We start from the raw sequence: 57,671 nt of genomic DNA, 5'->3' as shown, positions 1-57,671 counted from the left end.
ATTTCATTAAAATTGTAGAAGAAAATCTACCTGCTAAAAAGAGCACCATTGCTATAATATTGAAGGTTTGTCCTTCCGCTTTGGAATAACCAATATTTTCAGCATACTGAATAATAAATGTCCAGCACATGATTTGTGCCCCTACATAAAAAACCTGAGTAAAAACCCCTTCTCTATATTTAACATTTTCTATCAACCTATTCAAAGTATCTTTCAATTTAAAGTCTTTGTCCTTTTCTATTGTGATAGGAATTTTCGTTAAACCGATTACTACTGTTAAAGCTAATATCACCAATCCAAGCATTACATAAGGATCACGTATTACCATTAAATCATTGGCTCTAATTAATGCCTGAGTTGTTTCTGGTAAAGAATTATAAATCAATTTACCTGCTGAATTTTTTTCCGCAGATTTTAAATTTGAAAGGATAAATTGTTGAGCTACAAACATACCCATTAGTGATCCAATTGGATTAAATGACTGTGCTAAATTTAACCTTCGTGTAGATGTTGATTTTGCTCCCAGAGATAAAATTAATGGATTGGCAGTAGTTTCTAAAAAAGCCAAACCGAATGTCAATATATAATAAGAGGCTAAAAAGAACCCAAAAATCTGATATTGAGCAGCAGGAATAAATAATAATGTTCCTACTGCAAACAGGGCTAACCCTAATAAAATTACAGATTTATAAGAATATTTTTTGATAAGAATTGCTGCTGGAATTGCCATTGTAAAATAACCTCCATAGAAAGCAAACTGTACTAGAGAAGCTTCAAAATTGGAAATATTCATTACCGTTTTAAAAGCAGAAACCATTGGGTTTGTGATATCATTGGCGAATCCCCAAAGTGCAAATAAAGTAGTAATCAAGATAAATGGCAGAAGGTATTTTCTCTCTACTACTTTCTCTTTTTTAACTTTAAGGAAAGATGGATTGACATCCTCCTCTTTTTGATGTTGTATATTATTGTCAACTGTTAGATTGTTCATTTTAGAGTTGTTATTTTTCTATTTTAAGATAATGTCAACATGGCTTTGATTACACCTGTTTCAGGTTTCAACCAACTATCAAAATGATTCGCGATATCAGTAAATAAGACCTTATGTGTAATCCATGGATTTGTGTCAATTTGATTCTTTTCAATCATTTCAATAATTTGATCAAAATCAGCTGGTAATGAATTTCTACTCGCCATAATCGTTAATTCTTTCTTATGAAAATAAGGGTCATGGAATGAGAAATCACCAGGGAATAAACCAACAAATACAATTCTACCTGCTGCAGCTGTAAACTGTAATGTATTCGCCATAGAATGTTTATTGCCAGTTGCATCAATGACTACTGTTGGAAGGTTGCCGTCAAACTGAGCTCTTATTCTTTTTTCTGTTTCAGCTACTTCTTGATGTACCTCTACCGTTCCATCCACTTTTATATGCTTATGACAAAAGTCTAATCTACTTTGATTAATATCCATCATTACTGTTTTAGCTCCTGCTGCCATCGCAAACTGACAAGCCCCCATACCAATTGGACCCGCACCAATAACGACAACAGTATCTTCTGCAGTAACTCTTGCTCTATTTACAGCATGACAACCAATACTTAGTGTCTCTACTAAAGCCAACTGATCATAGCTCAATGACTTAGAAGCATGAAGATATTTTGCTGGAATTTTGAAATATTCTCTCATTCCGCCGTCTTCATGAACACCAAATACAGAGATATTTTCACCACAGTTAGTAAAACCTCTTTCTACTGCATGGTCTTCTGTTTTGTTGAAATAAGGCTCTACTGAACATTTGTCGCCTACCACTACATTTTGAACATCATCGGCAATTTCTACCACTTCTACACCCAACTCATGTCCTAAGATTCTTGGGTAAGTAAAGAAAGGTTGCTTGCCTGTATATGCATGTAAGTCTGTACCACAGATACCTACTCTATGAACTCTTACCAAAGCTTCTCCTGCATTTAGTGTTTCTTGAGGTTTCTCTGTTTCGCTTACTTCAAATTTACCTGGTTTATTTAGAATAATCGTTTTCATTTCCTTATTAGATTAATAGATACAGTTTGTTATTTTATTAAAGATTTCTTCTGATAATCCCCCTTGATTCCAAGCATCAACAGTAGATTTTATTTGAGGGATTTTTCTTGAACCAATCACGATACGATCAGCCTCTTTTACAGACATCAAATAACGAAGTGACATATTTGCTAAATCAAGATTATTCTCATCAGCAATTGTTTTTACTTTTATAGCTACATCTACATCCCTGTTAGAGATCCATTCATTGTTGGGCCTTTCTTCACAAAGTCTTTCAAAACGACTTCCAAGTAATCCCATATGAATAGCAGAAGCAGCGTAATAACGAATGTCGTTTTCTAAGAAATAAGGAATGTCCTTCTCGAAAGCAGACATATTGCAAGCATCCATTTTCATAAACCCAGAAACTACTTCAAAAAGTCCAGATTCTAAAAAAGGATAAAATTCTGGAACTGGATTACCTCCTACACCAATTTTTTTTGCATAACCTTTTTCTTTGATCAAGGCTAATGTCTCTAGAATATCATCTTTCTGATCGTAAGGCACCATGTGTGGTTCATGTAAGAATAGAATATCTACCGCATCAACACCAATTCTTTCTAAACTAGTCTCCATGCTTTTCATCATGGCATCTCTAGAATAATCTAAGTGGAATTCGTCTGCTTTTTCTGCGAATAGACGTCCAATTTTAGTACTGATATATGGTTTCTCTCCTTTCCATTGCTTCAACGCTTTACCTACAAACTCTTCCGCTCTATTGTAAGATGGGGCTGTATCTAAGGATAAAATATTATTTTCTAAAGCATAAAGGATTGTTTCTACCGATTCATTTTCATCTACTGGTCCCCATACCCCTCCTAGTCCTGAGGTTCCTAATACCATTCTTGTACCATGAGAAAAAGAAGCATGATCCTTATGTACATTGGCTAAAAAAGTTGGTTTTGCTATTGTCTCTATCATTGTATTTTCTATTTAAAATTAGATTACTTCGGTTGTTTTTGATATTAAACCATAGAATTTCATCGCATTACCTCCAAGCACTTTCTCCTTCTCTTCTTGGTTTGTGAAGTAGTTTTCAACAATATTCATCACTGTCTGATATTCACCTGCTAGTTTACAAACAGGCCAATCAGAACCGATCATTACTCTGTCTACACCAAATGCATCGACTACTATTTTAATGTATTGGTGGATTTGTGCTTCCGTCCAGTTTTCCCAATCTGCTTCCGTTACCATCCCTGAAAGTTTACAAGAAACATTCTCGAAAGCCGCGATTTTTTTGATGTCTTGCTCCCATTGGTCAAAGTTTCCGTTTTTGATTTCTGGTTTCGCAATATGATCAATCACAAATGGCTGATTCGGGAACTTCTCTACCAATTCCATTGCAAAAGGAAGATGTTTAGGGAAGATCAAAATATCATAGGTTAAATTGAATTCCTCCAAGGCTGCAATGCCATTCAAAAACTCTTCTCTCAACATAAACTCATCGTCTTCTTCATCTTGAAGTACATGTCTTACTCCTTTAAAATCTGAAAACTGAGAGAAGTAACTTAAGCGCTCTCTTACATTACTATGACGAAGATTTACCCATCCAACAACGCCCAATATAAAAGGGTTTGTACTTGCTTCTGACAATAAAAACTGAGTTTCTTTTTCTGTCTGACTAGCTTGTACAGCTACACAACCTTCGTACCCAGATTTCTGCATTTCTGCCCATAAATCTTGAGGAAGAAAATCTTGTTTTAAAACCGACATTGAGTCATCAATCCATGAGTGTTCTACAGGAGAATACTTCCACAGATGATGGTGTGCATCTATTCTTTTCATCTTATTTTGAAGGGTAATAATTGCTTTTTAAGGCATATTCAAATATTGCCTTTATCATTTCATTTCTTGTTGATACAAATGTAGGAAGTTCAAGTTTTTCTTAAAAGTTTAACGTTTGCGCAAAGTCTTTTTGAAGGTTTTGCTTACTTTGTATTCAAATATGATTAACTGAAATAAGACATGAATACGGACAAGCCAAATATCACCTAAAATGTTGAAGGTGTCCACTACAACTGTATCAAGAGCATTACATGGTGGTGAGAGGATATCTGAAAAAACTAGGAAAAAAGTTCAGGATCTTGCAAAAGAATATAATTATAGACCAAACCTTCTAGCAAGAAATTTACAAAAGAAAAAATCAAAGACTGTAGGAGTAATTATACCAGAATTTAATCATAACTTTTTTTCAATGATGTTACATGGTGTTGAAGAGGCTACTTTAGCGGTTGGTTATCAGATGATGATAAATACCACAGGACGTAATTATCAAAGAGAAAAAGAAGCATGTTATGCAATGGCTGACGCTCAAGTAGACGGTATTCTTATTGCTTTATCACAAGATATGGAAGACTATTCCTACTTAAATGAGATAAGGGATAAAGGAATACCAATTATATTGTTGGATAGAATTTGTGAAGATATTGATACTTCAGCAGTAATCACAGATGATTTTTCAGGTGCTTTTAAGGCTGTAGACTATCTAATAAAAAAAGGACATAGAAACATAGCACATTTAAAAGGTGAAGAAGGCATTTCAACCACCTTTAATAGATACATGGGGTATATTGAAGCTTTTAAAAGAGGTCCCTCCATCATTCTTACGAAGAAGTGACATTTCAAATTGTAAACAATTGAATATAAATTCTTTATGACTTGTGTTTAACTTATTTTAATATATTGTAAATTTGATATGTTTTTTGATAAAAATATGCCCATCTAACTTCGGAACAATATTATGTGATTTTTCATTTTTAAGAAATATAATGCTGAAAATATTGTTTTTTTTATTATATATTTAATCCTGGGAAATTCATATTTAAGTGATATTCTCCAAAACGATTAATATGCTCTGTCCTGTAAGGAGATAGTTCCTTAAACACATCATGAGATTCAAGGCTACCATCCTTTATCATTATATCCAAAATCTTCGACATTTGATAGGTATTATAAAGAATAATAGCATTCGTTACCAGGTGATTATACTGTATGATTTTCAACTGTTCATATCGTCTATTTTCACGAATAGTATTGTTGCTTCCAAAACTAACCCACTTAGTAAAATGATTAAACTCTTCACTTTTAACAGTGCCTTGATGAATCTGTTTTCTTAATTCTAAGCTATCTAAATACTCCATCAAAAACTGAGTTCTTATTACCTTTCCTAACTCTTTAAAAGCAAGATAAAGCTTATTTCTTCTGCTTTTTCTTGTTAATTTTTTCATGATATGCGATGCCGTAATTTTCCCTTCCATAATACTTATGGCCACCTTAAACATATCATCATAATGCCTTTGAATTAATGACCAATTAATCGTTTTGGTGAATAAAGTGTCGAGGTTTTCTATTTCAAAATCCTTTTCTGGCTTATAAAAATTCAATTCCTTTAGAGAGCGAATACGCGGCATTAATTGTATTCCTAAAAGATACGATAAACCAAAAATAGCTTCGTTTTGTGCATGCGTATCTCCATGAATTTTATGGGGTTGAATGTTGGAAGTATTGTTGATGATTCCATCTAAAACAAAAACAGCTTCATATACCCCACAAGGAATGAAATGGCTAAAAAGGGCAATATAAGTATCTGAGACATGATAATAACCAATACCCCCATACTTTCCATAACGGATATGATACTCAGAAAAGGAGTTTTGAGAAAAGATATTCCAATGGGTACCATCTACTGAAACACTCTCTTTTTGCCCCCAAAAAGAAGGTAGTTCTAATTGATTAAACTTATTGATTATTTTTGTATTTTCAGAAGACAGTTTTGTTTCGGTTACATGCATTCTATTGAACCATGAAAGCTGATTTTGTGTGATAAACTTCAACGATTTTTCAGCTTGAGCAGGACCTAAATTACATTTATACGAAAATAAGGTACTGAGTAGATGCTGATCATAATTAGCTATTTTAGGATCATTTCCACTGTGCAATCCTATATTTTCAGAAAACACAACTGATTTATTAACGGAGGTCAAAATATCTAAAATGGAAATTTGTTTTAGTTCTTTCTTTAATCGATGATCCACTTTTTTATAATCAGGATGTCGTTCTCTTTTTTCACTTTTTCGTATAACAAGTTGCTCATTTTCAAAGGTAATGTATCTATTATCATCAAAATTAACATCTGTAGTTTGAATAGAATGGGTTAACTCTTTCTTTAACTTTGCTATAAAATCTTCTTTCACTTTCGGAAAGTCTAACCGTTCATTATAGAGGTCTATTTTATTTTCATATTCCTTATTATCAATTAATTGCTCTCTATAATCATCGTATTCAAAACTCCCTTTCACATACAAATCAAGTGATTTTAAAGATTTTGATAACTCATGAAATAAGGCAATTTCTAAATAATTTCTATGCAACTTTTCAATAGGTTTCTGCCTGTTTGTAGTTCCTGTTATTAATGTTTTTACCTCTTCATTTATCCATTGGAGACCAATGGGCATTTGGTCTATAATCCATTCACGTTTCTTATTTCTATGCTCTTTGATAAATTTAAGGCAGTTAATCAGAGATTGATCAGCAGTAGTGGAGCGTATATCAAGCAAGCTAATGCAATCAAAAATGAGTTTTCTTTTTCGCTTATAAATGGGTAATAAATAATAGTAGACATTTGATTGTGTAGCAGCAATATGTTTCCTGCAAAGTGCTAAATTACTTTCATTATTTTTCTTTAATTCAAGGAGTGCTTCATCATCACCAACAGCTATTGCACTTAACGCTTTTTCATAATTATCAATCAAATAATCAGTAGTTTTAACATGCTCAAGATAATATTGATCTACTTCTTTTTGTGCTTTTCTGAATAGCTTATTAATCGTTTATTTTGTTATTTATTAGCTATAAAATTGGTTGATTAAAGTAATGATTAATAGGTATTTTTACTATAATTCAACACTATTATAGTAAACCATGAAAATTGTCGGATATACCAGAGTTTCGAGTGATAAGCAAGATTTAGAAAAGCAGAAATATTTATTGTTTCAATATGCACATCAACACCAAATGAATATTGATGTATTTATTGAAGGTGAAGTATCTTCTACGAAATCTTTAAAAGAAAGAAAGGTGGATCAATTATTAGAAACTCTTAAAAAAGATGATATCCTTTTAGTAGCAGAATTAAGTCGACTAGGAAGAAATATGTTGGAAACATTGAATATCATCAATACGCTTTCAGAGAAAAGCATCAAGATTTTTTTTTGTCAGACAACTAGAATTATCTACTAATTCAACTCATACGAAATTACTATTGGCTATCTATAGTTATTTTGCTGAAGCTGAAAGAGAGTATATTGTTATTAGAACCAAACAAGGATTAGCCGCAGCAAAAGCTAAAGGAAAAATACTAGGTAGACCAAAAGGGAGTAAGAATAAAAAAGAGCGAGCATTAGATAAGCATCGAGAAAAAGTAATTACCTTCTTAAAAACAGGTGCATCTCTTAGTTCAATAAGAAAAATTATTAATGCTGACCTAGATAGGCCTTTGAGTTATAGTACGTATAAATTTTATGTATTGAATGATGAAATGTTAAATCAATTATGGTTAAGAAAATCTAAGAATAATACAGAATAAAGATCAATTAAATTAACACAGTGACTGAACTTTATTCAGAATTATATTTGGTTTGTAAAAGTTATCTGAAAATGAGCAAAATTGATCATTTTTGACGAAATGTCACTTTTCCGTCGGTATGATGGAGGGACCTCCATATGTAAAGCTTTTGCTACCTGATTTAAGTTATGACCTATTTTTCTAATCTGAGCAATTAATAATTGATCTGAAAATGGTCTACGAGATTTTTGTTTTTCAAGACCAATCATAAAGATATCTCTAACACCAAGTTTGGAATCTCTTAAGAATTGATTGATGTATTCATTTTCATCATCAGTTACTCTAAACTTTTTATACTTAGTTTTTTTCAATTCCTTTTTTAAAGGTCTACCATTTTTCTTTTTACCTCTAATTTTTTCCATTAAATTATTGTTTTATATGAAACATAATATTACAAATGAGCAGTATTGCGAATGTCCCCAACTTTACGGTAGTAACAAGCGAGTGAGTATATTACGAAACGGGTTTTTGTGGCCACATTAAAATCTCAATTCATTGAGTTTTTGTTACCACATAAACATAGCTTGCTCAAAATTTAGTCGTGTAAAAGAGTTTAAAAATATTTTAGTTTTTACTCATTTTAAGTAGGATAAAATATTAGTGATTCCAAAATATTTTCACAAAAAAACTTCTTATAAATAGTGATCAATCTAATCTTTTACTTGTTTAAGTAGGAACAATTATTCATTATGAAAATTTTGGAGCAATAAAGCAATGGAAAATGTAGAGTGAGTATGAATAAACTAGAGTGAAAATTGCCTTTTCTTAAATAATTAAACCAGAGTAATTAAAGAAAGCTTAAGCTTAAAGCCTTCTTTTGAAAAGTGTTTTGAATTTGCTGAACAGTACGTGAAAGACAATCAGTTAGGTTTCAAGATTGATAAAAATAAGATTCCTGAATTCATCAATTGGTATGAAAAGAAAGAAGCTTCATTTAAAGCATTTACACTTTGCAAGATGCACTTTCTTACCGAATACAGAACCTAATAGTTTAATCAAAGAAAAGGTTGTGAGAGGAAAAACAGAAGGCAATAAGAAGAATAAGCTATTGGCCATAAAAAACCTACAGGACTTAAAGCAGTTTTGCGAACAAAAAGCCATCTATAAGGACTTCTATCAGAAGATATCTATGAAGTTCTGGAAAGAATCCAAGCAACAAAATGACCGCTACAAGCTATTAATGGAAAATGCTTTTAAGAGGATTAAATCTCAAATCGTACTGCAAAAAGATTTTAGAAAAATGGAGCGTGTCATTTTGAGGGAATTTAATCTTTGATAGGTGAAAAAGAAAAGCTTCTAAGTCTCTAATTTTGAAGTAGAAAGAAGTAATTTCACGCTAACATTGTACAATGGTTTGATACTAAAAATCAATGCCTTATCATAGTGTCCAATTGTTACTAAAACGACAGTTCTCATTCTAAAAACTTTAAAACAAATTGCTTAAGATTTAAATCATATTTCGATAAATAAATTCAACGATACAGCATCTTGATGACGAACCAGAATGATCTACAGAGATATTACGAATAGATAGTAACTCTTAGATATCTCGATAGCTTAAACTAAAACGTAGTTTTAGATATACAGCGTGTAATATGATTTCTTTAGGGAAACGTTGACTCTTAAAACAGATCGATGGAGATGATGGCATAAGTCAAAGATAACAATTTTAGATAAATCAGCTAGCAATGCGACACAACCTATATTTACCCTGTTTGTGTAATGAAGATCTAAATCTAAATAAGTCATTAATTTTCAGTTTAAAAGTGATAGTCATACAACTATTTCCCATTCGTGATGTAGACAAAAAGAAAACTCTCAACTCTAGAAAGTGAAGATTTAGAAATTCAACAAATAATTTTTTAACTATTAAAGTATCGAAAAATGAAACAATTACTTTTAACATTGTCTATCTTTTTATCTATCCATGTAAGCTCTTGGTCACAAGAAGTAATCAAAGAATGGAACTTTACAAAAGGATCTCCAACAAGCGAAGATGGTACAACTCTTAAGTGTTTTTCTGAAGGAAACCAAGATGATGGTTCTGATGATCAACTGTATCTTGATCATGAAGACTTCTACGAAGGTGTTAAAATCACTCCTGTAGGCGAAGGAAAATTCAATCTTCAGGTTACATTATCTGACTTTAACCTTCCTACTGGAAAACATAGTTTTATTATTACACTGAAAGATCAGAATGATGAAAACATCACTCGATTAAACTTCCACAGCAATGGAAATAACATGATTAGAGTGGGTGGTGATGATAACACTATTTGGTATGTAGGTGATATCCAATATGGTATAAAGAGTAAAAAAGCGACGACTTACGGTATTACTTTAGATTTCAATAAAGGTAAAGGGGCTTATCAGTACTGGTTAGATACTCCTGATTCTAAAGATACAGCATGGAAGAAAAGAAATAAAGAATACAAAGGTTCAATCTCGTTAAAGAATAGAGAAGTTTCTAAGATTGTATTATCTGTAAAAAATCAAGAAGATGGTAACTACATCAACCTTGATCAAATAAAAATGTGGAAATCATAATGCTTTTTTAATCTAAAAAGCATAATAATGAAAAATAATGCATTTTATGTAAGTCTAATTCTTCTTTTGACTGTAGCCATTAGTGATTATAGTCAAAAGAAGAATATTCTTTTTATAGCTATAGATGACCTAAAACTTACTATTGGGGCTTATGGCGATACTTTTTCACAGACTCCTAACATTGATAAATTAGCCAGTCAAGAAACTGTTTTTATGCAAAACTACTGTCAACAAGCGGTGTGTGGGCCTTCAAGGAGCTAGTTTATTAACAGGATTAAGACCCGATATTGTAAAAGTGTGGGATCTTAAAACACAAATTCGTGATAAAGTACCTAAAGTGGTCACTCTCCCACAGTATTTTAAAGAGAATGGGTATATTACCTATGGCGTAGGTAAGGTATTTGACCCAAGGAATGTAGATCAATTTCGAGATAAAGTATCTTGGACTTCTTATATCATTACCCTGCACTATATAATTATCAGCACCCTGATAATTTAGCTACCATAAAAGCACTTGAAGCAGAAGCAAAAGCAGAGGGAATTGAGGAAAACTGGAAAGTGATTAGATGGATTAGAAAAAGGTTTAATCCTGCCGTAGAAAAAGCAGATGTACCTGATGGTGCAATTGCAAAACAGGCCATTGCTGATATCAAAGAATTAGCTGCCCAAAATAAACCTTTTTTCCTTGCGGTTTGGTTTAAACGACCACACCTTCCGTTTGTCGCTCATAGTAAATATTGGGACTTATATGATGAATAAAAAATTCCGTTAGCTGAGTATCAACATAAAATTGAAGGAGGCTACGATAAGGCTTATCATAGTTCTAGTGAGTTACGAAATTATATGACGGGTATTGATTTTGAATTAGAAGATGGGTTTACTATGGTAGAAGAAGAAAGTCAACGAAAATTAATCCATGGTTATTATGCTTCAACTTCTTATGTAGACGCTCAAGTAGGTAAACTTATCTTTCAATTAAAGGAAAGTGGTTTGGATAAAAATACGATCATTATCCTATGAGGTGATCATGGTTGGCATTTAGGAGACCATAATTTATGGAATAAACATTCAAATTTTGAACAAGCCACAAGGTCTCCAATGATCATTGTTGATCCTACTCAAGCTACTGTAAAGCAAGTTAATAGTATGACGGAGTTTGTGGATGTATATCCTACATTATTGGATTTGGCAGATATACCAAAACATAGGCATAAATTATCAGGTAACAGCTTAAAGCCTTTATTATTAGGAACACAAGATTCGATTAAAGAATATGCAGTTAGTCAAATGTCAAGAGGAGGAGTGCAAGGATACTCTCTGAAAACAGAGCGTATCAGATATACAGTATGGTATAGTAATTCACCTCGTACAAAAAAGTCATTGAAAAAATGTAAGAAAGTAGTAGAGGAATTATATGACTATGCTAATGACCCTTTAGAAACAACAAACTTTGCCAGTCATCAAGAATACCAAGAAGAATTGAAAAGAATGAGAAAGTTATTTCTAGAGTTTTTCAATAAGGAAAGGCCTGTGTTATAATTCAGAGATCACAACGTCTAGTATTTTTATATTACAATTAACAAAAAATAGATTTTAAATATCTTTGCGGGATAAACAAAAAAGAAGATGAATTATTTACACATGATATAATTCATCTTCTTTTTTGTTTCAATACCTTATAACTAATGACGTAACTAGTATGATATGTTATGATAAATCATCTACAATTATACATACAACAGTTAGCCGATTACTAAAAAAGGCCACTTTAATCTTCAACATCAAGGTAGCCTTTTCAAAATTATATATATTCGTTGTTTTTGATCTATAGAATATCAGCACTCTTAATTACTACTAACAACATAGAAATCACCATTGCTGAAGATAAACCAGTGTTGTTAACATCTTTGACTTTGTAGAAATCTTCAATTACCTTTTTCACTACTTTTATTGCTCTACTGATCTGAGTTCTTACTGTTGATTCAGAAACATTTAGCTCTTTTGCAATTTCTTTGTAACTCATTCCTTCTTCTTTAACCATTTTAAAAACGGCTCTACTTTGTTCTGGTAGCTTCTGAACAGCCATTTGAATCACATCCATCAGCTCTTTTTCGAACATCATTTCTTCTGGTGATACTTTTTCTACCTGCCATGAAAAATAATCTTCGTCAACACCATCAGTAAACTTTGCATTTTTACTTGCAGCTCTTACAGCTTCATTTTTAACCGATCTAAATAAGTAGGATTTTATGTCCTTGATAGTTTTAACATCTTGCCCTTTTTTGTAGAGATTCATAAAAATATCAGAAACAACATCTTCGGCTAATTGACTTGATCTTGTTATGCTTTTTGCATACACAAACATTCCATCAAAATAAGTCGTATATATATTTTCAAACCAATTTTCAAACTTATGAGTATCAGGAATAAAAACCTTAGTTATTGTAGTTGTTTTCAATGAGTAAGTATTATCCATCAGTGTGCCAGATTAAGATATATAAAAAGTAGAAAGTAGAAAAAATCATCATTTCGATGATATGAAAAAAATATTTGATAACATTAAAGTACAATGTTATCTTAAAATATACTAAAAATAGATCAAATATTTTATCACCCTTAATCTATAGCAAGTCTTAAAATCTTTCATTATAAATCTCATTTCATTAATCATACTGTATTTTTATAAATGTTAAATACCATATAACATATGGTAAATAATTACAAATAAGCGTTATTAACATAAAGAGATATATAAATAAGAATTGTCTACATAAAAAATTATTTTTTTGTAGTTTTTTTAAAAATAAAGCGAAAACGGCGTTAATGGCTAAAAAACAAACAGGATACGACCAATTGCATGTGGACGTATTTTATTTTCTATGGGATTGCTATCAATGAGTAATCCACCCTTATTGACATATTCTCGTAACCCTTTTTAATGATAAAAAAGTAAGTAATTGCTTTACTTATGCCTGTCTTAGGTAAAATAGATTGTTTTTTAGCCCATTCGAAGAGCATATCAATAACTAGAACAACATATTTCTGTCTTTGAGACTGAATTTCGTCTATTTTTGTATCTGCAGTAAACGTTTTATCTAATTCATAGAGCTTGGTGATCAAATCAACGACATCAGATGCATCTTTGTAACCTCCTTTATAAGCATTAAAAAAGTATCGACATGCGTGTGCACAAAAATTTAAGGGAGTATCACTATTTTGAGGCTTTCTACGCAATATTTGATATATAAATTAGTATTACAATTAAGGCTGACATCTGCTAGTTGGAATCGTGAAGGGAACTCTTATTATAAATACTGTCTAATTTCATTTATCATTTTGTATACGTTAGTTACTTTAATTTCAATTTGATCAATATCAAAATTTCCTTTATCATCTTTTTCAAATAACTGAGAGCCAATACCAACACAATGTACCCCCGCACCTATCCATGATTTCAAATTATCAAACTCTGGCTTTACACCTCCTGTGGGCATAATACTAGACCATGGACATGGTCCCTTTACTGCTTTTACAAACTCAGGTCCCCCTACTTGTTGACCTGGGAATATCTTGACTACTTCTGCTCCTAACTCTTCTGCATATGAGATTTCTGATAGTGTTCCACAACCTGGAGACCATGAGATTTTTCTTCGATTACATATCTTAGCCATCTCTGGATTTAATATTGGAGAAACTACGAAATCAGCACCTAATTGAATATATAATGCAGTGGTAGGACCATCAACTAATGAGCCAATACCAATAGCCATATCGGGGTGATTTTCTCTGACATATTTTGCTAATTCTCCAAATACTTCATGTGCAAAATCTCCTCTATTTGTAAATTCAAAAGCTCTTGATCCACCGTTATAACAAGCAGTTACTACTGCTTTACATACTTTTATATCTGAATGAAAAAATACTGGAATCATACCCGTTTCTTTCATTTTTATTACTACTTCTATTCTGGTTAATTTTGCCATTATAAGAAATTAATAGATGATAAATTGATTGATTGATGAAGATAGGATTGCATTACCTGGCTACAAGACCTGCATCTTGTCCTGATATAATCGATTTCACTTCTTCTGCAGTACAAATATTTGCATCACCTGGAATAGTATGTTTAATACATGATGCCGCAGCAGCGAATTCTATTATCTGTTGTAAATCCGATTTCATATGTTGAAAACCATAAATTAGTCCTGCCATGAATGCATCTCCTCCACCCACTCTGTCTACCATATTTGGCATGTTGAATTTGGCAGATCGAAAAGTATCAACTCCATCAAAAAGTACTCCCGATAATTGGTTGTGAGAAGCAGAGAATGATTCTCTTAAGCTTGTGATCACATACTTTAAGTGAGGGTATTTCTTTTTAATTCTTTTTGGAGCAGCATCGTAACTATCTCCATCTTGGAATTCAGCTCCAAGCATTAGAGCTGCATCACTTTTACCTCCTAAAACTATATCAGAATATTGAATCAACTCAGGCATTACTTCGATAGGTTTTTTGCCCCATTTCCATAGCTTACTTCTGTAGTTTAAATCACAAGAGACAGTAAGACCTAGCGCCTTTGCCGTTTTTAATGCTTCCAATGTGATCAATGCAGATTTCTCTGAAACTGCTGGAGAGATTCCCGACCAATGAAACCAAGTTGCTCCTTCAAGTACTGTTTTCCAATCAATCATTTCTGATTCAAAAGTGGCAAAACCAGAATCATCCCTGTCGTAGACTACTTTTGATCCTCTTTGAGCAGTACCTACTTCAAGTAAATACATACCTAATCTTTTTCCACCTCTAACAATGGTAGAAGTATCGATCCCATGAGATCTTAATTGCATCACTGCTGTATCACCCAATTCATTTTCGGGTAATCGGCTAGCAAAGGCCACATTCTGATTAAAATGAGCTAGAGAAACGGCTACGTTAGCTTCTGCTCCTCCATAATTCACATTAAAAGATTGTGACTGTTGTATTTTTTGGTGATGTGCTGTGGAGAGTCGGATCATCAACTCTCCAAAGCATACAATTCTATTTTTCATTTATCAAAAAGATCTAGTTAATCAACAACAGCGGGTTTTAGTTTTGGTGAAATCAGATGAATAATACCCAAAATAGTTAGGTAAGAACATCCAGCTATAAGGAACATCCAAAAGTAAGCTCCTTGTCCAAAAGCATCTAAATATTTACCCAAAATAAAATCGATGACCATTCCTGTTAAAGCACCAATCATTCCTCCAATTCCTACTACAGAGGCAGTGGCTTGTTTTGGAGTAATATCAGTAGCAAGTGCAAATAGATTTGCACTCCATGCTTGATGACCACCAGAAGCCAAAGCAATTAAGACTGCTGCAACCCACTGATTATCTGTTAATGTGGCGAAAATCACCGGTACAATACATAAAGCACAGATAAGCATTGAGATTTTTCTAGCCTTATTTAAAGTCCAACCTCTATCAATAAAAAACCTAGAAAGATATCCCCCTCCTATACTACCTAAATCAGCAAAAACATAGACAATGACTAGTGCTGCTCCAAGTTCTTTAATAGATACACCAAATTTATCTTTAAAGAACATTCCACTCCAAAACATAAAGAAATACCAAATACCATCAGTCATCTTACCAATAGCAAATGTCCATGTTTCTTTCATTTTTGCTACTTTAGACCATGGTAATTTGGTAAAATTATCAACCTCTGTTTTTTCTTCGTCTTGCTGGATATATTCTAATTCTGCTTCATTAACAGCATTACAATGTTCCGGTTTCTTATAAAACTTAAGCCATAATAATACCCAAATAACACTGAATGCTCCTGTCACTAAAAAAGTATACTGCCAGTTGGTACCGTCTTCTTGAACAATTAAACCTACAGCAATTGGAGCCAATATAGCACCAACATTACTACCCGAATTAAATATTCCTGTTGCAAATGCTCTATCCTTCTTTGGAAACCATTCCGCTACCGTTTTTATTGCTGCTGGGAAATTACCTGCCTCTCCAAAACCTAGTCCAAATCTAGCCATTATAAAACCCATTGTACCAAAAGCAGGTCTTAAGGCCGAATGTAACATACCAAATATACTCCATATAGAAATTGCGGTAACATAGCCTATTTTTGTACCAAATTTATCAATCAATCCTCCCATGGATAGCATCCCAATCGCATAGGCTAATTTGAAAGCAATATTAATATTTGCATAGTCAGTTTTTGTCCAATCAAATACAACTTCAAGTGTTGGTGCCAAGACACCCATGATGCTTCTATCCATATAATTAATGGTCGTTGCCATGAAGAGTAATGCCAATATTCTATACCGATAATTACTTTTCTTTTCTTCTTGATGAGAGGCCTCTTTCACCAATTCTTCATTTACGAAAATCTCCATATTTGTATGCTTTGGTTTTAAAAAAATTCCTTTAAAAAAAGAGACGTTTCATAGAAACGCCTCATTCGATCTCTCTTATAAAATTGTCCACACTGTATGAGTGACTTATAGCTAACGAATTAATTATACATCGACATATAAGCCACATGTCCGATTTAAACTCATTGCAAGGTCATAGAAATCTATAACCATATTTAGCTTTTGAGTCTAAAATGAAATTATTCATTAAGTAAATGATCAATTAAACATATTTTTATAATTAGTAAATTGTATTAGTAATTATAGTATATATTACAAACCTTTATTAAAAATGATTATGTTATAATTCAGAGTAAATTCTGATGATAAACATTTTATAAATAAGGTCTTCTTTAATTTTCATTATTCGAACAATTTTTGTCTCGTTCCTTACTGTATAGAGGGGCAATACGTAATATTGTCTACATACAAAGTGAAATAATTTAAGATTCTATGAAAATAAAAATGAGTCATCCCTCAATTACTATCGTTATAATAAAAAGGGATGACTTAACTTTTAATTTTATCATAATTACTTCCTAAAGACTACTTACTTTGATTGCTTGAATAGAATCTAGTAAGTGTTGCATATTTTTAACAATTTCAGGATGTTGGTCTGCAATATTATTTTTCTCTTTAATATCTGATTTCAAGTTAAATAATTGAGGTTCTCTAGATAAACCACCATCAATATTTTTAGTTGTTTCCATGAAATCAGGTATTCTTCTTGATTTTGGAATTGGTTGGATATATTTCCAATCTCCTTGTCGAAGACTAATTGTATACGATTCCTCAATTATGTATGGTCTTCCTTCTTTGGATTCACCCAATAAAGCTGACAAGATATTTTTAGAATCAATAGCTTCATTTGATTGAAGGTCAATATTGAATAAATCAGCAAACGAAGCAAAGAAATCTAAATGCGAGAAAGTGGCATCACTAATTTGACCACCTTTAATTCTGTTAGGCCAACGCACAATCATTGGTACTCTTGTAGCACCTTCAAAAGCGGAATATTTACCGCCACTAAATGGCCCCGCAGGTTTATGATCTCCTAATAATTCAGCTGCTCTATCATCATAACCATCTGTTAAAACTGGACCATTATCAGAAGTGAATATAACCATTGTGTTATCATCAATACCTAAATCTTCCAATGTCTTTAAGACTAAACCTGTAGCATAATCCATTTGTAAAATTACATCTCCTCTTACACCCATATTAGATTTCCCTTTAAACTGATCTGATGGTAAACGAGGAACATGAATATCATGGAATGCAAAGTATAAAAAGAAAGGCTTGTTTTTATGTTTTTTGATAAAGTCAGAGGCTTTTCCTGCTAATTTTTCAGGGAAATCCTCATCGGTCCATAATGCTTTCTCACCACCTTTCATATAGCCAATTCTTGAAATACCATTGATAATTGTATTCCCATGTTGTTCATCAGCACCTTGACGTAAAAGTTCAGGGTGATCATTTCCTGTTGGACGATCAGAGATATTTTTTTTATAACTCACTGTGATCGGATCATTCGGGTCTAAATTCACAACTTGATGGTTCTCAAGGTAGACTGAGGGAACTCTATCACCTGTTGCTGGAAGGAGAAATGAATAATCAAAACCGATCTCAAGTGGACCGGGTTTAACTTCTTTATTCCAATCTACTTTGCCATTTCCTAATCCAAGATGCCACTTTCCTACAACGCCTGTCGCATAACCTGCTTGTTTGAATAAATCAGGTAACGTTTTTTGGTTTGTATCAATCAATAATGGTGCATCTCCTTTTAGAATTTTAGCTTTTTTTCTAAAAGCATACTCACCTGTTAGCATTGAATATCTTGATGGAGTACAAGTAGCATGAGGAGAATGGACATCTGTAAAATTAATACCTTCATTAGCTAATTTATCAATTTCAGGTGTACTTGCTCCTACAAGGCCGTTTTTCCCAATATCACCATAACCTAAGTCATCTACATAAAAGATAATAACGTTAGGTTTATTATTTTCTTCGGTTAAATCACTTTTAGAATTATCAACTTTTTGACAGGAAAGAATACTACTTCCAATCAATATACTTACTATTAGTTTTTTCATTTGTTTATTGATAAAAGTTAGTTTCTATCATCCATTAGTCCTTATCTTGTTCCTGCAAAAGGCCAATGTTGATTAACTTTACTTTCTGTTTGTATCAATGTATTGAGTTGATCTAACAAGGTTGAGTCTTTTGGAGTTTGTTGATGTAGTTCAGAAGAATTGTTTACTACATCGTAAAATTCTAACGCACCATCAAAACCATTTCTTAAGACTTTCCAATCTCCAACCCTTACCGCCTGCTTAAACCCTTTTGGCTCTCTTCCTACTTGAATCTCCCAATACAGTTGTTCATGAAGTTTTTGTTCTTTCCCTAACAACTCTGGCAAGAAAGAAATCCCATCTGTTTGTTGAGGAGCATTTACGCCAGTTATTTCAGCAAGGGTTGGCATTATATCATAAAAGATTCCTGGATGATTCGAAATAGCACCTTCTTTGATTTTCCCTTTCCAATAAGCAATCATAGGTACTCTAATTCCTCCTTCGTACATATCTCTTTTTCGACCTTTTAAAGTACCCGAACTTTTAAAGAATTTCTCATTATGATTTTCTGCCTGTGGGCCATTATCACTCGTAATTAAGACTAAAGTATTTTCTAATTCACCTGTTGCTTCCAGTCTATCTAATAAACGTTGTATTTGTTCATCTAACATTGTGATTCTAGAAGCATGTCTTCGTTCTTCTTCAGGCCACCCTTTCTCTTTATAACGATCTTTTTCTCTTAAATCAAACTCATGTGCATGAGGTGTACGGTAAGACATTATCATGAATAATGGTTTATCTTTATTTCTTTTTTTATCCAGATAATCCAACGCTAACTGTGTTCTAAATTCATCTTTACAGTCCCATTGTGTATAATCATACTTTATCAAACTGTCTACACCATTTACCCAATGATCGTCAGAATTAAACTTAATACTATCTGCACTGTATCCCCATTGTTCTTGAATAGCATATTGAAACCCTCTTCCTGAAGCCCATGTCGAAGTATCCTGAGGTACTCCCAAATGCCATTTCCCAATAAAAGCGGTTTGATAGCCTGCATCTTCCATCATTTCACCTAAGGTAATTTCGTCTTTCTCTAACGCTACGCGTCCCCATTCACCAGTATTTGTACGTCCATAATTTCCTCTAATACTCAAATTACCGACATTAATTCCAGTCATTAATACCGCTCTAGAAGGTGCACAAACTGCTGAACCTGCGTAAAATTGGGTAAACTTCATCCCTTCCTTCGCAATCTTATCAATGTTTGGGGTTTTTATCTCTTCTTGACCATAACACCCCAATTCTCCATATCCTAAATCATCGGCGAGAAGAATAAGTACATTCGGTTTTTTAACTTCTTTGCTAATTGAATTGCTCTTATTTGTAGGTTTTTGACAACTACTAATAAATGAAACAATTGCCAGGATAATATAGATTATATTTTTCATGTCTTTATATTGAATTAACTTGGTCTCCATTCATTACGACTTCATCAAAAGTCAATTCATCTACATTTTTAATGCGATTACCTTGCTCTGCTGATTTAATTTCAACATTTTCAAGTTTAATCTGCTGGATGTATTGCTCCGGTAAACCAACAATGTCTAATGCATATTTCTCAACATGATTACAAGTCACATTACTTATATTAATCTTTTCAAAAAGGCTTGGGCTGTTACCGCCTCTGTAGCTATGGTAATCTGTTGTGAAATAGAGTAATGTCATTGTAGAGTCTACTTTAAGGTTATCGATAAAAACATTTTTTACATAACCCCCTCTGTCTTTGTTTGATTTGAATTGAATTGCATAACGTTGTACTTTTTTCAATTCTAAATTCTGGATAAAAATATTCTCAGCCCCTCCAGACATTTCACTTCCGCAAGCAACACCATGCCATACCTTTTCTGCATAATTATTTCTAATCACAATGTTTTTACTGGGTTTATTGATACGCCATCCATCTTGATCTCTTCCAGATTTGATGGCCACTGCATCGTCACCAGTTCTAAACCAACAGTTTTCAATCAAAACATCTTCACTCGAGTCTGGGTCGCAACCATCGTTGGTCATGTTCATACTATTCACCTTGATTCCTCTAACTGTTACACTTTTACAATATGTAGGCTGAATGGCCCAAAAAGGTACATTTGTAATGGTAATATCTTCAATTAAGAGTTGCTGACAGTTGACAAATTGCATAAAAGCTGGACGTAAATAATGCTCTTCTCCAAATACTCTTTCCTCCACTGCCACACCATCATGCCCCATACTTCTCAACAATTCTATATCTGGTTTTTCTTTCTTTTCTGAACGCCATAAAAACATACCACCTTCAGCATTTCCATTGAATGTACCTTTACCTGTCACTGCTATATTCTGTTGGTCTTTAGCATATACAAACGGTGAATAATTATAGCATTCTACCCCTTCCCATCTTACGAATACAGCAGGAAGATAATCTTTAGGATTTTGACTAAATGTAATGTTCGCTCCTTCTTCAAGGTGTAAGTTAACATTACTCTTAAGGTGAATCGGACCTTTGCAAAAATATGCTCCTGCAGGAATTACTACTATACCTCCTTCATTGTTGTGACATAAATCGATAACACTGTCCAATACAGGCTTTATGTTTTCATAGATATTTGCCGACTCTGAAGTATAGTCCATCACATTGTAAAAAGTCTGTACAATGTTTGGCTCTTTTATTTGCTTGACAATTTTATTGATATTCTGCTGTACTACTTCTGAGTTAGTCAATTCTTTATTGGCAGGTTTCTTTTGCATACAAGCCGATAAAATAATGCCCAATAGTAGTGTTACGTATATTTTTCTAGATGTAAACATATTCAATGTTTTCTTTAGTTTTACTCCACTTATTATTGATTTACAACTCCTTTTTCTTTCTCTTTTTCTTTTTCTTACTATCAGAAGAAATACTCTTTCCACTTTCAAACCAAGCTATTGAGTATTTATTGGTCAATTTATCTTTTCCTTCCACTACCCAATATTGGATGTTGTTATTTAGATCTCTACCAAAAATCCTTGTCTTATGTACATAACATAAATTACGAAGGGAAATATCTTTTGAACCCTCTATAACGATGATTCCTCTATCATAATCGTTTTCCATGAAATAATTTCCAGAACCTCCATTCACCAATACATTTTTAGAATTGATGATATTTAATAATTCACTTGGACCTTCGTATTTAAGACCAAATACTTTTAGATTTTCTACATTTTCTATCATCATTTGAGGTGAATAATGATGGTGTTCCACACTTACTTGATAAAAGTTTAATGGATTGTGTGTGTCTTTGATTCTTAATTGATTATATGCAGGCAAACGGTGGTCTACATGCCAACGATCTTTGAGGCTAATATGATCTAATGAAATATGATAGGCCTTCCCTCCTGCGTTATTACAAAAATCAATATATGGTGTATCTCGTTCATTCAATTTCCATGTAGTTGGAACATCTTTCACATATCTAAATTTGTCTTCAGTAATTATATCTCTTACAATTGAATTTCCACTTTGAACTCTTAAATAACACATTCTACTGTATCCAAGAATAGAAAAATCACTCAATACAACATTTCCTTCATTATCATCTTCTGTTGTTACAATAGCACCTAATTTATTTGCCCAAGGATTTGTTACTTGTAGTGTAGATATATTATTTCCAGTACCAATTAACTTTACTCCTTTTTTCACTAAAATTGGGGTCGCTAAATCAAAATAACCTCTAGGGATCAATACTGTTTTACCAAAGTTTTTACTTGATGGATTGGCAACATCATCAATTGCCTTCTGAATAGCAATTGCATCATTGTCTTTAGGATTCTCAAATTCTGTAGTTGCACCATAGCTACTAATATCTACTACATTAGGGCTATTGAAATCTGGTATTACACCATAGCTATGTTTAGTATAAATTGCCTCATTGGGTGCTTCATTGGTAATCCCAGCGTTGTATTCAAAATGCTGACTTCTATCATTTAGGTCTTTCCCTTCTATCTTAATTGTTGATTTATCCAGCTTTGAAGTGTAAGCATATTCACTTATTTTTTTCCATTGATTTTGATCGCCATTTACATAAGTATATGGTGGGAGGTCTACTCCATTTTCAATCAGTTTCGCTGCTTTGATGTATACATTTTCAAAAGCTAAGTCTTGTGCGACATTAGAAATAGCCACACCTGAATCTCCAAATACCTCAATACTTCCATCTGTTAGACTTAAGTTTGAATCTCCATGCTCTACTACTCCAGCAGCAACTCTTCCTTGTTTTGGACGGTTTAGATAAATGGCTTTATAGTCTTTATTTCCAGCTTTTGGTCCTGTGATCTTAAAACCAGATAGCACCAATGGTCCAGCTAAACGCAATACTCTAATCCCGTATTTTTCTTGCCCTTCTAAAACTAATCCTTCAATTGTAGGGTTGTTACGAAACTGTTCTTGTTCGATCCCTACTTCACCTCCAACAATATGGATATTCACTAGTCCTCCACCTGATCCTGGAATTTTATTCAAACCTGCTTTGAAAGCCTTACCATAAATCTTAGTATCTTCTATCACACAATGTTGAGCACCTGACATCGATAAAGCACTGATTTCAGGGTTATTGCCCATATCGATATCAATATTTCTAAAAGTGGCTGTATAGTGACATCCATGTGTCCATTTTTTATTTCCATTATAGAAATAATACACAAAAATATTACCCTCTACAGTACTTTGATCTTTCAGTTTCAGAATAGGTCTTTTACCTCCTGAAGCCCCAACCAATTGATGTCCATAACGGCGACTTTCAATACCTGTAAGTAATGTTAGCTGTTTAGAGATTAAGAAAGTTTTATCAGCAGGAAGTACTGTTATAAAGTTGTTTAAAAAAGCATCATCAATAGCATTTTGAATGGCTTTAGTATCGTCAGTAATACCATCTCCTTTAGCTCCATAAGGTTCGGCAGTAACATCTACAATCCCTTTTCGTGCTTTTTCAGGGTTCTCATTTACATAAGTCTTTAACCTTTCAGGGTAATCTGAATAAGGCCTCGTTGTTGAAATATGTTCTAATTTTTGGGCATGAGTTAGCTGGATTACCCAAAAAGTAATTAATATAAAAAAAATGTTTTTCATCTTATTATTAAGTAATAAGTTATAGTTCTTTATTTTTCTTTCTTGAAACCTTTACAGTTCTACTGTTCATTCCTTCAAACCAAAGAATAGAATATCTATTGGTCAATTTCTTTTTTCCTTCAACTATCCAATATTTTATGTTGTTGTTGAGCTCTCTTCCAAAAATTTTAGTCTTATGAGAATAACATAGATTTCGTATTGAAATATCTTTTGAATTCTCAATTACAATTATTCCTCTATCTTCCTTTTCTTCCATAAAGTAATTACCTGACCCTCCATTAATTAATACATTATTGGAATTATAGATATTCAGTAATTCACTTGGACCTTCATATTTTAAACCAAATATTTTTAGGTTATTTGCATGATCTATCATGACCTGTGGAGAATAATGATGGTGTTCAATACTCACCTGATATAGATGAAGAGGATTGTGAGTGTCTTTTATCCTTAACTGGTTATAAGAAGACAAACGTTCATCTACATGTCCTCTATCTTTCAAACTTATATGGTCCAATGAGATATGATAGGCCTTACCTCCTGCGTTATTGCAAAAATCAATGTACGGTTGTTCTCTTTCGTTTATTTTCCAACTTGTTGTTGAGTTTTTTACATACCTAAATTTATCTTCTGTGATAATATCTCGTATTATCGTATTTCCACTTTGCACTCTAAGATAACTCATACGACAGAAGCCAAGAATTGAAAAGTCACTCAATATTATATTCCCATCATTATCGTTCTCTGTCGTAATAATTGCTCCTAATGTATTTTCCCAAGGATTTTTAACTTGTAGAGTAGATATATTCTTTGCTACACCAATCAATTTAACACCCTTTTTTACTACAATAGGTGTGGCCAAATCGAAATAACCTCTTGGAATAAAAACTGTTTTATTGAAATTATCACTAGCTGGATTTGCAACATCATCAATGGCTCTTTGAATGGCAAGTGCATCATTATCATCAGCATTTACAAATTCTGTTGTCGCACCATATTCAGTAATACTAACCATATTTTGACTACTAAAATCTGGTATATTACCATAACTATGTTTTGTGTAAAGAATTTCCCTTGGAGCTTCGTTGATGACCTCACAACTATATTCAAAATCACTCGATCTATCATTCAATTTCTTTCCTTTTACCATCACAGATGATTTATCCAATTTTGAGGTAAAAGCGTACTTACTTAATTTCTTCCAATTATTTGGACTTCCTTTCAATATAGAATAAGAAGAAAAACCTACTCCATTTTCAATCATCTTTGCAGCTTTGATATAGACATTTTCAAAAGTTAAATCTTGAGCGACATTAGAGATCGCAACACCTGATATTCCTTTCACTTCTATATTTCCATCCGTCAAACTTAAATTTGAATTTCCATGTTCAACTATCCCTTCCGTCACTTTCCCTTTTTGAGGGTGGTCCAAATAGATGGCTTTATAATCTTTATTTTCATTTTGAGAACCAATAATTTTAAAACCTGAAATTACCAGTGGTCCTCTTAAATGTTTCATCTTAATGCCATATTTTGTTTGACCTTCAAGGACAAGACCTTCTATCGTAGGGTTTGGACGATGTTGTTCTTGATCGATTCCAATTTCACCTCCAACTATATGTACATTCACTGCACCTCCTCCAGAACCGGGTAGATTATAAATCCCCGATTTAAATGACTCTCCAAAGATTTTTGTGTCTTCTATCACACAATGCTGTGCCCCCGACATCGATAAAGCACTCACCTCAGGATTGTTACCCATGTCGATATCAATGTTTCTAAAAGTCGCCCCATAATGCACCGCATCTTTACTCTTTTTCTGTCCATTATAGAAGTAATAAACTAAGATATTACCTTCGACATCACTTTTGTCTTTTAGTTTTAAAATTGGCCTTTTTCCATTAGAGGCCCCAACAAATTGATGAGCGATACGTCGACTTTCAATCCCTGTTAGTAATGATATCTGTCTTGATATTAAGTAAATTTTATCCGCAGGTAGAACAACAACAAAATTACTTAGATAGGCATCATCAATAGCATTTTGTATCGCATTGGTATCATCTGTCACTCCATTTCCTTTTGCTCCATAAGGCTGAGCTGTTACATCAACAATACCTTTTTTTGCTTTGTCAGGATTCTTTAAAACATATAATTTCAAACGATCTGAGAACTCCTCATGGGGTACAGTTGTTGGAATATGTTCTAACTTTTGAGCATAAATAGGATGAATTAATAGAATCGTAATTATTATTAAAAGAATATTCTTCATTTTAATTTGTTTTTAATTAGATAAGTATTGTTCATTGTAATAATTAAAATATTGTAATTGGTATTCTCTAATAAATAGGAATAGCTCTTCAATATCCATTTCAGACAATGGTAGAAAAGGAATATTAATCGTTATTGAAAACCCGTTAAAGTAAAAGCAAATAATTATTTTGTGATCTTTTTCACTGACTTCCGCCTTTGCCTTTGCTAAACAATTGTTATTAATCTCTATTGTGATATCATCTTCGTATGATATTTCTTTTGAAATTAAATGACTCTTGATATCATTAATTCTTTCACCTAGTTCCATAACATTATTTTTCTTTTCCATAATTTATTATTCATTTTCTATGAATGAAGAGAATATAGCCAGCATAACTCATCTGAATATATTGTAATACTTTATTTACCTGAAAAACTAGCTAAAGAAGATTGCATATATTTCAAATCTTTCTTATAAAAAAGGGGATCACCTTTATGTATGTACAAAAACATCTCGCTTGTATTTTGAAGAGAATATTCAAAACCAGGAGCTCGATCTTCATTATACCTCTTACTGATTAATTCTATAGTAGGAAGAAAATCTTTAGCCATTTTATCTTCATAAATCACTTGCTGCATAGCATGGTGTGCAGCATAATAATCTCTTCCCAACATTGTGTTTATTAGAATCTCCTTTGCTCTAAGGTCACCATTTGTCTTATACAACATATTCGCTATTTCTATCTGAACATAGATATTAGGATCATGCAAATAAGTTTGTAACTCTGTGATATCTCCAAGAGCATTTTTCCCAAGTAAATTGATTCCTACGGCTGCCCAATAACGAACCACTTCATCATCACTCATAAAATAAGGAGTCAGTTCATCAATATGTGTCACTTTTCCTACTTTATTTGCCACTTCTATTACTTTTTCAATATCAATTAATTTTTTGTTGTCTCTTAGTTGATATGCTGTAGAATCTGCTGTCCATTTCACCATCATCCCTTCAGGGATAAAATGAATATCTTTTGTAGAAACTACTCTTGATACCATTTGCTGTCTTAGTCGCTCTACATCCTTTTGATACATTGGATCATATGCCAAATTTTTCGTTTCCCAAGGATCATTTTCTAAGTCATATAAATACTCCACAGGTCGAGGTTTCACCACCAATTCACTTTGAATCTCATCCAATAAACCATTTTTGTGATCAAAGTTTATAGTTCTTACGATATCACTTACATAGCTGTATTTTTGATAGCGCATTACAGGGTATCTCGGATAAAAGTTTCTGGAGTAAACAAACTTTCCATCAAAAACAGTGCGTTCTAATCCTGGAGAATCGTCTAATCTGTTTCTTGAGCCAAAAACAAATTTTGGAGCATGTTTTCTTTGATCACCAAGTAGTGCCCTTCCCTTCATATGAGATGGAGCTTTAAGTCCCGCAAGACTTAGAATAGTTGGTGCTAGATCTTCAAAAGATATTAATTCTTCCGTCACTGTTTGAGTACCCCAAGGAGATAGATGTCTATATTTTTTAGGAAACCAAACCAAAAACGGTACTCGATGTCCAAAACCAATACTATGCGTTTTACCTCTTGGCATACCCTCACCATGATCTGCAAACATGAATATGATGGTATTCTCTTTCAACCCATCTTTCTCCAGGCGGTCCAATACTTTAGCCCAATCTAAATCTGCCTTTTTTAAGCTATTGGGAACTCTGGAAAAATGTCTACGTACTTCTTCACTGTCTCTATAAAATGGTGGTAAAACTACTTGTTTACTACTTACTATCTGATCAGGAGATAAATGATCTAATATTTCTTCTTCATAAAATCCCCAAGGCTTGGTCATGGTTCTACTTTGATGGCAGTCATTAAAATTAAAAACAGAGAAAAATGGTTGATGATTCGACCTTTTCCACCACCCTGCTGTTTTAGAACTTTCATCCCAAGCTTCACCAATAAAAGCTTTCTCATTCTTAATATTATAATCCGTCTTTTTGTTATTTGAAGTATAATATCCCGCTTGTTTTAAGTAAAAGGGAAAACCTTTAATATGATGAGGTATTTTATATTTACTTCTATGGTTACCTGTACCTAGTACTTCTGTAGAAACACCAGTTATTAACGTATTTCTACTCGATGAACAGACTGCTCCTGTTGCATATACATTCGTAAAACGAACTCCTTCATTAGCAAACTTATCAAAAGTGGGAGTTGTTTCTAATGGATAACCATAAGAGGATAAAAATTGAGGAGAAGTATCCTCAAATGTAATCCATAAGATATTAGGTTTACCCTGCTTACTTTTACAACCACCGATTGATAAGGCCAAAAGAATTAAGATAGATAGAGTAGAATTATATATTATTGAAGTTAGATAACTTTTCATTTCTTTCCTATACTAAGTTTAACTACTTTTATTTGTGTATCACACATATTTTTATAGACATTCTCAAATATCTATTAGGTACAACGCTACCCTATTTAAAATGTAAAAAATAATGACATCAGTCGTATTTATTGTAAGAGTATACAAATATTATATTGTCTACAAGTTGAACTGTTTTATGTAAAAAAGCCCTCAATTGAACATATTCAAATGAGGGCTAGTTAGAATGAAAATTGTTACTTCCTATTCATATATTGTTTGGTTAGTAGCTTGTTCAATCATATTGATGACAAACTGTACTGCAGCTTCATCGTAACGTACTCCGTAAGGAGTCTTTTCTCCATAACCATCTGCTAAACGACCTGCTGTTAATAATTGAGACACGATTAACTTTCCATTTCCTTCACCAAATTGAATAGAGGCAACTGGAGTTTTCGTTAAATTTTTTCCACAACTAACAAGAGGCATAAAAGACTTTGCTTCTCCTTCTTTTGACTTTTGATAAGCTGTACTTAAATTCACTATTTCTACTCTAGCATTCTTATTCAATGACTTCGCCAATGCAGGAGCATCATCCATCAAAAACTTTAGCTTTTTTCTTAATTGTTTCTTTACTCCAACATCATTTGATGTATTAGAATAAGCATAAAAGCCTTCAAGATGATAAGCATAATATTCTCCATTTTTGATAGCTTCTTGATCTGCTCCTTTTGCAATCCAATCCGCTAAGAAAGCTGATGCACTTAAACCATAGAAACGCATTTCAGTTGCAGGGACAATAAGGCCACCTCTATAGCCATTCCATAACCAAGTCTGATCTTTTTCTAAATGACTCCAAAGTTGATTATTATTTTTTGCTGCATGTATATGACTTTCAGGCTCTGCTATTTCTTTGAATTCCATTGTGACACCTTTAAATAATTTATAGCTTTTCTGTGTGCCATTTTTTACTTGAGCAGCACCTTGTAATGGTCCGAGTTCTCCCTCATTTTTAGGATAGCCTTGCCCCAACCATTTGTCACCAATATCCAACATCACCACTGATGTTCCAGATGAAATCACTTTGTCGAGTCTAGATACAATCTTTTGGTTTCCGTTGGCTATTTCTTTCCAAGTTTCTAAACCTGTAAGTACCAAATCAGCATTTTTATTTTTGACATCAACAACCTCAATGTTGTTCTTCTCCAACATCTCCTTAAGTTCTTTGTCTACTTCATAAACCCCTACAACCAACTTACTTTTTGATGTTGCTTTTAGAACATTGATAGACCACTTAGATACTACAGGGTGTTTTACAAAATCCGGTTTATTCTTCAACTCAACTTTGATATCGTATTTCCCTATATTTTCTGGCAAGGTCAAAGCAACATTCTTGATCTTTTTACTATACCCCTCTAATCTTTCTTTGAAGTGATTTTTTATTATCAATTTACCATCATTATTCACCAAAGAAACTTGTACGTTAAGTTCTCTTTCTTCTTTTAAATCATTAAATAAATGGATAGGAAGATTGATTGTTTGATTAGGAACAAAATTTTGATCCCATAAATCTAAACTTATCGAAACAGGTGAGAATACAACAGCCAAATCATTCCAGACAGGTTTTGGAATACCATCTTTCAGTTCTCCTAAAAACCAATGACTACCGTCTTTTTTACTTCCCAAAGCACAGAAAGGTGATACTCCTGCAGCACCAATTCTTCTCCAATATTCCGCTACTTTTACGTTAGCATCTGAATGAAATGCCAATCTGCTTGTTGCATCATTTTCTCTACCTAGAAACCTTAAATAAGTTTCTTGAACTGTGGCATATTCACCAAAATCTCCATTCCCATCTAGATAGTTTCCTCCAAATTCATCCACCATAATAGCTTTAGGAAATTGGTCTGCATCGTCATAATATAAGCCTAGATTTTCAAACAAACTCCACCAGTATTTATGAATATGAATCACATCTCTGTCCTCCAGTACTAAAGGTGGATATTCAGGTAACAGCTTATTTAAAGCCGACCAAGCGATATCCAATTCTTCTTCATGTGTCTCATTGTATGGGTGGACAAGAGCTACCGAAGGATGTTTCATGGCTAAATCCAACCAATCTTTATACTGAATCAATAAACTTTCTTCAGAAGCAGGCATGCCATGGAAAAAACTCCATTCGTATTGCACTACTAAACCATGTTGATCACATAAGTCTAAGAACTTTTCTGGAGGTAATCCTAAGTGGTACCTTAAATAATTCCCTCCTAAATCTTTGGTTCGCTTAATGATGTTTTCATAAAACCATTCTTCATTGTAGCCTAATGCTCTACCCTCTTCGGTTCTCATCCATCTTGGCCATACTACAGTTACTCCTAGTGGTGTAAAAGGTTCATCATTTAGGTAGAATTTCTTTTTATGAATCTCGAATGTTTTTAAGCCAAAATTCATTTCACATTTATCAAGAATTTTATTTTTCTTGAATGCCGTTAACCTAAGCGTATATAAGTTTGGATCATCTACAGACCAAGCTTTTAATTTTCCTTTATGATCTATTTTAAGGCTACCTTTTGACTCTTTAAGAGTGGTTTCGCCTACTTGAACCACCTGATTATCTTTGTCTAATATTTCAGCTTTTACACTGATAGACTGTCGCTTACCTTTTACTTCAAATTTGATTTCACTTTGATCTTTTTCTCTATCATAAAAAGGGATTACCCTTGAAATCTTTATATTATTATAAAACTGCAATTCTACATCATCCCATAAAGATGATGAAACATTTGACCTCCAATGATCTGCCACTGGAATATAAGAAGCATCTGTCTCAGGGACCTCTTTTAAAGAGGCTAATCTTATTTCTATTGTTACTGTTTTTCCAGGCAATAAGTCAGAATGGTTTAAGTCAAAACGTATTGGACCCATCCCACCTTCACGTTGTGCCACCTGTTTATTATTAATCCAAACCTGTGGTGTAAACCTTGCACCCTTTAACAATAGGCTTACTTGGTTCCAGTCTCCATTTGGAAGGTGAACTTTCTTTCTATACCAAGTTGGTTCATTTCTGATAACGGTAGGGTCTGAATGAATACCTGGAACATTTACCGTTTGAGTATAGGCTCTATCATATCCCATTTCCCATTGTCCATTCAAGGATAATGATTCACCAGAATTTTTAACATCGTTGGATAGGGATACGGTATTGATCAAAAAGGAGATCAATAGTACATAGATGAACTTCATATTTTAAAATATTTAGGTCAAATTTTATTAAAAAAAGCCCACCATATGAAGACCTCACTAAATTATAATTCAATTTATATTTAGAAGATATACAAATGGTAGGCACTATTTTATTTCAAGTTATTTTACTACTCTGATAATGAATAGCCAGGATTTTGCACCAAATTAGGATTGGAATCTATTTCACTTTGAGGAATTGGGAAATATTTATGTTTTGGCATCTGAACTTTTGCTTCAGGCTTATACTTTTCTAATTCTTCTTTTAAAATACCCCATCTTTGAAGATCAAACCATCTAATACCTTCACCTACAAACTCTTTACCTCTTTCTTCTCGGAGAGCTTTTCTTATTTGGGAAGCATTGCTACCTATATTTAATGGCTTTAAGTTGGCACGTTCCATCACTTGATTCAACCTAGACAAAGCTTTACCAGTTTCATTTAATTCTAGTGATGCTTCTGCAGATATTAATAATACTTGAGCATATCTGATCAATGGGAAGTTAGTACCTTGATCAGTATCTGATGCACTATTTGGATCATAGTATTTTTTAATATACGGAGCATTGATTGTTCTCAAAATTGTAGATCCTTCTGGATAATAATCCTCATAGATTAAAACATCTCTCCTATTATCCCATTCTGCATATTTTTCTTTAAAGAAATCTTGATTAACGACAGCCATATTAAAACCCCTTCCTCCATTGGGAGCTGGGTTTGGCATCATGTAAGTATTTAAATTAGTGTTATAATAAGTATTCCCCATACTATATTGAACAGATAAAATATCTTCTTTACCATTCTCGTTTTTAGGAAGAAATACATCTTCATAGTTTTCCCATAAGCCATATCCATGATTTAGGATAACTTCTTCAGCCTTTTTTTGAGATAAACGGTAATATTCTTCAGGGGTTAGGGTATTACCTCCACTAACAGTATTAAAAGATGCTCTTGTTAAATACACCCATGCTAATAAAGATTTTGCAGCACCACTTGTCACCTTCCCTTTTTGACTTTCCGCCAAATCTGTCCACATAGGTAGATCATCTTCTGCTTCTATTAAATCTTGAATTATTTGATTATAGATATCCAATTCAGAAACATTTTTTGGATATTGATCCTCTTCATTGGTTGTTAACCCTTTTAAGGTTAATGGAACAGGTCCAAAAGCTCTTACCTGATTAAAATAGAAGAAAGCTCTCCAAAATTTTGCTTCTGCTAAAACTCTAGGCATATAATCTTTCTCAAGATCAGTTTCTTTAACAGATTCTATAATAGTATTCGCTCTTGAAATACCATATGCATTCATGTTCCAGAATTTACTAAAAGATATTGCAGCTGGTGTAAATGAATAATCGTATAAAGATAAAAGAAGAGGGTTAATTGGCTCCCTAGGTACAGACATGATATCAGTTGTATAATCAAAAAGTCTTATATAATCGTGATCATAACATTGATATAAAGTACCATACAAACCATTTAATAATTCGTCAGCAGCTTGTTCTGTCACAAAAAAATCTGATGCTTCCTCTACAAAAAACATAGGTTCCTCTTCAAGAAAGTTAGCACAAGACGCCAAATACATGGTTACCAATATAATAGCGTATTTAATATATCTTTTCATTGTCATTGTATTTTGTCTATTATTAGAATGCCATGTTAAAACCGAAAATCCATGATTTTGCACTTGGATATGCCCCATTGTCTGTATTCATTCTTTCAATATTGTTTCCATAAATACCTACTTCAGGATCATAACCAGAGTAATTTGTCAAGAATAAAGGATTCGTTATTGTAGTATATACTCTTAAGTTTTTCAACTTTATTTTTTTTGCAGCCTTTGAAGGTAGTCTATAACCTAAAGTAACTTCTCTTATTTTAATAAAGCTTGCATCTTCAATATAAGTGTCAGCAATTACCTGAGGCATGTTGTATCCTAGTCTTGGGACATCAGTATCTGTATTTTCAAGAGTCCAATAATCAGATATTTCAGGAATTTTATTCTGATCTGCATTTCTTGTATTCATTGTATAACTTCTTGAGAGATTAAGAACTTTATTTCCTATAGAATAAATTAGGAAAACAGAAAGATCAAAACCACCATAAGAGAAGTTGTTAGAAAAACCGCCAAAGTAATCTGGTTGTGAGTGTGCCAAAACTTGTCTGTCTGAATCATTAACATCACCATCTCCATTAGTATCAACAAACTTCATATCACCAGCCTGAACCGTTTGTCCAAATTGAGTATGTGCTTTTGATATTTCATCTTCTTGCCAAACTCCTTCTGTTTTGTAACCAAAGAATGATCCAAGTGGCAAACCAGCTTGTAAAATTTGAGATGGAGATTGTTTAACAGTATAACTATTGACATTACCCACCAAAATTCTTCTGTCATCTTCAGGAGTTGTTGATGGGAACCCTAAATCAAGTACTTCACCTCTTTGCCATGTGAAGTTAAGTCCTACTTCCCATTTGAATTTTCCTTTATGAATTGGAATACCTGTAAATCCTAATTCAAAACCCTCATTCATCATACTACCAATGTTTTCTCTATATTTAGACACACCATTAGTTGTAGGAATTGGTCTATTTAAGAACAATTGATTCGTTTGTTTTTGATAGTAATCTACTACCATTGTTAATCGGTTACCAAATAACGCTACATCAACACCAATATCTACCTGTGCCGTTTCCTCCCATGTTAACCCTGAGTTAGGATATCTAACCAACCTATATCCTGGATTTATTTCTCCACCCAAAACATAACCTGTATTCACTGAAGAAGAAATTTGAGTTAGTGAGCTGTATGGAGGTAAAGCATCACTACCAGATATACCTGCACTAAGTCTAAGTTTTAAGTCCTCTAAAAATCTTAATGACTTCATAAACCTTTCATCGCCAAGCCTCCAAGCTACTGCTGCTGATGGGAAAAATCCCCATTTTTTATCTGCTCCAAATTTAGAAGACCCATCGTATCTACCATTAAAAGTAAATAAATATTTTCCTTTAAAATTATACTTTAATCTTCCATAAGCAGATAAACGAGAGTTTTCTTCAAAAGAAGATGATAATGATGCTGTTGCAATATCACCTGCTGATAAGTTATTATATTGGAACTTATCAAGAGAAATATCAAAAATCGAAGTATTAAAGATATCTTGTGTACTTTTCATTACATCAAACCCTCCCATCAATGTGAACGTATGCTTTCCTATTTTTTCATTATAAGTGGCATAGTTTTTTGATTGCCACATTGTTCTTTCTTTAATACCTTTTTCTGCTTTACTTCTAAAGTCATACTTATAATTCCACACATGAGAGGGCTTATAATAATTATCCTCAATAGTTTGATATTTAAAACCAAATGTCGATCTAAAATTAACTTTAGAATGAAGTTTAGCGTCCAAAGAGAAATTATTATTTGTTAAGAATACATTCTGCTTATCATTGATATGAGTATTGTAATATACTGGGTTACCCATATATTGACGGTTTACATCAATACCCACAACATTTGGGGTTAGATTACCATATTCGTCGTAAGGTGAGATAACTGGAGCCAACCTTATTGTATTAGCAATTGGGTGTCTATTACTGTTAGCTTCTGTAATATTTTCAGAAAAGTCTTGTGTTCTTGTATAATCACTTCCACTTAATCTAAGACCTAATTTTAAAAATTTATTTAATTTAGCGTCCAAATTAAAACGTAAATTAAAACGTTCATATCCAGTATTTACAATTACACCTTGCTGATTAATATAATTACCTGAAGCATAATATTTCACCACCTCATTTCCTCCTTTAACAGATAAATTATAATTTTGCATTGGTGCTGTTCTTGATACCTCATCTTGCCAATCAGTATCAACATATTGGCCATCAGGCATTACTCGTGGTGGTTGATTTTCTGTTGCTCTAATTGCATTAGAAATTTCTAAGAACTCTTCTGAGTTTAATACGTCAATAGGTGATGCTACTTGCTGAAGACCATAGTACATACCGAAATTGACTTCACTCATGTTCTTCTCACCAGTCTTTGTTGTTATGATGATAACGCCATTACCACCTTGTGCACCATAAATTGCAGTTGATGATGCATCTTTTAAAACTTCCAATGATGCAATATCATTTGGATCTACTGAATTAAAATCAGCACCAATAAAACCATCAATAACGTACAAAGGCTCTCCATCTCCTTGAATTGAGTTGGTACCTCTAATTTTTACTGAAACAGCTCCACCTGGCTGACTTTGATTTCTTTGAACATGCACACCTGGAGCAAGACCTTGTAGAGTTTGATCCACAGAAGTTACAGGAACCTTAGTAAGGTCATCAGATTGTAAAGAACTCACTGCTCCTGTTAAATCACTTTTCTTCTCTGTACCATAACCAATAACAACTACCTCTGAAAGTACTTCCGTTGCTTCCGCTAAAGTCACTTTTATAAAGCTTTTTTCACCAACTAAAATTTCTTGCGTTTCATAACCCATAAAACTGAAAACCAAAACTGTCCCTGGTGCTACGTTCAAGAGGCTAAACTTACCATCAAAGTCACTGACAGTACCAACATTGGTTCCTTTAACTCTAATATTAACACCTGGAATGGTACTACCTATATTATCGATAATTACACCTGATAACTTTTTATCTTGGTCTTCGAAGAGAGACTTATCTTCAACAGCTGTCACAGCTAAAAGCTGATCCACTCTTTTTATCGATAAACCTGCTTGACTAGAAACCTCTTCCAATAGGTCTCCTAAATTATAATAAGCTTTATTTGGTACAAATGTTTTGTCCATCACATCACTATCAGAATAAGCAAAAGTAAATTCTCCTTCTTTTTCTATTTCACTAAACAAATGGCTTACCTCTTCGCTCTTTCCAGGTTCAAGCTGAAAAGTTAAGATTACATTTTGTAATTTATTAGACTGGGCCATACCAACACCAGTAGTCATCAGAACTAAAAATAACTGATAGACGAAAACATGATAAACCCTTATCCTTTTCATACTTAATGAAATTTTCTTTAATATTGTCTTCATATTTATTCAGTTTAAAAACTGTTTTGATTTAGTAGTGGATTGAGTCATTTCCCCAAAGTCTCTCAATCCCTACTTACTCAGTTTGCCAGTTAATTACTCCTTAATAATTAACTTATTATCAACAACTTGATATTCGAATCCATAAACGTGAGATAAAACCGTCATCACTTTTTCAAAACTTGGGTTTTGATATTTCGCTGTATAGCGTTTGTTAGATTGGATTTTCGATAATTCAGTTTGCTTTACATCAACACCATACCATCTTTCAAGGCGTTTAAATACCTCTTCTTTGGTTACATTATTGAATATTAATTTCTGATCTACCCAACCAAATTCCTTATCAGGATCAGAAATCTGGCTAAATTTTAATGATTTTCCATCAGTAGAAACTGACACTTTTTGATTAGGAACTAAAACCACTTGATCATCTTCACTCAATGTATTTGAAACTTGAACTTTACCTGTTTTCACTGCTACACTATTATCTTCATTTTGGTAAGCATTTACATTAAATGAAGTTCCCAGTACTTGGATATCAAACTTTTCTGTTTTAATAATAAATGGTCTTGATTCATCTCTAGCAACATCAAAAAAGGCTTCCCCTTTTAAAGTTACGACTCTAACATGATCTTCAAATTTATCTGGAACTATCAACTGACTTTCAGAATTCATCTTAATTATTGTCCCATCGGGTAAGCGTGTTGTAATTTTTTCCCCTGCAAGAGTAACTTTCTCATTATAATTCACGAATGCCATATCTCCGTCAATACTAGTTGAGAAATTAAGCATCATCGCTAAGAGACTAACACCTACCATTAATACTACGGCAGCAGCAACTTTCGATACTACAGAATATTTATTTTTCTGTACTTTGGCTCCCGTACTAATTCTTTCATTTTGAATTTGCTTTAATAATTTATTTCTAACTCTATATGAAGCCTCATTCACTTCATTTTGGTTATAGTTCATAAATCCTGATAACTTAGACAGTGTTCTTTTATTACCAGGATCTTCATCTAACCATATATCAAGCTTTTCTTGCTCTTTTTTATTTAGTCTTTTTGCTAAAAAAAAATTTATTAATTCTTCCACTTTTTTATAATTTTATTTTAGAATTCATACATAAGAGCGATAAAAGGTGATGTTGTCTACATAAAAAAAAAAAAAAATCAATAGTGTCCTAAACGTTTTTATTTTTCAAAAAAATGCACGTTTAAGCTATTGTTATTGTAAAAATCATTCAATATTAAAATAAATCCCCCCTACACATTCATTGATCTAGTTTTCGATGGGTCTTCAAACGGTCGATCTAACCATTTTTTGAGTTCAATTCTGACAAATAAATTTACCCATATAAATGCAATCAAGTTAGAAATCCTCTATTCAAATTTCTCTATTAATTTGAGGTATTTAAGAATTAGAATAGTAACCAAAGGAGTCCAAATTTGAATCATTATGGCATTTTCACTTGTTCCGATAAATGATTTAATATGTAGAAGCTGTTTAATTTGTCGAAAGAAGATTTCAATCTGCCATCAACTCTTATAAAACTCACGTATTGTATTTTTTATCCAAGATATTTGATTGGTGATAAGTCCTATTTTTTGGATATTATCATCTTTCCAAATCATAACACGTCTGAGTTTTTTTGGGATATGATGATGTTTGTGATCAAGTACTTCTAATTCCCTAATTGTTTTAAGTTGTATATTTTCTTTATTTCTTATGACTATGAAGACTTCTTTGCTGTCCCAAACATTTAATAAAGAAAAATCATTATAATATCTATCAACAACAATCACACTATTAGCAAGTAAAAGTATGTCATACACTTCTTTAGTGGTTTTGTATTTCGTCCAATAGAAAAGGTTTAAACACAGACTAATGGTTGAGGAACCCAACAGAAATATCTTAGATTTTTTACAGAATTTAGTTTGCTTATGCTGACCTAATTAATACTTGTAATTAGCATTAATTTACCCCACAATCCACTTCTTCAAAGTATGTTTATTCGGGAATTTTTCTCCATCCTTAACAGCCATTTTTACCTTATTGATTTCACTCCATATTTCCCATTTCTGGTTTTCAGAGTATTTCAATACAGCAGCAGCTATAGTTTGTTGGTCTATTCCTAATTCACTTAGTCGCTCTTGAAGTCTGTAAACTTTATCTTCGAATGAATTTTGAGGAGTATTAGACGTTTTGCCAAATAGTTCTTGCTGTACAGGTTGAGTATCTGTCTGATGATCGGTGATGTCAACGACTTTAGATTGCTCCTTCAATAGTTCTTTTATAGTAGCATCTATGATTGTATCAGGTAGATGCATATCTCGCATGGATTGGATCTTTTGTTTATTCGTAATATTCAAGGCTTCTTCCCCTCCATCAGCTAAATTTTGATCCGTTGTATCTACTGTTTTCTTACTAAATTCAAAAAGTATATGGGTATACTTCCTACCACTTCTTCTAACAGGTGTGTATGAAAGATGTATATCAGATGTCTTATCAATACCATTTACAGCAGGTTCTAAAACGGAGTTTTTGAAAGTATTAAAAACATTGTACGATTTTTTGTCAGCTACACCTAATACAGATTTTAGCTCGCTCAACTCAACGATACGTTCGGAATATTTACCCACACCTCCAATTAGAAAATCATAAAGTCTAACAGCATGAGGGGAACGTATGCTTTTTAGATTTGTAAAAAGGTATTGTGTATAGTTGTTTGAAGGACCTAAGAATTTCTTAAAAGTTCGATTAAACTTAAATGATACTTTCGTTTTGTTGATTTCAATGGTATCGAAAAGAGTAATGTATTTCCTATTAAAATCTTTATCATCGTAGTCTGCATCATTAGTACCACTCCCCTCTTTGATTTTAGCAGATGATAACTCATCACAAGCCTGATCTATGTTTTTGATATCTTTACCTCCAGGAGCTCTACCTAAAAAATCTGCAACTCTAAATTCTAATGTCTTGTCTAAGTCTTGTTCTTTTACTGTAAATGAAAAAATCAACAACTTTTGAGCAATCAAACTTAAGGTAGTTTTTTGATGAGCTCTTACCAAATTGTTATGTCGCTTTACCCAAACCTTGGTTAAAAGATTATCCATAGTTTACTTCTATTAGAAATGTTTTGTATGCCTAAAAATGCTTCACAACTTGTAATTGCTCTTGGTTTAGATAGACAGCGGGTAAATACAAGCAGAAGTCCATTACATATTTACGGACTTTTGTTAGTATTTACAATAATTTCACTTAAAAATATCGGACTTTTACTTGTATTAGTGGTCTAGCTACTAGGATTAAGTAGGCAGCTTACTTGTATTTAGGTTCAATTGTACTAGTTATTATGACCCTAAACAGTTTTTTAAAGCCCTGTCTAACTAAATACTATTTAATATTATGGTCTAACTACTTGTATTTAATGCAAACTCCTATACTTTTAGGCAAGTTACTAGTGTTACATTGGTCTATCTACTAGGATTAAAGAGGTAACTTACTTGTATTCTTATGGTCTAATCACTTCTACATTCATTTTTAAAACACTGTTTATCAGATAATTATATTGATTAATAAGTAACAAAAGGATTTATAATTTTAATAAGAGCTTGTATTTTCTTTTAGTTAATTGAATTGATTTTTGAAAAAGTATTCGCTTATTAAAGCTACTGGAAACGCTCATTTCTTTGAGGTTAGCTGTATATCATCATTGATTTATTCAAAAACAGCCATGATTTATGGTCTAACTACTTGTATTTAGTGCAACTTCCTATGGTTTCATGCAGATTACTTGTATTTAATTGGTCTATCTACTAGTATTCAAAGAGTAACCTACTTGTTTTAGTATGGTCTAAGTACTTGTATTAATGCTTTTTATATACTAATAATCAGATAGTTACGTAGTACTATAAATAATAAAGTATTAATAAGTTAAATAACACTATAGTCTTTAAATCTTTCATTTTACTTTTAAAAAAGGTGTTTTTGATTCAAATACCATGTTTCTCATATCAATTTCAACTTAAATACTACATTATATAATAATTTGGCTGATCGGATATGGTCTACTTACTAGGAATTAGAGTAACCTACTCGTATTTGTAGATAGAAAGATGGTCTAACTACTCGGATCAATAGATATTTTGAGTGAATTCGCTTTAGTTTGAAGTAATAGGTCTATCTCCTCCTGATCTAATTACCAGTACTTTTTCCTTAGATAGAGCTTAATACTAGTAGAAGTCCATTATTTTGAAATAATTACCTTTCAAAATTTAGAAATACTCCCTTTTTCGATTGATTTTATGGTCTACTTACTATGAATAATGAATTTACTATTGGTCTAACTACTAGGAAATAGCTTTAGTATACTAAAAGAACCACTATCTGCTCACATTTTTAGGTAACCTACTTGTATTTACTACCATAGTATGGTCTACTTACTTGTATTTGAGGGATTACTATGATTCTACCTCTTAGCTGATGTAATAACTTTTACCTCTTTTAGGTTGATGCTTTACATCAATTAGACTAAAAAACTTGTCTATTTTAATTTTTAGACAAAAAAATAAGTCTTTTTGTTTTACTTAAACAAAAAAGTTTGTACCATTGTATCGAACTAAATGGAAATACAATGGTCAATGAGAAAAGGATTATATCATTCCTAAAGAAGAATGACTTTTTAAAACACTCCAAGTTGGAGCAAATGGCAGGACTTTCTCAAGGTCTTATCTCTGCTGTACTTACAGGTAGAAAGAAGTTTTCAGATGCCCATCTTGAAAAGCTCTATGGTGTACTGAAGAATTTTGGTATCGACAATATTCTAAATAGTACTGTAATCTCTGTAATGAATAACAAAGGTGGTGTAGCCAAAACAACGACTACGCTTAACTTGGGTACAGCACTATCAAGAAGTGGTAAAAAGGTTCTACTTATTGATTTGGATCCTCAGGGTAACCTTTCTCAATGTCTTGGGATTGATGAACCGGTTCGTGAACTAAAGTCTTTATTGATTGAAGATGCAGAGCTAGAAGATGTGAAGTTGAAGATCGAAGACAACCTTTCGCTTATTCCTTCTTCAATTAAATTGGATGAAGTAACCATCCGCATGAATCAAGACAGAACGATTCCTAATTCTATCCTTCGTCAGAAATTAGCACAGGAAGAAGAGGAGTTTGACTATATTTTTATTGACCTCCCTCCTAACCTTTCGGTTTTAAACTACGTGGCTCTGGAGGCTTCAGAAAATGTGATCATTCCTGTTGAGCCAGGAAAATTGGCTTACAACGGTTTGGATGGTGCAAAATTGGTCATTGATCAGATCAATAGAATGAACTCTTCAAATCCTTTATCTATCTTAGGTATCTTGATTGTCAAGTCTGCTCCTAATGAGAAAATCTACAAAGGATATGTTCCTGTACTACGTTCAGAAGAGCAAGTATTCAAAACAGAAATTCCAGTAGATGCACATTTAAAACAGTCTATTGAATTAACACAAACGGTTTTTGATTATGCTCCAAAAAGCAAAGCTGCAAAAGCCTACAAAGAATTAGCGAAGGAAGTAATGGCCCTGAAATAAACCTAGAACATGTTTACGCCAAATAAATTAAAAAGATCTAATGCTGCGCCTCCTCAAGCAACGGAGGCACAAAAGCACAACCTCAATGTAGAGCTATTGATTAGCCCAGTGCTTCGTGATTATATTTCTCCACTGACGGATAGCGAAGAGGAAATCCTTCGTGAATCTATTCGTGAGGAAGGTGTCCGAGAACCTATCATTGTTTGGACCATCATGGATGCTGACCTTGAGGTCATGACTGCTGATGGTGAAGTGAGAAGATCGCAACCTGGTGATAAAGTCATTTTAGATGGTCACCATAGATACCGCTTAGCTACTGAAACAGGTGCTGATTATCGCCTTGCTCCTGATAAGACATTTGATTCTTTGGAGGAAGCACAAGAGTACATGTTGCAACTTCAGTTAGGAAGAAGAAACCTTAACAACAACCAATCGGCTTACTACATTGGTGCAAAGTACAACCTCAATGTGCAAGGTATCGGTAGCAATCAAAACCAAGGAGGAAAGACAAAGACAAAGCTTGCTGAAGAGTTTGGGAAAGGGGAAAGAACAATCCTTAACTTCTCAAAGTTAGCAGCTGTAATTGATCAGTGTTCTGCTTCGTTTAAATTGGCTTTCTTGAAAGGTGAATTTGCTGTACCTGTTGCCGTTTACTTAGAGGTATTCAAGAATTTAAAAAAGCTATCACAAGAGGAGATCGAGAAATTGTTGTTAGGTGAAAATATAGAAGAGAAACCTTCAGAAAGAACACCCATCAACAGACCAAAGATCCTAACTTATAAGTCTCTTTTAAGTTCTATTGATAAGCTTGCTGAAATGGATTTAAAGCAGGACTTGTCAGAAGACGAGAAAAAGGTCATCAAAGAAAATATTGATGCACTTATTCAAAAAATAGGCCTTTAGAGTATCGCTAGAGGGGGGTGCAAACATTGCACCCCCTATCAAAACTCATTTCCTATTTTCTATTTTTAGTAAAATCAACCATCGCCAAATTTTTGATTTTACATAAAAAAAAGGTTCAACCTCTCCATCGCCAAACGTAGAGATTGAACCCCATAAGATTTCGATAATATTTATTCATTTTTCAATTAGCTCCACTTCGCTAAAAGCGGGGCCTAAACATTACCAATCGTGAAGTTAGTAAGAATTGCGGATTATTCCCTAATCCTAGCGTCATTACTGTACAGTAGTTACGTGTCTTGTTTATTTTTCAATAGTATCCTTCCCCCCTACTTTGCCATTCCGCTAGCACTTTTTATTGTGCTTCTTGGTCATCATTACTCCTTCTTTTCTATTCAATATTTTAAAGATAGTGGTAAACTTTCTCAAGCATCAATCATTGCAGTTGCCCTTATGTCTACAGTGTTCTATTCCGAGTGGAAAGGACAACATGTACAGGCAGAAAAGGCTACTGCTATTCCTACCACAGAAAAAATCGATCAGCACATTGATGAGGTCATGTCAACCATTCATCAAAATGCCAATAAGAGAAACTGGAGAAATGTAGAGCAATACCGCACAGCTTCGGAGCAATTAAAAATGCTCCAAAAGGAAAAGGAACAACTAGTACAGGAGATCAAAATCAAGAAAGAAGAAGCTCATCAACTAGCAGCTGAATTTAGAATCTTCTCTGTCGTTTTGTTTCTGATTGCTTTTGTAGCATCTACCTTAAACAGCGATTCCACAGTAGAAACAGAGATTTCTTCAGGTACTGAACAGGTACTGACAAGTACAGAGCATTACCATCATTCATCAACTCCATCAGTGACAGTAACTAGAACAGCACCTGATGTTAGAGCGAATATAGTACCTACAGGTACTGAGCAATCAACTATTTCTCCTGTGATTTCAAATACAGAACCTAAAGACTCTGGAACTGATACAGCAGATATTGATCGTATTATTGCTTTAGTAAAATCAGGCGAATTACAAGACCGAAGAGAAGTGATGCACCGATTAAAGATGAATGTCATCCAAGCTAATCAGCTTTTCAAGAAGTATGCTCCAAAACCAGAGCAGACCACTATAGGTTTTGTGACATCCAACAATGTTTAAGTGTTCAGGTAAAATTACCTCCCCCTTCTTACCTCTAACCTCACCCCTCAATAAAATGATTACATTCGATCCACAACTTCTTTCACTTCTCAACCAAGATGAGACCTTCGTTTTCCTACATATCTGCAAGAGGTTGGGAAAAGGAAAAACGGCCTTTCCTAGCAATGACCTTTTAAGAGAGGAAACAGGAAAGGGCATCAATAAGATCAAAAGAATCATCACAGAACTACAGCACAAAGGAGTGATGGAAGCAACACAAACAATGTTAGCCAAAGGGAAATTTGGTCCTAGAATACTCAAGATCTCAACAAGTTTAGTAAGGGTATACAACAGCATATCAAATACTGAAAGTGCTGTACTTACGAGTAGTAAAGACCGTAGCACGGATTCCGTAACAACGGAAACCGTAAGCACGAAACCAGTGCCATTCAGTAAAGAAGTTATTTCTCTAAAGATTAATAAAGAAGAAGAAAGAACTCATTCGAAATTTGATAAGGAAAAGGTTTTTAATCGCTGTTTGGAATTACAAAAAGCACATCAAATTGAAGGAGAGTTGGATATCGAAAAAATAGTGGTGCTCTGTAATGAAAAACTCACTTTGACTGATTCATTTCTGTTAGGAGGAATGCAACATTTTGGTTTCAAGTATTTCAAATCAAAACCATTAACAGCAAAAACAACAGGAGAGAAGCATCCTGAAAAGAACCAAGACACAATACCAAAGGAAGAGAAAACAAACACGACCGTACAACCAGCAATGAATGTCCATAGGTTTGTTAGTCAGAAATCAGGTAAAATAATCGGAGAGTGGCTTACCACCATTTCTCAGAAAGCACGACATAACACTGAAAGATTGCTACAGTACTACTTCAATATGCTCCAAGAATCAAACCTCTACAAATCCATCAATCACCTTGAAAATTCACTCTACAAAGCCTTTGATGGGCTACTAGTAAAACTCAACAACACCAAGAACATTGGATGCCTCAATAAAGCCCTCAGAGAGGCTGTAAGGCAAAAAGAGCCTTTTATTGACCGATTACTATAAGCTATTAAAAAGATGATCAGTAGGTAAAGGCCTGCTACTTTGTGGTGGGTCTTTCTATTCCTCCTCCAATAATTAAAAAACTATTAGAGGAGGAGTAGAATAATTAAAGAAAGATTATTCCTTCTTCATCATAATATTGGAATTCATCTAGTCTAAATGAAAGTCCATCATAGTTATGGGGTTTCCACATCAAAACCTATAATGAGAGTAAATGTACTAGATATTCAAATTTTCTAGCTTTTTTTTCCTCTTTAAACTAATTTATGTAGGATCTTTTTCAAAATATGCATACTCCACTTACCTACACTTATTTCATAATCATTTACCCATGCGTTGACTATTTGAATCTCTACTAACTATGAGTTATAAAAGCCAAGATGAATGGTCTACTGTAAGCACAACACATACTAGCCTTATAATTCATTAAATGGTTTTTTAAAAAAGGGACTGAAACTCAATTTCTTAATAAAAGTTCATACTTTTGGGATTATAGTACTGTGTTTTCAAGTAATAAGTGGTGTTGTTTTCAATTAACTATATACACACTTAGATAGTCCGAACTATTGGGGTAACTATTGTTTATGAGTATCTTGAATGTGAGAAAGAAAGCATTAAAACTGCTTAAATGTGACTTTTATAATCATATTTATTTTTTTTTAAAATTTGTAGACAAAATGTTTAATCATTTCTCTGTATAGTAAGATTAGAAAAATGAATATGATGAGATTAATTATGAAATTACTTAATAGATCAATTTTTTATACCTTGATTTCTTGGTTAGTATTTGCTTGTGCTCAAGAATTGCCAGAAGATTTTGAAGCAGTTTCTGCTGTAATCAATACTAAAGAGGGCTCTTATTCTTACAGATTCCAGCAAGATGGTATATTAAGAAAAACAACTATTACTGAAGACATTAATAGGGTTAATAAAAAACAATGGGATCAGGAATTTATTAATAATGATTTCTGGGTTCCAAATCCATTTGAGTCTGTAGAGTTGGGTAGTTATGACTGGACTCAAAGCAATTGGGAACATGTAAAAGAGGTGCTTATGGAAGATGGTTGGTATCTCACTACTTACAAGAAAGAAAAAGAAAAAGAAGTCAATCCATTAGCTCCTAATATTTTAAGTGTATCGCCATTAGAAGCTGAGCCTGGTGATGTGGTAACTATTACGGGTGAAAGATTGTCAAATGCTTCTGTACTTCTAAATGGAAGAGTGCAGAAACTTGTAGAAGGCACGAATACCGACACTGAAGTTAAGTTCGTAATTGAATTTGAAGCAGAGTCAGGCTTTTTAAGTGTTAATACTAAAAATGGTCTTGGTGAGTTTGAAAATATATTTAAAATTAATCCAATTGTACCTATTTTTGAGAAGTTAAAGATGGTGGGTGGTTTTGAAGTAGATTACTGGGCTGAAAGAGGAAAGCAAATTGAAATCATTGGAGAGGTTTTAGCAAGTACTACTGAGGTGAAAATTGGGAACAAATCAGCTAATATCGCTAATATTCAAGGAGATACTCTATTATTAGTTGATATTCCGGGTGATGCGGTTTCAGGTCTTATTGAGATTATTAATCCAAAAGCATCTATTAAAACAACAAAAGTATTAGACATCGTTAATGTTTATCCTATTACTTGGTGTGATGGTATTGGAGAAGCTTCAAAAACAGGCCCATTGTTTGTAACTCAAACAGAAAGGGTTGTAGCAAAGTCAAACAACGACTTCTTGATTGATGCTGATAATTCGCCAGTGATAGGATACGATGACAATTCAAATGGGTACTTTACTTCATTTGGTCAAGCCTTCTTTGGAGCAGCTGGTATGCCTGAGGAATATTGGGCTCAGTTCAAAAATAAATCAAATGTTAAAATTAGAATTAGGGCTGCAGGTGTTGGAGAAGAGACAGTGATAAATTCATTTATTAGATCTAATGATGAAGCCAGGACAAAATATATCAGTGACCGCCTCACTTTAGAAGATGGAGTTTGGAAAGATTATACTTGGTCATATGAATTATTATCTGCTGGTGGAGCATTTATACCTGATTTTAATAATAGGGCTATAGGTTGGCAAACATCAGGTGGAGATAATCCTCAGTGTTTGGTTGATTATATTATCATTACAGAATCTGTAGATTAAATAATATCGCAATCAATTGGAAAATCACGCTTACTTAAAAATGGCGTGATTTTTTTTAGACTAAACCTTTCTAGAAGATAAAAAATATAAGTATTACAATATTAAATTACCGCTCAATTTTAATTGTCAGTGGGTGGTAATCATTTGCCAAAATTTTAAGAAAATGAAGAGTTTTTTAGATGATAATTTCCTTTTGGAAAACAAGACGGCTCAGAAATTATATCATGATTTTGCTGCTGCAATGCCAATCTATGATTTTCACTGTCACTTAATTCCACAGCAAATTGCTGAAAATAAACGTTTTGATTCAATTACAGATATTTGGCTTGGCGGAGATCATTACAAATGGAGAGCGATGAGGACGTTGGGAGTAAATGAACATTTTATCACTGGAGATGCTTCCAATTATGAAAAGTTTGAAAAATGGGCATATACAGTCCCGTATACTATGAGAAACCCGTTGTATCATTGGACGCATCTAGAATTACAACGATACTTTGGATTAGAAAAGTTATTAAGCCCATCAACGGCAAAAGATATTTATGAGGAGTGTAATGCTAAACTCCAAAGTGACGAACTAAGTGTACATGGTATTCAGAAAAAAATGAATGTAGAATTGGTATGTACGGTAGAAGACCCTCTGGATGATTTAGAATATCACAGACAGTTAAAGTTAACAAACTATCCTGTAAAGGTGTTAACTACATTTAGACCTGATAATGTATTAGGAGTTGACCTTCAGAAAGAGTGGTTAGGTTATATAGAGAAACTAAGTCAGAAAACGAATACAAAGATTTTCAGTCTGGATACATTAATGGATGCTTTAAAGTCTCGTATTGATTATTTCCACCAATTGGGCTGTAGATTATCGGATCATGGTTTAGAAGAGTTGTATTCTGTTGAATACAAAGATGCTGAAATTGATAAGATCATTGTGAATCTTCAAGAAGGAGAGGGTATTTCTGAGCAAGAAAAGCTGAAATTCAAATCTGCTGTATTATTTGAGTTAGGTAAACTCTACCATGAATATAAGTGGACGCAGATGTTTCACCTTGGTGCTTTGAGGAATACGAATGATAGATTGAATAGAGTTTTAGGGGCTGATTGTGGTGTTGATTCTATTGGTGATTTTAGAAATGCTCAAAATATGGCTAGATATTTCAATAGATTGGATAATAGTGATCAATTAACTAAGACGGTGATTTTTAATCTTAACCCTGCTGATAATGAAATATTTGCAACCATGATTGGAAATTTTAATGATGGTTCAATTGCAGGAAAGTTGCATTACGGTTCTGGCTGGTGGTTTTTAGACCAAAAAGACGGTATGGAAAAACAACTCAATGCGTTGTCAAATATGAGTTTGATGAGCCAGTTTCTAGGAATGGTTACTGACTCAAGAAGCTTTTTAAGTTACCCTCGACACGAATATTTCAGACGTACACTATGTAATCTCATTGGTAATGATGTGGAAAAAGGAGAATTACCAGCAGATATTGAATGGCTAGGTCAAATGGTTCAAGACATGAGTTATAACAACGCAAAAAACTATTTTCAGTTTGAAGAAACGAGGAATAAAATTATTTCATAGTTAATAATAATTGAATCGAGTAAGAACGAAAATACAAGAATAAATATATCTTGGATAACTAGACATATAAATCAAATGCAAAAACTAAATAGAAATACAGTCGATGTAACAGCATTACCAATAAAAATTCTTCAATTCGGAGAAGGGAATTTCTTACGAGCTTTCTCGGATTGGATGGTGGATCTAATGAATGAAAAAGAGGGATATAATCACGGAATTGCGGTAGTACAACCCATCGAAAATGGAATAGTAGACCTATTAGCAAATCAGGATGGATTGTACCATCATGTGATAAGAGGTTTAAAAAATGGTAAACCTACATCTGAGACAAGACTTATCACAGCAATACAGAAAGCAGTGAATCCTTTTCATGACGAAAAGGCATATTGGGAATTGGCTACTTCTGAAGATTTGGAATTAGTGATCTCTAATACAACAGAAGCAGGAATAGTTTTTAATGCAGAAGATCATTACCCTGAAAAGGGTTTAGCCAAAACTTTTCCAGGCAAGATTACCCAGCTATTGAAAGCGAGATTTGAAGCCTTCAATGGAGCAAGGGATAAGGGGTTGAAGTTTATACCTGTAGAGTTGATTGATAAAAATGGAGAGAAGTTAAAAGAAGCGGTTTTAAATTATTGTAAGCTTTGGAACTTATCAGAATCACTTAGGAATTGGATTGAAAATCACAATTATTTCGCTAATACATTAGTGGATAGAATTGTTCCAGGTTATCCAAAAGATGAGATAAATACCATTCAAGAAGAACTTGGTTATGAAGATAAATTAGTAGTTACATCAGAGGTTTTCCACCTATGGGTTATTGAAGGTTCAAAAGAAATTCAAGAAGCGTTTCCTGTTGATCAATATGGTTTGAATGTAATCTATACCAAAGACCAATCACCCTACAGAACTAGAAAAGTAAGAGTATTGAACGGTGCTCATACTTGTATGGTGCCTATCGGTTTACTTAATGGTTTGGAAACCGTTCGAGAAGCTGTGGAAGACGCAAAAGTTGGAAAAATGATCAATCAGTTAATATTTGATGAAATTTTACCAACAATAGATCTGCCACATGAAGAACTGGTCAAATTTGCAAATGAGGTGATAGAAAGATTTAGAAATCCATTTATAAAACATGAATTGAAGTCTATTGCTTTAAATTCTATTTCTAAATTTAAAGTAAGAGTTTTACCAACGGTTTTAGATTACATTTCATCTAAAAATGAGCTTCCTAAAGGGTTACTCTTCGCACTCGCCAATTTGATCAAATTGTATTGTTCAGACACTTTTAAAATCAATGATGATGCTTCTGTAATTGCTTATTTTACTCAACTGAGACAAGAAAAATCAGCAACAAAAGACCTTGTTGATGCTGTATTAAGCAATACAGATTTTTGGGGACAAGATCTCACTCAAATTGAGGGAGTTTGTGCTTTAGTCACTAAGCAGATGGAGGAACTGACTCAACCTGAACTTTTAGCTTAAGAAAAGAATTATCAACCACAAAAAAATAATTAACATGCAAACAGCTATTACTATCAATCCAGAAGATAATGTTGCAGTGGCTCTTACGGATTTAAAAAAAGGTGAATCTGTCAGAGTCAATCAAAATGATGTGGTATTAAAAGATTCAGTCAGAGCAAAACACAAATTTGCTTTGACTGATTTTGAAGAAGGTCATGAAATGTTTATGTATGGTTTGATAGTAGGTACTGCTAATCAAACTATTCAAGCAGGTGGAGCTATTACTACTGATAATACAAGGCATAAAGCAACAACCTTTACGGATAAAAGAGTAGGAAGTTACCAATGGTCATCCCCTGATATCTCTCGTTTTAAAAATAGAACATTTATGGGGTATCACCGAGAAGATGGACAAGTGGGTACAGCGAACAATTGGCTTGTATTTCCTTTAGTATTTTGCCAAAACAGAAATATTGAAACGATCAAGAATGCTTTTCATAAAGCACTAGGGTATGAATCCTACGACCCTTATATAGATTTGGCACAACAACTTGTGGAGGGTAAAAACCCTGAACGTTTAAAGATCAACAAAGATGAAAATAGAGATAAAAATAGAGTTTTTAAGAATGTTGATGTCAAATTTATAACGCATCAAGCGGGTTGTGGAGGTACTAGGGAAGATAGTGCCGTATTTTGTCAATTAATGGCCGGTTATCTTAACAACCCAAATGTAGCAGGAGCAACTATTTTGAGTTTAGGGTGCCAAAATGCAGAAATAAAGATATTGGAAGCGGCAATCAAAGAAATGAATCAAGATTTCAAAAAGCCCATTATTATCTTAGATCAACAGCAAACAGGGAGTGAAACAGATTTGTTAGAATCGGCAATCAAGGAAACATACAAAGGCTTGGTGGAAGCCAACAAAATTGAAAGAAAACCTGCGTCATTGGATAAATTAACTATAGGTTTAGAATGTGGTGGTTCTGATGGTTTTTCTGGAATTTCAGCCAACCCAACGTTAGGTCACGTATCCGATATGATTGCTGGTTTAGGTGGAAAAGCAATCTTGGCAGAGTTCCCAGAATTGTGCGGTGTAGAGCAAGTATTGATCAATCGTATGCAGAATGAAGAAGATGCCAATAAGTTTTCAAAGCTAATGGTGGCTTATGCGAATGCGGCTGAAGCTGTAGGTTCAGGATTTGATATGAATCCATCACCAGGAAATATCAAAGATGGATTAATAACTGACGCTATGAAAAGTGCAGGTGCAGCAAAAAAAGGAGGGAGTTCTCCTATTGTTGATGTACTCGATTATGCTGAATACGCCAAAAAAGAGGGATTAAATTTACTCTGTACCCCTGGAAATGATGTAGAATCCACTACAGGTTTGGCAGGTTCTGGAGCAAATATTATTCTATTTACGACAGGGTTGGGTACACCAACAGGAAATCCAATCACACCTGTATTAAAATTGTCTTCAAATACGAAGACTGCCGAACGTATGAAAGATATTATTGATTTCAACACAGGTGAAGTAATAGAAGGAAAAAAGACGATTCCAGAGATGGGGGAAGAATTATTGGAATTGATTATAAAGATTGCGAGTGGTGAAACTCTTTCAAAATCAGATATTTTAAAGCAATTTGATTTTATTCCATGGAAAAGAGGTGTGTCTTTGTAGACACTTCTCTTTTTTTTTACTCTTAAGTGTTAACAGTTGTAAATTTTTGCTAACTATAAAAAATAACATGAAAGGAAATTTTTTTACACTCTTACTATTGATAGCTCAGATGATGACTTTTTCTCTTTGGGCACAAGATGTAGTCTATGATTTTTCAATTGACAATCAAGGCTGGACTGACTATAATACAACGGATAAAACAGTTCACCTCGTAGATACTTATGTAGATTCTAAACTTTATTCAGTAGCTTATGTGGATATTGAAGGAGAGGTGAGCCAAGATGAATTGAAAAGAATTGACATTGTAGCTTCTAATCCAGGAGTCAATACAGCTTACGAATTTATTGTTTATGATAAAGGAAGTACTGTTGTAAATGATGGTGTAAGGTTTGCCTTTACAGTACCTGTTGGAGCTGTCAACGAAACAATTTCAATCTACTACAATAATCCAGATTTAACAGATAATTTACTGGAAAGAATTGGGGTTAGAGCAGCAGGCGCTGAAAGTGATGTAGATCTATCTATTTCAAAAGTGACACTTGTAAACACTTCATCAAGCAATCTAGATATTGTGTATGATTTCAACTCAAAAGCAGCTGTAAATCTTACAAATGCGACAAGTGGAGCCAATGAAAGTATGTCAGCGAATGGAGAGTTGAAGGTTGATTTTGTAGGTGGTTATGATAGACTCATTTTTACGTTACCAGAAGCATTAGATCAAAGAATTTATAATCAAGTCAAAATAAAGATCAATAATAATGGCGGTCATTCTAACTGGAATATACTTAAATTTAATACATTAGAGCCAGCGGATTATGCTACGGGAGATTCTAACTGGGAGAAAAGAGAATTTGAAATATCTACTACTGATGAATTTATTACTTATACGATCAATATTCCTCAAAACGCCAACCTTACAGACAATCAATTCAAAGGATTTGGATTAAGGTTACAAAATAGTCAAGTTGGGTCACATTCAGTATTGATTGAGTCAGTGACTGTTGTGGCTAATGAGAATGGCTATGTTTGGAATTTTGATGAGAACGGTAATGTTGAAAACTGGAAGCCGCAAGGAGCGTCAATAGTAACTCATGGAGGAGATGGTACGATTAGTTTAGGATGGGATAATGGTAATGCTTCTCCAGAGATGAGAGTATTAGATTTACATTACACTGCTGAAGATTATCCAGTCGTACAATTGAAATTAAAAAATAATACGCCAACCGCTGATGATATTACATTAGTAGCTCAAACTGATGCTGGTTTTGCTTCTGTGACATTTGCAGCAACAGCAAGTGATGCTGAATTTCAAACGTATAGCGTTGATTTATCTAGTAGATCTGCATATACAGGATTGGTTTCAAGTTTAAGGCTGAAAGGCGTTACAACAGGAGTAGCAGGAAGTATTGATGTGGATGAAGTTAGACTGCTTGCAAAAAATGAGATATCAATGGATGCAGGAACGTATGTAGATTCAGAAAATGGGCTAACTTATTTAAACGAAGAAGCTTATTTAGGAAGTGATCTAACAATTTTAGGAAGCGCTACTTCTGGTTTACCTTTACAGTATAGATTAGATGAGGCTTCAGTAGGTAAAGCCACAATTACAGCATCGGGTGTACTTACTCCTTTACAAGGTACAAGTGGTGTGAAGGTAATTGTAAGTAGTGTAGGTAATGATCAATATGCGGATGCAGAGGAAGTATCTTTCTTTGTGAAATTGAACAAAGGGCAACAAAGCATTACATGGGACCAAGATTTGACAGGGTTTGCTTACACAGGAGCTGATCAAGAAGTGGTTCTAACTGCTGATAATGGTATTGAAGAATCAAATATTTGGTATAGTGTTAGTGATTATTCTGTAGCTAATGTTGAGGACGGAGTATTAATCATTAAAAATGCAGGTAGTATTACTGTTACAGCAAATGCTCCTGGTACAGATAGTTATGAAGCAACAACATTAGAGAAGGAATTAATAGTAGCGAAAGCCGATCAAACGATTACTTTTACTCAACCAGAAGATCAAGAGGTAGGAGTAGAATTTGATCCAGGTGCGACATCAGATTCAAACCTTCCGGTTTTTTATACGACTTCAGATGAGGCAGTAGCTTATGTGACAGAAAGTGGGTTGATCAAAACTGTTAAAGCAGGAACAGTGACGATTACAGCAACTCAGCCTGGTAATGATAATTATAATACAGCATTCCCGGTAAGTCATACAATCACATCAATCGCAAATCCAGACACTCCTTCTATTCCTAATTCAACTACTTGGGATGGTACAAGTTGGTCTAATGGTACACCTGACGCTACAATGGTAATGGTGGTTGATAGTGATAATACACTTTCTAGCAATTTCACTTGCTCTGGTATCACTATTGAGGCAGGACACTCATTAAATATTGCTAACGGTACTACTATTACAGTACAAGGAGATATTAATAATAATGGTAACGGAATAGCGGGCAGTGGTATTTTAGAGATTGATGGTACGGTAGAAATAATTGATGCTTTATCAGTAGAAAGTACAATTTCTATAACAACAGGAAATCAACTCATTACCAATAATCAATTAACCTTAGAAAATGGAGCTTCATTATATCATGCTACAACTGGAGAGATAACCGGAAATATTATTGCCAAAAGAACAGGTGATACAGACAATAAAGTGTATAACTACTGGGCAGTGCCTATGCAAGAAGGAACACAAGTAACACAAATTAATGGGGGAGACCGTTATTACTATGATGAACCTAACGCTTCATGGCAAAATGTTACTGCATCTATAACTATAGGGCAAGGAATCATTAGTACAGGTGCAGGAACTACTACAATGACGGGTACTCCTTATGCAGATGCTGTAACTGTTGCTGTAACCTCACAAAGTAGTAATGCTACTGTAAAAGGATTCAATTTAATTGGCAATGTATTTCTAGCACCTTTAAGTTATACAGATTTTATTGGTGACAATACAAATATCACCAATGGCACATTGTATTTCTATGAAGGAAATGCGGATGGTACTGGAGTATATACCGTAGTGAATAGTAGTAATCCACTGGATGTTCCTTCTTTTCAAGGCTTTTTTATACATGTATCCGCTGACGGTACTATTAATTTTGATCATGATCATAAAAAGGAAGCTCAAAGCAATAGTTTTTTCAGAAAAGACAATACTACACTATTCGAAAATTTCACCTTTATTGCTTCCTCTGACCTGTATTCTGATAATGTTTCTTTCTTAAAAGGAGATCAATTTTCTGAAGATGATGATTTTTCTTTTGATGCTTTTAAGTTTAAAGGATCACAAAGTTTATCTATACAATTCGATCAAAATAATAAAGGGTATCATGTACTTGCGTTAAAAGAAAAAGAAGAATATATCCTTCCTATTACAATAGCGTTTGATAATACAAAATCAATCCGTTTACAGCTCGAAGATCAGAACCTTTTTGAAAACTATAACATCTCTTTAGTAAATAAATTAAATGATCAAGCTTTCAATTTATCTGAAGAAGTGCTACTAAGTGGGGAAGGAGTGATTGAAAATCAATATGAAATTCATATTAGTACAATAGCTCAGGAAAATACAGGAGATAAAGGTGATATTATTTCTTCTGTAGATCTTAAGAAAGAATTAGAGGCAAGTATTGCTGTAACTAGCTCTCAAATTATGATCGACCACATTCCTAATGGAAATGCACAAGTGATGGTGATGACCTATTTAGGTACTCAACTTTATCAAGGTGAGAATATCGTTAGGGGTAATTCAACTTCTTTCCCTTTTGCAGTTCCAGAAAATATACCTGTGATCATTCAACTCTTTACAGAAAACGATCATTATTCTTATAAAGTACTATTAAAAAAATAACAAGTCATGAAAATAAAAGCACTCTTCCTAGTACTATTCTTTAGCAGTATTACAACAATTTTATTAGCACAAACTCCACCTTTACCTCCAACACCTGCTGGAGTGCCTATTGATGATGGTGGATATGTACTTCTAGCCTCAGGAGCTATTTACAGCTATTATAAGTTTAAACAAAAACGCAAAAAAGCAGAATAATAGCATAGCTTAATATTACTCACATAGGAGTTGTTACAAAACTAGTACTTAAAAGGTCTTAATCACCTAAGGTTTTGTAACACTCCTCTTACTTTAATTTAAAGTATTATGAATATTTCCTACGTAAAAAACAGATATGATAAAGCGACAATTCTGCAACAATTTATCTTTAAAGGCATAGTTCTATTCCTATTTTGGGAAATAGCCTATGGGATATTTATAGGTCCCCATCAAGTAGTTGATCATTCACTTGTGGATGCGGTAACTTATATGAGTTCATTTTTACTAAATGTTATTTTTGACTCTTCAGTAGTAGAGGGCAATGTAGTAACACTTAACGGTATTAAAGCTGTTTTTGTTGGTATAGGCTGTAATGGCTTGCAAATAGAAATGCTTTTTTTAGGTTTTATCATTGCCGCTCCAGGTTCATTAAAACACAAAATATACTTTGGTTTAATGGGGTTAATTCTTATCTATTTTACCAATGTATTTAGAGTCATGATACTCGCTTACAACTTTATTCAGTCTCCCACTACTTTTGATTTTAACCATAAATACACCTATGCTTATGCCGTATATGGTGTTATTTTCTGTCTTTGGATGCTTTGGATTAATAAATTTTCAGGACTAAAAAATAAACAATAATGCGGGTTTTTACTAAATTTATTTCATTATTACTTTGGGTTTTCATTGTTTACTTTTGTTTTGATGTTCAAAAAGATACTTCTCCATTTTTTGACGATGCAGCTTCAGTATTAATCAGTTTTTCTTTTATTCAAACTGTTCTTGAGGTTTTCCAAAACATGGGGTATCAATCTGTACGAATAGAATGGTTAGCAACAAAACTCTATTTCATCACAATAATTATCAGCAATTTCACTATTGTAGCCCTTTTCTTCACAAACAGAAAAGCGACAAAGAGACTCTTTTATGCCTCTTTTACATTAATTATTATCAGCTTTATATTTAGTATAATTAGTAGGATAACAGGGAATTCTTATTTTCAACATTCAGCTTATTCTCTACTTACTATCATTATTTACCCCATAGCACCTCTTTTATTTATCCCTATTTTCTACATGTTATCACTTGAAAAAAAACATCTTACTGATGTTGAAATAAGAAAAAATTGCCGTTACAAAAAACTTTCCACCAAAAGTGCATGATAGCTGAGTATAAGACAATTTCGTTTTACGCTTTTAAAAAAGGAGAGGCTTTGTAGACACTTTACCTTTTTCTTACTCT

At 33.4% G+C, this 57,671-nt stretch carries 42 protein-coding genes and 1 pseudogene (1 of these 43 only partly in view); 20 read left to right on the top strand and 23 right to left on the bottom strand.

Annotated features, from left to right (window positions below; genetic code table 11):
* The 4 genes in view from fucP to ACXAHM_RS09500 are tightly spaced (at most 23 nt apart) and all read right to left on the bottom strand, a layout consistent with a single transcriptional unit that may run on beyond the window.
* Window positions 1–991, bottom strand: partial view of an L-fucose:H+ symporter permease gene (gene fucP / locus ACXAHM_RS09515; RefSeq protein WP_474960199.1) — the 5' portion only. Its footprint begins 404 nt before the window's first position; 991 of the gene's 1,395 nt are visible here — the first part of the coding sequence; its start codon is at window positions 989–991; its stop codon lies beyond the left edge, outside the window.
* Between the two features lie 23 nt (window positions 992–1,014).
* Window positions 1,015–2,046, bottom strand: a complete 1,032-nt coding sequence (locus ACXAHM_RS09510; RefSeq protein WP_474960198.1) for a zinc-binding alcohol dehydrogenase family protein — start codon at window positions 2,044–2,046, stop codon at window positions 1,015–1,017.
* Between the two features lie 12 nt (window positions 2,047–2,058).
* Window positions 2,059–3,006: an aldo/keto reductase gene (locus tag ACXAHM_RS09505; protein WP_474960197.1), complete on the bottom strand. Its 948-nt coding sequence runs from the start codon at window positions 3,004–3,006 to the stop codon at window positions 2,059–2,061.
* Window positions 3,007–3,024: 18 nt separating this feature from the next.
* The gene (locus tag ACXAHM_RS09500; RefSeq protein ID WP_474960196.1) at window positions 3,025–3,873 is read right to left on the bottom strand and encodes an amidohydrolase family protein; all 849 of its coding nucleotides are present in this window, start codon (window positions 3,871–3,873) and stop codon (window positions 3,025–3,027) included.
* Window positions 3,874–4,084: 211 nt separating this feature from the next.
* Between ACXAHM_RS09500 and ACXAHM_RS09495 the strand changes: the two genes are divergently transcribed.
* Window positions 4,085–4,705: a LacI family DNA-binding transcriptional regulator gene (locus ACXAHM_RS09495; RefSeq protein ID WP_474960195.1), complete on the top strand. Its 621-nt coding sequence runs from the start codon at window positions 4,085–4,087 to the stop codon at window positions 4,703–4,705.
* A gap of 175 nt (window positions 4,706–4,880) precedes the next feature.
* Here the strand turns inward: ACXAHM_RS09495 and ACXAHM_RS09490 are convergent, their stop codons facing one another.
* Complete coding sequence (locus ACXAHM_RS09490) at window positions 4,881–6,839, bottom strand: transposase (protein WP_474960194.1); 1,959 nt, start codon at window positions 6,837–6,839, stop codon at window positions 4,881–4,883.
* A gap of 169 nt (window positions 6,840–7,008) precedes the next feature.
* Between ACXAHM_RS09490 and ACXAHM_RS09485 the strand changes: the two genes are divergently transcribed.
* Both ACXAHM_RS09485 and ACXAHM_RS09480 read left to right on the top strand, forming a co-directional pair.
* Window positions 7,009–7,326, top strand: coding sequence for a recombinase family protein (locus ACXAHM_RS09485; RefSeq protein WP_474960193.1), 318 nt, complete (start codon window positions 7,009–7,011; stop codon window positions 7,324–7,326).
* Between the two features lie 22 nt (window positions 7,327–7,348).
* Window positions 7,349–7,672, top strand: coding sequence for a hypothetical protein (locus ACXAHM_RS09480; protein ID WP_474960192.1), 324 nt, complete (start codon window positions 7,349–7,351; stop codon window positions 7,670–7,672).
* Between the two features lie 41 nt (window positions 7,673–7,713).
* On the opposite strand, the gene ACXAHM_RS09475 is transcribed toward ACXAHM_RS09480, so the two are convergent.
* Entirely contained in the window at window positions 7,714–8,073 is a 360-nt protein-coding gene (locus tag ACXAHM_RS09475; RefSeq protein ID WP_474960191.1) for a plasmid mobilization protein, read from the bottom strand.
* A gap of 551 nt (window positions 8,074–8,624) precedes the next feature.
* On the opposite strand from ACXAHM_RS09475, the gene ACXAHM_RS09470 reads away from it, so the two are divergent.
* From ACXAHM_RS09470 to ACXAHM_RS09450, 5 genes and pseudogenes are all read left to right on the top strand, one after another.
* Entirely contained in the window at window positions 8,625–8,987 is a 363-nt protein-coding gene (locus tag ACXAHM_RS09470; RefSeq protein WP_474960190.1) for a hypothetical protein, read from the top strand.
* Between the two features lie 608 nt (window positions 8,988–9,595).
* The gene (locus ACXAHM_RS09465; protein ID WP_474960189.1) at window positions 9,596–10,258 is read left to right on the top strand and encodes a hypothetical protein; all 663 of its coding nucleotides are present in this window, start codon (window positions 9,596–9,598) and stop codon (window positions 10,256–10,258) included.
* A gap of 27 nt (window positions 10,259–10,285) precedes the next feature.
* A complete protein-coding gene (locus tag ACXAHM_RS09460) occupies window positions 10,286–10,519 on the top strand; it encodes a sulfatase-like hydrolase/transferase (RefSeq protein WP_474960188.1) in 234 nt (77 codons plus the stop codon).
* A 180-nt stretch (window positions 10,520–10,699) separates the two neighbouring features.
* Window positions 10,700–11,017, top strand: coding sequence for a hypothetical protein (locus tag ACXAHM_RS09455; RefSeq protein ID WP_474960187.1), 318 nt, complete (start codon window positions 10,700–10,702; stop codon window positions 11,015–11,017).
* A gap of 84 nt (window positions 11,018–11,101) precedes the next feature.
* Window positions 11,102–11,797, top strand: a pseudogene (locus ACXAHM_RS09450) (sulfatase-like hydrolase/transferase).
* A gap of 286 nt (window positions 11,798–12,083) precedes the next feature.
* Here ACXAHM_RS09450 and ACXAHM_RS09445 read toward each other — a convergent pair.
* The 17 genes from ACXAHM_RS09445 to ACXAHM_RS09365 form a co-directional block, all read right to left on the bottom strand.
* Window positions 12,084–12,734 (bottom strand): RNA polymerase sigma factor, encoded by a 651-nt coding sequence (locus ACXAHM_RS09445; RefSeq protein WP_474960186.1) that lies wholly within the window; start codon window positions 12,732–12,734, stop codon window positions 12,084–12,086.
* A 401-nt stretch (window positions 12,735–13,135) separates the two neighbouring features.
* Window positions 13,136–13,492, bottom strand: a complete 357-nt coding sequence (locus tag ACXAHM_RS09440; protein WP_474960185.1) for an IS66 family transposase — start codon at window positions 13,490–13,492, stop codon at window positions 13,136–13,138.
* 71 nt (window positions 13,493–13,563) lie between these two features.
* The gene (locus tag ACXAHM_RS09435; protein WP_474960184.1) at window positions 13,564–14,241 is read right to left on the bottom strand and encodes a bifunctional 4-hydroxy-2-oxoglutarate aldolase/2-dehydro-3-deoxy-phosphogluconate aldolase; all 678 of its coding nucleotides are present in this window, start codon (window positions 14,239–14,241) and stop codon (window positions 13,564–13,566) included.
* 52 nt (window positions 14,242–14,293) lie between these two features.
* Window positions 14,294–15,304 (bottom strand): PfkB family carbohydrate kinase, encoded by a 1,011-nt coding sequence (locus tag ACXAHM_RS09430; RefSeq protein ID WP_474960183.1) that lies wholly within the window; start codon window positions 15,302–15,304, stop codon window positions 14,294–14,296.
* A 17-nt stretch (window positions 15,305–15,321) separates the two neighbouring features.
* Window positions 15,322–16,650 (bottom strand): MFS transporter, encoded by a 1,329-nt coding sequence (locus tag ACXAHM_RS09425; RefSeq protein WP_474960182.1) that lies wholly within the window; start codon window positions 16,648–16,650, stop codon window positions 15,322–15,324.
* 557 nt (window positions 16,651–17,207) lie between these two features.
* Entirely contained in the window at window positions 17,208–18,761 is a 1,554-nt protein-coding gene (locus tag ACXAHM_RS09420; protein ID WP_474960181.1) for a sulfatase family protein, read from the bottom strand.
* A gap of 41 nt (window positions 18,762–18,802) precedes the next feature.
* Window positions 18,803–20,194 carry a sulfatase-like hydrolase/transferase gene (locus ACXAHM_RS09415; protein WP_474960180.1) on the bottom strand — a complete coding sequence of 464 codons (1,392 nt, stop codon included), beginning with the start codon at window positions 20,192–20,194 and terminating at the stop codon, window positions 18,803–18,805.
* Window positions 20,195–20,198: 4 nt separating this feature from the next.
* A complete protein-coding gene (locus tag ACXAHM_RS09410; RefSeq protein ID WP_474960179.1) occupies window positions 20,199–21,530 on the bottom strand; it encodes a glycoside hydrolase family 28 protein in 1,332 nt (443 codons plus the stop codon).
* A 100-nt stretch (window positions 21,531–21,630) separates the two neighbouring features.
* Window positions 21,631–23,889: a glycosyl hydrolase family 28-related protein gene (locus ACXAHM_RS09405; RefSeq protein WP_474960178.1), complete on the bottom strand. Its 2,259-nt coding sequence runs from the start codon at window positions 23,887–23,889 to the stop codon at window positions 21,631–21,633.
* A 19-nt stretch (window positions 23,890–23,908) separates the two neighbouring features.
* Window positions 23,909–26,158 (bottom strand): glycosyl hydrolase family 28-related protein, encoded by a 2,250-nt coding sequence (locus ACXAHM_RS09400; protein ID WP_474960177.1) that lies wholly within the window; start codon window positions 26,156–26,158, stop codon window positions 23,909–23,911.
* A gap of 12 nt (window positions 26,159–26,170) precedes the next feature.
* Window positions 26,171–26,488 carry a hypothetical protein gene (locus ACXAHM_RS09395; RefSeq protein WP_474960176.1) on the bottom strand — a complete coding sequence of 106 codons (318 nt, stop codon included), beginning with the start codon at window positions 26,486–26,488 and terminating at the stop codon, window positions 26,171–26,173.
* 71 nt (window positions 26,489–26,559) lie between these two features.
* On the bottom strand, window positions 26,560–28,539 hold the full coding sequence (locus ACXAHM_RS09390; protein ID WP_474960175.1) for a sulfatase-like hydrolase/transferase: 1,980 nt from the start codon (window positions 28,537–28,539) through the stop codon (window positions 26,560–26,562).
* 243 nt (window positions 28,540–28,782) lie between these two features.
* On the bottom strand, window positions 28,783–31,761 hold the full coding sequence (locus ACXAHM_RS09385; RefSeq protein WP_474960174.1) for a sugar-binding domain-containing protein: 2,979 nt from the start codon (window positions 31,759–31,761) through the stop codon (window positions 28,783–28,785).
* A gap of 128 nt (window positions 31,762–31,889) precedes the next feature.
* Window positions 31,890–33,383, bottom strand: a complete 1,494-nt coding sequence (locus ACXAHM_RS09380; RefSeq protein WP_474960173.1) for a RagB/SusD family nutrient uptake outer membrane protein — start codon at window positions 33,381–33,383, stop codon at window positions 31,890–31,892.
* Window positions 33,384–33,405: 22 nt separating this feature from the next.
* The gene (locus tag ACXAHM_RS09375) at window positions 33,406–36,801 is read right to left on the bottom strand and encodes a SusC/RagA family TonB-linked outer membrane protein (RefSeq protein ID WP_474960172.1); all 3,396 of its coding nucleotides are present in this window, start codon (window positions 36,799–36,801) and stop codon (window positions 33,406–33,408) included.
* 93 nt (window positions 36,802–36,894) lie between these two features.
* Entirely contained in the window at window positions 36,895–37,893 is a 999-nt protein-coding gene (locus ACXAHM_RS09370; protein WP_474960171.1) for a FecR family protein, read from the bottom strand.
* 884 nt (window positions 37,894–38,777) lie between these two features.
* Window positions 38,778–39,914 (bottom strand): replication initiation protein, encoded by a 1,137-nt coding sequence (locus ACXAHM_RS09365; protein WP_474960170.1) that lies wholly within the window; start codon window positions 39,912–39,914, stop codon window positions 38,778–38,780.
* A 1,487-nt stretch (window positions 39,915–41,401) separates the two neighbouring features.
* Between ACXAHM_RS09365 and ACXAHM_RS09360 the strand changes: the two genes are divergently transcribed.
* The 12 genes from ACXAHM_RS09360 (at window position 41,402) to ACXAHM_RS09305 (ending at window position 57,592) form a co-directional block, all read left to right on the top strand.
* Window positions 41,402–42,379 carry a ParA family protein gene (locus ACXAHM_RS09360; protein WP_474960169.1) on the top strand — a complete coding sequence of 326 codons (978 nt, stop codon included), beginning with the start codon at window positions 41,402–41,404 and terminating at the stop codon, window positions 42,377–42,379.
* A 9-nt stretch (window positions 42,380–42,388) separates the two neighbouring features.
* The gene (locus ACXAHM_RS09355; RefSeq protein ID WP_474960168.1) at window positions 42,389–43,282 is read left to right on the top strand and encodes a hypothetical protein; all 894 of its coding nucleotides are present in this window, start codon (window positions 42,389–42,391) and stop codon (window positions 43,280–43,282) included.
* 228 nt (window positions 43,283–43,510) lie between these two features.
* Window positions 43,511–44,434 carry a hypothetical protein gene (locus ACXAHM_RS09350; protein ID WP_474960167.1) on the top strand — a complete coding sequence of 308 codons (924 nt, stop codon included), beginning with the start codon at window positions 43,511–43,513 and terminating at the stop codon, window positions 44,432–44,434.
* Window positions 44,435–44,489: 55 nt separating this feature from the next.
* Window positions 44,490–45,482: a helix-turn-helix domain-containing protein gene (locus tag ACXAHM_RS09345; RefSeq protein WP_474960166.1), complete on the top strand. Its 993-nt coding sequence runs from the start codon at window positions 44,490–44,492 to the stop codon at window positions 45,480–45,482.
* 732 nt (window positions 45,483–46,214) lie between these two features.
* On the top strand, window positions 46,215–47,624 hold the full coding sequence (locus ACXAHM_RS09340; protein WP_474960165.1) for a hypothetical protein: 1,410 nt from the start codon (window positions 46,215–46,217) through the stop codon (window positions 47,622–47,624).
* A 163-nt stretch (window positions 47,625–47,787) separates the two neighbouring features.
* Complete coding sequence (uxaC, locus tag ACXAHM_RS09335) at window positions 47,788–49,215, top strand: glucuronate isomerase (RefSeq protein WP_474960164.1); 1,428 nt, start codon at window positions 47,788–47,790, stop codon at window positions 49,213–49,215.
* Between the two features lie 75 nt (window positions 49,216–49,290).
* Window positions 49,291–50,700, top strand: a complete 1,410-nt coding sequence (locus tag ACXAHM_RS09330; RefSeq protein ID WP_474960163.1) for a tagaturonate reductase — start codon at window positions 49,291–49,293, stop codon at window positions 50,698–50,700.
* A 34-nt stretch (window positions 50,701–50,734) separates the two neighbouring features.
* On the top strand, window positions 50,735–52,360 hold the full coding sequence (locus ACXAHM_RS09325; RefSeq protein ID WP_474960162.1) for a UxaA family hydrolase: 1,626 nt from the start codon (window positions 50,735–50,737) through the stop codon (window positions 52,358–52,360).
* A 67-nt stretch (window positions 52,361–52,427) separates the two neighbouring features.
* Entirely contained in the window at window positions 52,428–56,231 is a 3,804-nt protein-coding gene (locus tag ACXAHM_RS09320) for an autotransporter outer membrane beta-barrel domain-containing protein (protein ID WP_474960161.1), read from the top strand.
* A 6-nt stretch (window positions 56,232–56,237) separates the two neighbouring features.
* Window positions 56,238–56,426, top strand: coding sequence for a hypothetical protein (locus ACXAHM_RS09315; protein WP_474960160.1), 189 nt, complete (start codon window positions 56,238–56,240; stop codon window positions 56,424–56,426).
* A 108-nt stretch (window positions 56,427–56,534) separates the two neighbouring features.
* Window positions 56,535–57,071, top strand: coding sequence for an archaeosortase/exosortase family protein (locus ACXAHM_RS09310; protein ID WP_474960159.1), 537 nt, complete (start codon window positions 56,535–56,537; stop codon window positions 57,069–57,071).
* Window positions 57,071–57,592 carry a hypothetical protein gene (locus tag ACXAHM_RS09305; protein ID WP_474960158.1) on the top strand — a complete coding sequence of 174 codons (522 nt, stop codon included), beginning with the start codon at window positions 57,071–57,073 and terminating at the stop codon, window positions 57,590–57,592. Before ACXAHM_RS09310 ends, ACXAHM_RS09305 begins: the two co-directional genes overlap by 1 nt.
* Window positions 57,593–57,671 lie beyond the last annotated feature (79 nt).

It is taken from the genome of Flammeovirga sp. AWQ4_249 (assembly GCF_056161045.1).
Note: the sequence above shows the minus strand (reverse complement) of the source record. Positions and strands in the feature narration are given on the sequence as shown.

Bases quoted from the DNA above. Each gene is read 5' to 3' on its own strand.
- ACXAHM_RS09510 (WP_474960198.1), bottom strand. From the start codon at position 2,046: ATGAAAACGATTATTCTAAATAAACCAGGTAAATTTGAAGTAAGCGAA.
- ACXAHM_RS09505 (WP_474960197.1), bottom strand. From the start codon at position 3,006: ATGATAGAGACAATAGCAAAACCAACTTTTTTAGCCAATGTACATAAG.
- ACXAHM_RS09500 (WP_474960196.1), bottom strand. From the start codon at position 3,873: ATGAAAAGAATAGATGCACACCATCATCTGTGGAAGTATTCTCCTGTA.
- ACXAHM_RS09495 (WP_474960195.1), top strand. From the start codon at position 4,085: ATGTTGAAGGTGTCCACTACAACTGTATCAAGAGCATTACATGGTGGT.
- ACXAHM_RS09485 (WP_474960193.1), top strand. From the start codon at position 7,009: ATGAAAATTGTCGGATATACCAGAGTTTCGAGTGATAAGCAAGATTTA.
- ACXAHM_RS09475 (WP_474960191.1), bottom strand. From the start codon at position 8,073: ATGGAAAAAATTAGAGGTAAAAAGAAAAATGGTAGACCTTTAAAAAAG.
- ACXAHM_RS09470 (WP_474960190.1), top strand. From the start codon at position 8,625: ATGAAAAGAAAGAAGCTTCATTTAAAGCATTTACACTTTGCAAGATGC.
- ACXAHM_RS09465 (WP_474960189.1), top strand. From the start codon at position 9,596: ATGAAACAATTACTTTTAACATTGTCTATCTTTTTATCTATCCATGTA.
- ACXAHM_RS09460 (WP_474960188.1), top strand. From the start codon at position 10,286: ATGAAAAATAATGCATTTTATGTAAGTCTAATTCTTCTTTTGACTGTA.
- ACXAHM_RS09445 (WP_474960186.1), bottom strand. From the start codon at position 12,734: ATGGATAATACTTACTCATTGAAAACAACTACAATAACTAAGGTTTTT.
- ACXAHM_RS09435 (WP_474960184.1), bottom strand. From the start codon at position 14,241: ATGGCAAAATTAACCAGAATAGAAGTAGTAATAAAAATGAAAGAAACG.
- ACXAHM_RS09430 (WP_474960183.1), bottom strand. From the start codon at position 15,304: ATGAAAAATAGAATTGTATGCTTTGGAGAGTTGATGATCCGACTCTCC.
- ACXAHM_RS09425 (WP_474960182.1), bottom strand. From the start codon at position 16,650: ATGGAGATTTTCGTAAATGAAGAATTGGTGAAAGAGGCCTCTCATCAA.
- ACXAHM_RS09420 (WP_474960181.1), bottom strand. From the start codon at position 18,761: ATGAAAAAACTAATAGTAAGTATATTGATTGGAAGTAGTATTCTTTCC.
- ACXAHM_RS09415 (WP_474960180.1), bottom strand. From the start codon at position 20,194: ATGAAAAATATAATCTATATTATCCTGGCAATTGTTTCATTTATTAGT.
- ACXAHM_RS09410 (WP_474960179.1), bottom strand. From the start codon at position 21,530: ATGCAAAAGAAACCTGCCAATAAAGAATTGACTAACTCAGAAGTAGTA.
- ACXAHM_RS09405 (WP_474960178.1), bottom strand. From the start codon at position 23,889: ATGAAAAACATTTTTTTTATATTAATTACTTTTTGGGTAATCCAGCTA.
- ACXAHM_RS09400 (WP_474960177.1), bottom strand. From the start codon at position 26,158: ATGAAGAATATTCTTTTAATAATAATTACGATTCTATTAATTCATCCT.
- ACXAHM_RS09395 (WP_474960176.1), bottom strand. From the start codon at position 26,488: ATGGAAAAGAAAAATAATGTTATGGAACTAGGTGAAAGAATTAATGAT.
- ACXAHM_RS09390 (WP_474960175.1), bottom strand. From the start codon at position 28,539: ATGAAAAGTTATCTAACTTCAATAATATATAATTCTACTCTATCTATC.
- ACXAHM_RS09385 (WP_474960174.1), bottom strand. From the start codon at position 31,761: ATGAAGTTCATCTATGTACTATTGATCTCCTTTTTGATCAATACCGTA.
- ACXAHM_RS09380 (WP_474960173.1), bottom strand. From the start codon at position 33,383: ATGAAAAGATATATTAAATACGCTATTATATTGGTAACCATGTATTTG.
- ACXAHM_RS09375 (WP_474960172.1), bottom strand. From the start codon at position 36,801: ATGAAGACAATATTAAAGAAAATTTCATTAAGTATGAAAAGGATAAGG.
- ACXAHM_RS09365 (WP_474960170.1), bottom strand. From the start codon at position 39,914: ATGGATAATCTTTTAACCAAGGTTTGGGTAAAGCGACATAACAATTTG.
- ACXAHM_RS09355 (WP_474960168.1), top strand. From the start codon at position 42,389: ATGTTTACGCCAAATAAATTAAAAAGATCTAATGCTGCGCCTCCTCAA.
- ACXAHM_RS09345 (WP_474960166.1), top strand. From the start codon at position 44,490: ATGATTACATTCGATCCACAACTTCTTTCACTTCTCAACCAAGATGAG.
- ACXAHM_RS09340 (WP_474960165.1), top strand. From the start codon at position 46,215: ATGAAATTACTTAATAGATCAATTTTTTATACCTTGATTTCTTGGTTA.
- uxaC (WP_474960164.1), top strand. From the start codon at position 47,788: ATGAAGAGTTTTTTAGATGATAATTTCCTTTTGGAAAACAAGACGGCT.
- ACXAHM_RS09330 (WP_474960163.1), top strand. From the start codon at position 49,291: ATGCAAAAACTAAATAGAAATACAGTCGATGTAACAGCATTACCAATA.
- ACXAHM_RS09325 (WP_474960162.1), top strand. From the start codon at position 50,735: ATGCAAACAGCTATTACTATCAATCCAGAAGATAATGTTGCAGTGGCT.
- ACXAHM_RS09320 (WP_474960161.1), top strand. From the start codon at position 52,428: ATGAAAGGAAATTTTTTTACACTCTTACTATTGATAGCTCAGATGATG.
- ACXAHM_RS09315 (WP_474960160.1), top strand. From the start codon at position 56,238: ATGAAAATAAAAGCACTCTTCCTAGTACTATTCTTTAGCAGTATTACA.
- ACXAHM_RS09310 (WP_474960159.1), top strand. From the start codon at position 56,535: ATGAATATTTCCTACGTAAAAAACAGATATGATAAAGCGACAATTCTG.
- ACXAHM_RS09305 (WP_474960158.1), top strand. From the start codon at position 57,071: ATGCGGGTTTTTACTAAATTTATTTCATTATTACTTTGGGTTTTCATT.